Origin of the sequence: Microcoleus sp. BR0-C5, from assembly GCF_036705045.1 — a bacterium.
GTDB lineage: Bacteria > Cyanobacteriota > Cyanobacteriia > Cyanobacteriales > Microcoleaceae > Microcoleus.
Genome location: NZ_JAUBTR010000018.1, coordinates 1 through 57,671, shown reverse-complemented (window position 1 = coordinate 57,671; position 57,671 = coordinate 1). Strand labels below are relative to the sequence as shown.

At 44.5% G+C, this 57,671-nt stretch carries 41 protein-coding genes, 1 tRNA gene and 2 pseudogenes (1 of these 44 running past the window's edge); 21 read left to right on the top strand and 23 right to left on the bottom strand.

Translation table 11 applies throughout. The features are described 5' to 3' along the window. The 3 genes and pseudogenes from QUB08_RS11340 to QUB08_RS11330 all read left to right on the top strand — a co-directional run. Window positions 1-602 (top strand): annotated as a pseudogene (locus QUB08_RS11340) (AIPR family protein); its annotated part reaches 289 nt to the left of the window's first position; the annotation flags it as partial. 45 nt (window positions 603-647) lie between these two features. Beyond that, window positions 648-2,291 (top strand): site-specific DNA-methyltransferase, encoded by a 1,644-nt coding sequence (locus QUB08_RS11335; protein WP_333224817.1) that lies wholly within the window; start codon window positions 648-650, stop codon window positions 2,289-2,291. After that, a complete protein-coding gene (locus QUB08_RS11330; protein ID WP_333224816.1) occupies window positions 2,281-4,989 on the top strand; it encodes a DEAD/DEAH box helicase family protein in 2,709 nt (902 codons plus the stop codon). Before QUB08_RS11335 ends, QUB08_RS11330 begins: the two co-directional genes overlap by 11 nt. A gap of 153 nt (window positions 4,990-5,142) precedes the next feature. Here the strand turns inward: QUB08_RS11330 and QUB08_RS11325 are convergent, their stop codons facing one another. The 8 genes from QUB08_RS11325 to QUB08_RS32145 form a co-directional block, all read right to left on the bottom strand. Next, window positions 5,143-5,499, bottom strand: coding sequence for a type II toxin-antitoxin system PemK/MazF family toxin (locus tag QUB08_RS11325; protein WP_333224815.1), 357 nt, complete (start codon window positions 5,497-5,499; stop codon window positions 5,143-5,145). Next, window positions 5,454-5,684 (bottom strand): ribbon-helix-helix domain-containing protein, encoded by a 231-nt coding sequence (locus QUB08_RS11320; protein WP_333224814.1) that lies wholly within the window; start codon window positions 5,682-5,684, stop codon window positions 5,454-5,456. Before QUB08_RS11320 ends, QUB08_RS11325 begins: the two co-directional genes overlap by 46 nt. Window positions 5,685-5,751: 67 nt before the next feature. Beyond that, window positions 5,752-5,973 (bottom strand): hypothetical protein, encoded by a 222-nt coding sequence (locus QUB08_RS11315; protein WP_333224813.1) that lies wholly within the window; start codon window positions 5,971-5,973, stop codon window positions 5,752-5,754. After that, window positions 5,970-6,146 (bottom strand): hypothetical protein, encoded by a 177-nt coding sequence (locus QUB08_RS11310; RefSeq protein WP_333224812.1) that lies wholly within the window; start codon window positions 6,144-6,146, stop codon window positions 5,970-5,972. The genes QUB08_RS11315 and QUB08_RS11310 overlap by 4 nt, the downstream gene beginning before the upstream one ends. Then, entirely contained in the window at window positions 6,143-6,517 is a 375-nt protein-coding gene (locus QUB08_RS11305) for a DUF433 domain-containing protein (RefSeq protein ID WP_333224811.1), read from the bottom strand. Before QUB08_RS11305 ends, QUB08_RS11310 begins: the two co-directional genes overlap by 4 nt. A gap of 102 nt (window positions 6,518-6,619) precedes the next feature. Continuing rightward, window positions 6,620-7,834: a glutathione S-transferase family protein gene (locus QUB08_RS11300; RefSeq protein WP_333224810.1), complete on the bottom strand. Its 1,215-nt coding sequence runs from the start codon at window positions 7,832-7,834 to the stop codon at window positions 6,620-6,622. Between the two features lie 148 nt (window positions 7,835-7,982). Next, the gene (locus QUB08_RS11295) at window positions 7,983-8,531 is read right to left on the bottom strand and encodes a hypothetical protein (RefSeq protein ID WP_333224809.1); all 549 of its coding nucleotides are present in this window, start codon (window positions 8,529-8,531) and stop codon (window positions 7,983-7,985) included. Window positions 8,532-8,542: 11 nt separating this feature from the next. After that, complete coding sequence (locus QUB08_RS32145; RefSeq protein WP_445300910.1) at window positions 8,543-10,597, bottom strand: patatin-like phospholipase family protein; 2,055 nt, start codon at window positions 10,595-10,597, stop codon at window positions 8,543-8,545. A 373-nt stretch (window positions 10,598-10,970) separates the two neighbouring features. On the opposite strand from QUB08_RS32145, the gene QUB08_RS11285 reads away from it, so the two are divergent. Beyond that, a complete protein-coding gene (locus QUB08_RS11285; protein ID WP_333224808.1) occupies window positions 10,971-14,591 on the top strand; it encodes a WD40 domain-containing protein in 3,621 nt (1,206 codons plus the stop codon). 93 nt (window positions 14,592-14,684) lie between these two features. Here QUB08_RS11285 and QUB08_RS11280 read toward each other — a convergent pair whose 3' ends face one another. Continuing rightward, entirely contained in the window at window positions 14,685-15,560 is an 876-nt protein-coding gene (locus QUB08_RS11280; protein WP_445300912.1) for a tetratricopeptide repeat protein, read from the bottom strand. Window positions 15,561-15,919: 359 nt separating this feature from the next. Further along, window positions 15,920-19,177, bottom strand: coding sequence for an ATP-binding protein (locus QUB08_RS11275; protein WP_333224806.1), 3,258 nt, complete (start codon window positions 19,175-19,177; stop codon window positions 15,920-15,922). Window positions 19,178-19,573: 396 nt separating this feature from the next. Here QUB08_RS11275 and QUB08_RS11270 point away from each other — a divergent pair, with 396 nt between their 5' ends. The 7 genes and pseudogenes from QUB08_RS11270 (at window position 19,574) to QUB08_RS11240 (ending at window position 26,653) form a co-directional block, all read left to right on the top strand. Then, window positions 19,574-20,509, top strand: a complete 936-nt coding sequence (locus QUB08_RS11270; RefSeq protein ID WP_333224805.1) for a circadian clock protein KaiA — start codon at window positions 19,574-19,576, stop codon at window positions 20,507-20,509. A gap of 189 nt (window positions 20,510-20,698) precedes the next feature. Continuing rightward, window positions 20,699-21,013, top strand: coding sequence for a circadian clock protein KaiB (kaiB, locus tag QUB08_RS11265; protein ID WP_006632119.1), 315 nt, complete (start codon window positions 20,699-20,701; stop codon window positions 21,011-21,013). Window positions 21,014-21,360: 347 nt separating this feature from the next. After that, entirely contained in the window at window positions 21,361-22,923 is a 1,563-nt protein-coding gene (gene kaiC, locus QUB08_RS11260; RefSeq protein ID WP_333056794.1) for a circadian clock protein KaiC, read from the top strand. A gap of 190 nt (window positions 22,924-23,113) precedes the next feature. Then, window positions 23,114-23,797, top strand: a pseudogene (locus QUB08_RS11255) (EAL domain-containing protein). A 218-nt stretch (window positions 23,798-24,015) separates the two neighbouring features. Continuing rightward, a complete protein-coding gene (locus tag QUB08_RS11250; RefSeq protein ID WP_333224804.1) occupies window positions 24,016-24,795 on the top strand; it encodes an alpha/beta hydrolase in 780 nt (259 codons plus the stop codon). 92 nt (window positions 24,796-24,887) lie between these two features. After that, window positions 24,888-26,417, top strand: a complete 1,530-nt coding sequence (locus tag QUB08_RS11245; RefSeq protein ID WP_333224803.1) for a diguanylate cyclase domain-containing protein — start codon at window positions 24,888-24,890, stop codon at window positions 26,415-26,417. Window positions 26,418-26,488: 71 nt separating this feature from the next. Further along, complete coding sequence (locus tag QUB08_RS11240) at window positions 26,489-26,653, top strand: hypothetical protein (protein ID WP_333224802.1); 165 nt, start codon at window positions 26,489-26,491, stop codon at window positions 26,651-26,653. Window positions 26,654-26,719: 66 nt separating this feature from the next. On the opposite strand, the gene QUB08_RS11235 is transcribed toward QUB08_RS11240, so the two are convergent. Then, window positions 26,720-26,792, bottom strand: a tRNA-Arg gene (locus QUB08_RS11235). A 371-nt stretch (window positions 26,793-27,163) separates the two neighbouring features. Here QUB08_RS11235 and QUB08_RS11230 point away from each other — a divergent pair. From QUB08_RS11230 to QUB08_RS11215, 4 genes are all read left to right on the top strand, one after another. Beyond that, entirely contained in the window at window positions 27,164-30,031 is a 2,868-nt protein-coding gene (locus QUB08_RS11230) for a response regulator (RefSeq protein ID WP_333224801.1), read from the top strand. After that, window positions 30,024-31,460, top strand: coding sequence for a response regulator (locus QUB08_RS11225; protein ID WP_333224800.1), 1,437 nt, complete (start codon window positions 30,024-30,026; stop codon window positions 31,458-31,460). The genes QUB08_RS11230 and QUB08_RS11225 overlap by 8 nt, the downstream gene beginning before the upstream one ends. Window positions 31,461-31,585: 125 nt before the next feature. Continuing rightward, window positions 31,586-31,981, top strand: coding sequence for a response regulator (locus tag QUB08_RS11220; protein ID WP_333224799.1), 396 nt, complete (start codon window positions 31,586-31,588; stop codon window positions 31,979-31,981). Next, window positions 31,978-34,581 carry a PAS domain S-box protein gene (locus QUB08_RS11215; RefSeq protein WP_333224798.1) on the top strand — a complete coding sequence of 868 codons (2,604 nt, stop codon included), beginning with the start codon at window positions 31,978-31,980 and terminating at the stop codon, window positions 34,579-34,581. The genes QUB08_RS11220 and QUB08_RS11215 overlap by 4 nt, the downstream gene beginning before the upstream one ends. Window positions 34,582-34,783: 202 nt before the next feature. On the opposite strand, the gene QUB08_RS11210 is transcribed toward QUB08_RS11215, so the two are convergent. From QUB08_RS11210 to tkt, 6 genes are all read right to left on the bottom strand, one after another. After that, window positions 34,784-35,872 (bottom strand): response regulator, encoded by a 1,089-nt coding sequence (locus QUB08_RS11210; protein WP_333224797.1) that lies wholly within the window; start codon window positions 35,870-35,872, stop codon window positions 34,784-34,786. Between the two features lie 118 nt (window positions 35,873-35,990). Then, window positions 35,991-37,496 carry an ATP-binding protein gene (locus QUB08_RS11205; RefSeq protein ID WP_333224796.1) on the bottom strand — a complete coding sequence of 502 codons (1,506 nt, stop codon included), beginning with the start codon at window positions 37,494-37,496 and terminating at the stop codon, window positions 35,991-35,993. A gap of 91 nt (window positions 37,497-37,587) precedes the next feature. Next, window positions 37,588-37,740, bottom strand: coding sequence for a hypothetical protein (locus tag QUB08_RS11200; RefSeq protein WP_333224795.1), 153 nt, complete (start codon window positions 37,738-37,740; stop codon window positions 37,588-37,590). Between the two features lie 308 nt (window positions 37,741-38,048). After that, window positions 38,049-38,495 carry a response regulator gene (locus QUB08_RS11195; RefSeq protein ID WP_333224794.1) on the bottom strand — a complete coding sequence of 149 codons (447 nt, stop codon included), beginning with the start codon at window positions 38,493-38,495 and terminating at the stop codon, window positions 38,049-38,051. A gap of 48 nt (window positions 38,496-38,543) precedes the next feature. Continuing rightward, the gene (locus tag QUB08_RS11190) at window positions 38,544-41,339 is read right to left on the bottom strand and encodes a PAS domain-containing sensor histidine kinase (RefSeq protein WP_445300909.1); all 2,796 of its coding nucleotides are present in this window, start codon (window positions 41,337-41,339) and stop codon (window positions 38,544-38,546) included. Window positions 41,340-41,674: 335 nt separating this feature from the next. Continuing rightward, window positions 41,675-43,690, bottom strand: coding sequence for a transketolase (gene tkt / locus QUB08_RS11185; RefSeq protein ID WP_333224792.1), 2,016 nt, complete (start codon window positions 43,688-43,690; stop codon window positions 41,675-41,677). Window positions 43,691-43,724: 34 nt separating this feature from the next. Between tkt and QUB08_RS11180 the strand changes: the two genes are divergently transcribed. The 3 genes from QUB08_RS11180 (at window position 43,725) to QUB08_RS11170 (ending at window position 46,972) form a co-directional block, all read left to right on the top strand. Next, window positions 43,725-43,862, top strand: coding sequence for a hypothetical protein (locus QUB08_RS11180; protein ID WP_190734883.1), 138 nt, complete (start codon window positions 43,725-43,727; stop codon window positions 43,860-43,862). A gap of 367 nt (window positions 43,863-44,229) precedes the next feature. After that, window positions 44,230-45,783, top strand: a complete 1,554-nt coding sequence (gene lysS, locus QUB08_RS11175; protein ID WP_333224791.1) for a lysine--tRNA ligase — start codon at window positions 44,230-44,232, stop codon at window positions 45,781-45,783. Between the two features lie 316 nt (window positions 45,784-46,099). Further along, window positions 46,100-46,972 (top strand): hypothetical protein, encoded by an 873-nt coding sequence (locus tag QUB08_RS11170; RefSeq protein WP_333224790.1) that lies wholly within the window; start codon window positions 46,100-46,102, stop codon window positions 46,970-46,972. 82 nt (window positions 46,973-47,054) lie between these two features. On the opposite strand, the gene QUB08_RS11165 is transcribed toward QUB08_RS11170, so the two are convergent. The 5 genes from QUB08_RS11165 to QUB08_RS11145 form a co-directional block, all read right to left on the bottom strand. Beyond that, complete coding sequence (locus tag QUB08_RS11165) at window positions 47,055-47,654, bottom strand: TerD family protein (protein ID WP_333224789.1); 600 nt, start codon at window positions 47,652-47,654, stop codon at window positions 47,055-47,057. Window positions 47,655-47,735: 81 nt separating this feature from the next. After that, window positions 47,736-49,190 carry a TerD family protein gene (locus QUB08_RS11160; RefSeq protein WP_333224788.1) on the bottom strand — a complete coding sequence of 485 codons (1,455 nt, stop codon included), beginning with the start codon at window positions 49,188-49,190 and terminating at the stop codon, window positions 47,736-47,738. A 99-nt stretch (window positions 49,191-49,289) separates the two neighbouring features. Then, a complete protein-coding gene (locus QUB08_RS11155) occupies window positions 49,290-49,862 on the bottom strand; it encodes a TerD family protein (protein WP_333224787.1) in 573 nt (190 codons plus the stop codon). Window positions 49,863-50,022: 160 nt separating this feature from the next. Then, complete coding sequence (def, locus tag QUB08_RS11150) at window positions 50,023-50,556, bottom strand: peptide deformylase (protein WP_333224786.1); 534 nt, start codon at window positions 50,554-50,556, stop codon at window positions 50,023-50,025. A gap of 122 nt (window positions 50,557-50,678) precedes the next feature. Then, a complete protein-coding gene (locus QUB08_RS11145; RefSeq protein WP_333224785.1) occupies window positions 50,679-51,920 on the bottom strand; it encodes an HhoA/HhoB/HtrA family serine endopeptidase in 1,242 nt (413 codons plus the stop codon). Between the two features lie 210 nt (window positions 51,921-52,130). Here QUB08_RS11145 and dnaA point away from each other — a divergent pair, with 210 nt between their 5' ends. From dnaA to dnaN, 3 genes are all read left to right on the top strand, one after another. Next, a complete protein-coding gene (gene dnaA / locus QUB08_RS11140) occupies window positions 52,131-53,501 on the top strand; it encodes a chromosomal replication initiator protein DnaA (RefSeq protein WP_333224784.1) in 1,371 nt (456 codons plus the stop codon). Between the two features lie 71 nt (window positions 53,502-53,572). After that, a complete protein-coding gene (locus QUB08_RS11135) occupies window positions 53,573-53,893 on the top strand; it encodes a hypothetical protein (RefSeq protein WP_333224783.1) in 321 nt (106 codons plus the stop codon). Window positions 53,894-54,122: 229 nt separating this feature from the next. Beyond that, the gene (dnaN, locus tag QUB08_RS11130; protein WP_333034715.1) at window positions 54,123-55,262 is read left to right on the top strand and encodes a DNA polymerase III subunit beta; all 1,140 of its coding nucleotides are present in this window, start codon (window positions 54,123-54,125) and stop codon (window positions 55,260-55,262) included. A gap of 226 nt (window positions 55,263-55,488) precedes the next feature. Here the strand turns inward: dnaN and QUB08_RS11125 are convergent, their stop codons facing one another. Next, on the bottom strand, window positions 55,489-56,928 hold the full coding sequence (locus QUB08_RS11125) for an ATP-binding protein (protein ID WP_333224782.1): 1,440 nt from the start codon (window positions 56,926-56,928) through the stop codon (window positions 55,489-55,491). Window positions 56,929-57,671: the final 743 nt, after the last annotated feature.

The window sequence follows — 57,671 nt, the reverse complement described above, 5'->3', positions numbered from 1 at the left end:
ATTTTGCTGCGTTAGATTCCAATCAAGAACGTTTGCGACAGGAATGTATGGTATCGAATATTGTTTATGAATATCGACCATCGGCGGAGCGGACTCAGGATGCGATTACGATTGAACAGGCGGCAGTTGCCCTTGCTTGTTTTAGCGGTGATACGGAAATAGTGGTTGCAGCCAAAAGAGAAATTAGTCAGCTTTATAAGCGTTATTATGATATATTGTTTAGTAATGCGATTTCAGGAGTTACGCTTTGTCGTTATGTGCGAATCTTTCAATATCTAGATGAAATTTTTTCTGCTTCAGAACAGGCTGCAACCGGTCAACAAAAAAAGTTTTATAAGCATGGTAGATTTTTTATTCTAGATATTCTTGCAAGACGCTATAAACCTTTGCTCAATAAGCATGAAGTTTATTTGTCTGAATATGATAAAATCCAACTTTCACGAATTGGGTTAGAGCTTGCTGAGGTTGTTTACACTGTTGCTGAATCTCAATTTGCTAGTGACAATAAGGGATATCTTGCTATTTTTAGGAATATCACAGATGTTATGCCTTTAACGAGTGAGGTGATGCAGGAGTTAGATCGCAGGGATGCTCAGGCTTAAAATCCGAATATACCTACAGTTTAACTTGTGAGATAGATATTAATTATGAATAAGAAGCAGAGACTAGAATTAACCTGGATTGGTAAGGATATTCGCCCCAAGCTGGAGCCGCGAATTTTGCTGGAAGATCCAGAGAGGTCTTATCATGCTGCTCATCAGGTGAGTGAAAATGATATTTTTGATAATCGCTTAATTTTTGGGGATAATTTGTTTGCTCTCAAGGCTTTAGAGTCTGAGTTTGCAGGAAAAGTTAAGTGTATTTTTATTGATCCGCCATATAATACAGGCTCAGCTTTTGAACATTATGATGATGGAATTGAACATTCTCTCTGGCTTGGTTTAATGCGCGATCGTTTAGAGATTTTACGTAATTTATTATCGAATGATGGTTCTTTATGGATCACAATTGATGATAATGAAGCGCATTATTTAAAAGTGATGTGTGACGAGATTTTTGGTCGCGTAAATTTTCTGGCGAATGTAATTTGGCAGAAGAAGTATGCGGCATCCAATGATGCACTATGGTTCAGTAATGATCATGACCACATTTTAGTTTATGCGAAAGTTAAAGCCTCTTGGAAACCGAACAGACTTCCTCGAACTGAAAAATCAAACTCAGCATACAAAAATCCTGATAATGATCCTCGTGGTGCTTGGCAATCAGACAATTATACTTGTAACAAATCTATTGATGAGCGTCCTAATCTATACTATCCAATCACTAATCCAAATACTGGTGAAATTATTCTCCCTAAGAAAACTGCGGTATGGAGATATTCGCGTGAGAGACATGAAGATAATGAACAACAGGGCTTAGTGTATTGGGGAGTAGAAGGAAAGAACTCTGTACCTCGCTTCAAGAGGTTATTAAGTGCGGTTTCTGACAAAGGAGGCGTTGCACAAACAATATGGACATGGGAAGAAGTCGGTCATAATCAAGATGCTAAACGAGAGCAGTTGCAACTTAATACACAAGAACCCTTTTCAACTCCTAAACCTGAAAAGCTACTAGAACGTATTCTTCAACTTGCCACTAATCCTAACGATCTAGTTCTTGATTCCTTTGCAGGATCGGGAACAACAGGCGCAGTCGCGCATAAAATGGGAAGACGCTGGATCATGATTGAACTCGGCGAACATTGTCATACCCATATCATTCCCCGACTCAAAAAAGTAATTGATGGCGAAGATCAAGGTGGAATTAGCAAAGCAGTTAACTGGAAAGGCGGCGGCGGGTTTCGTTACTATCGTCTCGCACCATCCCTACTAGAAAAAGACAAATGGGATAATTGGGTGATCAATAAAAACTATAACGCCGCCATGCTTGCTGAAGCACTCTGCAAAATCGAAGGTTTCACCTACGCACCATCAGACACCTTCTATTGGCAACATGGCTATTCCACCGAAAGCGACTTTATCTATGTCACCACCCAAAATCTTAGTCACGAACAACTATCTAAACTTGCAGACGAAGTAGGGCAAGAACGCACCTTACTTGTTTTATGTACCGCCTTTCGATGCCAAACCGACATATTCCCAAACCTCACCGTTAAAAAAATTCCTAAACAAATCCTTTCACGGTGTGAATGGGGACATGACGATTACAGCCTCAAAATTGAAAACTTGCCAAAAGCACCCCCAAAGTTCGGACAACTAGCACTATTTGACCTGGATACCTATGAAAAATAAACTTGTTAATAATATTTCTAATCGTCTCAGTCTGCGCCATCCCCAGCGCCAATCATTAGAAATTCTCGCTCGCATTTGTGAACTCTTATCCATCCCAGAAATCACAGATGGAGAAACAAGTTTAGTCGCCCTCAAAAAAGAATTTCCAACGTTTACTGACTTCGAGCGCGACTTTCCATCTCTATGTTTTGCCCTAGCCACAGGTGTGGGTAAAACTCGACTCATGGGCGCATTTATCAGTTACTTATACCTAGCATATAACATTAAAAACTTCTTTATCCTTGCCCCAAACCTAACCATTTATAATAAACTAATTACCGACTTTACGCCCAACACCTCAAAGTATGTATTTACGGGTATCTCTGAATTTGCGATCGATGTGCCAGAAATCATTACGGGAGATAATTACGAAAAGTCATCCATCATCACTGATTTTGCCTCTTGCAGAATCAATATATTTAATATCTCAAAAATCAACTCGGAAGTACGCGGCGGTAAAAGCCCTAAAATTAAACGACTATCCGAATATATTGGCGAAAGCTATTTTGATTATTTGTCAGAATTAAAAGACCTCGTAATTCTCATGGATGAATCGCACCGATATCGCGCCTCAGCAGGAGTTCGCGCTATTAACGAATTAAAACCATTAATGGGGCTAGAACTTACCGCCACACCCTTTATCGAAACCAATAAAGGTTCAGTAGCTTTCAAAAATGTCATCTATGACTATCCCCTCGGACGTGCCATAACGGATGGATTTGTTAAAGATCCAGCAGTCGTCACCCGCAAAGATTTTAACCCTAGGGCAATGTCACCAGAAGCGATCGAGCGTCTTAAACTAGAAGACGGCATCTATCTCCATGAAAATATTAAAGCTGAATTAGAAACCTATGCAATTCAAACTGGAAAACAAATTGTTAAACCCTTTCTGTTAGTGATTGCCCGTGACACTACCCACGCATCCAAACTCATGGAACTCATTCAATCTGATGAATTTTCAGAAGGTAATTATAAACATAAAGTTATTCAAGTTGATTCTAGTAAAACGGGCGCTCAAGAAGATGAAATGGTAGAGCGATTGCTCAAAGTAGAACATACCGATGAACCTACTGAAATAGTTATCCATGTAAATATGCTCAAAGAAGGTTGGGATGTCACCAACCTCTATACAATTGTCCCTCTGAGAGCCGCAAATTCTAAAATCCTGATTGAGCAATCTATCGGACGGGGCTTGCGTTTGCCCTATGGAATGCGTACAGGTGTAGAAATTGTCGATCGCCTAAATATCGTCGCCCATGACAAATTCCAAGAAATTGTCGATGAAGCAAAGCGCCCAGAATCCCAAATCCGCCTGAAACAAATTATCCTCACAGATGAAGACTTACAGCAAAAGACACAAACACTAATTTCGCGATCGCAACTAGCCCAAAATTTAGGACTTCACCCCGAACAACCCATTAATTTACCTGATAATTTACCTGCAACCGAACCCCAAAATATTCAACAATCCCTATTTCAATCACCTATAGAACAAAAGATTGCACAGCTTACATACCAAGAAATCCTAAAGCTTGAAAGCCGCCCCGAAGAAGTCCCAACTACCGCCCATCTTGCATCCCCAAAAGTTCAGGCAAGGGTGCGCGAAGCCGTAGCTAGAGAATATCAACCCGCACAAATGGAACTTGAAGGTATAATAGCACCTCCAGATATTGAAGCGATCGTTGCGAAAACAACGAATTTAGTTATCCAGCAAACCATCAATATTCCTAAGATTCTTGTTATTCCTAAAGGGGAAGTGCGATCGGGTTTCAGGTCTTTTGCCCTAGATATCACAGGTTTAAATTATTCCGTTCCCTCCCAAGAAGAATTACATATTCAATCGCTAACAACGAATAAAGTTGAATTCATGGGAATTATCAAAGAAAACTTTGAAGAATCACGGCTAGAAAACTATATTGTCAAAAACTTAGTCAACTTCGATGATATTTCCTATGACGAACACGCTGATTTACTCTATGACCTTGCGGGTCAAGTTCTCAGTCATTTTATGACCTACTTATCCGAAGAAGATACACACAAAGTTTTACGCTTTTACCAACGGGAAATTGCCAATTTTGTCCATAGCGAAATGCAGCCACATTTCTGGGAAGAAACTACAGGTTATGAAGTCAAAATAAGTAAAGGTTTTACAGCATTAAAAGATAGCGCCTACACTACAAATGCTCAGAATTGCCTTGATTATCAATCTTCGCCGCGAGACAAAAGCAATATGTCCAAATATCTGTTTACAGGCTTCTCCAAATGCCTCTATCGAGAACAAAAATTTCAATCGGAAGCAGAAAGAATACTAGCACTGATTTTAGAACGGGATGCAATCAAATGGTTTAAACCCGCCCAAGGACAATTTCAGCTTTATTACAAATGGCATACATACTATTCAGAATATCAACCCGATTTTGTTGCTGAAACAGAAGAAGTTATCTATATGCTTGAACCCAAAGCTCGAAATGAAATTGACAATCCTCAAGTGCTTGCTAAGAAAAACGTCGCAGTTCAATGGTGTCAAGATGCTTCGGACTATATGCTAAATCACGGTGGCAAACCTTGGAAATATGTCTTAATTCCCCATGATGAGATCAAAGAAAATATGACACTCCAAAAACTAAGCGATCGCTATACCGCCACTACTAAGGGTTAATTTCAGGGGCGATCGGGCTCTAAAAAGTAATCACTAGCCATGCTACCAACCGATGCCAAATGGCGAAATGTAGGAAAATTTTTCAACTATCCAGAAATCCTTCATTACTTGATGCTATATTTTTCACCCTCCAGCTTTGGCCTTCCCCTACTCTTAAAGTTCTAAATATCGAGCTAAAATCAGTTGAATTTCTTGTATTTGTTGCAACTCCAATTGCCCAAGACAGCGCACAAGTCTGCGTTTATCAAACGTCATCGGATCGACGCACACGATAAAACTCTCGGTACTCAGACCATTGAAAGCCGAAGGAATTACTGGCAAAACAATGGGTCGTAAATGCTCGTTTGGAACAGCAGAAGTGATGGGTAGAACTGTGAATTTACTGCGTTGATTAAAAGCAGTTCCTGAAATAATTACCGCCGGTCGAGTCTTGCGGATTTCTGTACCGACTGAGGGATCGAAATTCACGACCCAGATGCTTCCCAGTCGGTAATCGCTGCTTGCTGCCATGCTTCATCCTCATCGGTTAATTCATCACTCAGTTCATCGAGCAATAAACAGGCTTCTACCATTGCCTGCTGTTCTTGTTGTTTGCGCCACGCTTGCAATAAAAGCTCAATTAGCCGACTGCGATTTTCTACACGATCGTCAATGTAACGCACTAGCTCATCTGGCAAAGAGATAGATACTTTCATAATTATTGTAAAACTATTTATGCCACTTTCCATACTACAAATGGTAGCACAATTCTATTTACTCACCTTACGGAACAAAAAGACGACCAACGCCCATCCAGGTTTCGATATCCAGCAAGATTTCCAGAATACGGTCAACACAACGATTTCGATAGACTCGATCGGCTAAAAATCGATCGGCATCTCCGATCGTAATCACAGGTAGGGAATCCACTGTATTTTCTTCTCGGATCACCTGTTCCAAGGAGTCTTCACCCTTCATGCTGCGGTTGGCAGTAAGCAAAATCATCTGATTTGCCTGAGCAAGTCGCCAAACAACTCGATGTTACTGTCGATCGACAAATTCATCTGCTTGAAGGTGACAACCCGAATTGGGAGTAGATTTAACCAACCTTGACTCGCAATATTTCCTAATAAAATCTCTGCATGACCTCCGAGATTGTGATCGATCAGAAAATTCATGCTTCTAATTCGTGTTTGGCTTTCTGCTGTTGAAGTTTTGCCCAAAGAGCCTCTCGACCGGGTTTGGGTGGCATCGCTGCAACGCGGGCTGAATGTTCGCGATTGCGTTCTTCCCAGTAATGCTGAATTTCCTTAGCTTGCCTTAAAACAATTTGATATTCTGCTTCGACTTCTGCACGATTTGCCTCTATATATGATAAAGCAACGTTAATCTGATCGTCTGTTAAGTCAAACAAGGAACGGATAAACTTCGGGGGATATTGAGCCGTCAGGTAGTCCATCACATCATAGAGAGTGATGCGCGTACCTGAAATTGTCAGTCCGCGCTCTGTACGAATAATAATTGGTTGGTTGTTGGATACTGAAACCATACCCATAGCCTCTGAAACCGCTTAGGAAATAATCCGATCGTACCTTACAAATTGGTAATGTCGTGTTTGTAGAAACCTTTGAGCAAATCCACCAGACGCCCCCTACACAAAATTAGCCGGATCTTGATCTCGCCGATGCTTCAGCAGAATCGGAGAACCTTGGCCATCACCCACCAAAGCCGCCGTTTCCTCCAACGCTTCCCTCAATCGCTTGGCCGCGTAGATGGACATATCACGGGGCACATTCACCCGATCGCGCAAATACCGCAAAGCCGCATCAGAACCAGCCGGCGGCGTACAAACTTCGCCAGTCATCATCAAAGTTAAAGCACAACGCAAAGCCTCATCGAATAACTTGTCATCAGCAGGATTGACTCGAACGATGTTGCGCTGGTGCTTAATGACGCGGTGAAGTGCTTCAGCGCGGGAGGTTTCCGGTTCTGGATACATAACATCCGGCAGTCCCGCCCAAGGCCCATTATCCACGCGGGCTTTATTGACTAGCATCTGAGGTTCGCCGTTTTCATAACACCCGCCCATCTGAGGCGGTAAATCGTGGACGTGAGTGTGAAAATCGCTCTGAGTGCCGCGATAGGTGGGGCGGGTTTCCATCGCCGCAAACCAGTCAGCAAAGCGCGGGTTTTCTTCCCGCATCGAGTAGCCTTTGTAGTAGTAAAGACTGGCATTCATCCGTTCCACGTAAGGCGTAAAGATGACATCCGCAGTGCCAAATTCATCGAGGAAATAAGGCCCGGGGGTGCTAGCCAGAGCCTTTTCTACTTGGGCGACGACGCTGATAAATTGGTTGCGGTTGTGCTGTTCTACTTTGGCTGAACTTGCTGGGTAGCACAGCCAAGAACACCAGGCCCTAAACAGCAGTCGTTCTAGCCGCCGCATGGGTATTACTGCGGGGTTTTCCATGCCCAAACCCAAGGGGCCATAGACTCGTTCCAGCGCGATTAAGATGTCATCGCTTTCGGTGATGATGCGGCCGTCTAGTTCGATCGCCGGTAGCATTCCCGATGGCACTTTGCGCTTGTACCAGCTTTCTTTTTCCCCATAGCAGAACATTGTAACTTTGTCAATACGGTAGGGGATTTGTTTTTCTTCCAGCCACAGCCAGATTTTTTGGCAGTAGGGACACCAAGCATGGTTATCGCGGTACAGGGTGACTCGCACATCGGATTCGGTTTTACCAAAGAGGCGCAAGCGGGCTTGGGCGTTGGTGGGGCCGTTTGTGCGATCGACTTCAAAGTCTGTGAGGGCTTCTAATTCTGTCCAGGTTAGAGGGGTGGCGATCGTGGCGGTGGATGTCATAGGTGAATTAGTGCGGATGAGGGTTGTCAGAAATATAGACTAAATGTATATCGTTTCTAAGTGGCGATCGTCCAAAAGCCAATGGCAAATTTGCCATTGGCTTGTGTTTTTTACTGGCTAAACCATCCCTACTGAAATCAATAGGTTTTTAGGAGAGCAAAGATCCCGATAATGACTGGATCACTACATAGCCAATCCCTGCAACAATGATGATGAACTTGGGTATAGCACACCACCAAGCGATCTGAGGCCAGGGACTTTTTACAGCGCCACGAAGCATTTTCTCAAGCGCGAAATTTTCTGTTAGATCTAGTAGCGCTGCTAGCCATTGCGCCCAAGCCAGTAGAATCGCTAAGTTGTACTCCAAAGTTCCAGGCGCGTGCAGACTATCAGCAGCCATCATACAGCCTAAAGCGATCGCCGTTGAATAAGCCAGTAGAAAGAAATTATCCCAGTACAGACTGCTTAAAGCATCGTCGTATGCCCCCTTCTCCTGCCAGGAGACAATCATCGCGCTAGCTGTCTTCTCATTGCCTGCAAATTCAAAAGAAAGTATACCCCGGGGAGCTTGTTTGGTTGTAAGCGATGGGTGGTTTGTCTTTGGGGCTAATCCCAAAGTGAGAGCAACCAACAGTCCCAATACTAGCCAATCAGTTAAACCACTGGGGATTAAATGGAGTGGATGCCACAATTGCATTTTCTTGCCTCCTACAGTTCTGGTGTCACTCGTAGTACAGGATCGGGGCGTGGAGTTTCTTCGTCAATAAGAGACACATCACCCCAACCTTTCACAAAATCCTGAATGTATTTGACGCGAGCCAATGCTTCGTCGCACCAAGCCTCGGAGCGAGGGTAGGGATATTTATCATTCTTATGCTGCTCATTTTTATCCTGCTGCTCTTGGGCCAGCTTCTGGCAATCTAAACTCTTGTCTCGCAGCACCTGTTCCACCTTTGTCAGTTCAGTCTCCAGTAATCCCATCAGTACCTGAAAACGCACCCATTGATGATGTTCCAACTTAAAATCATTTACTATTTTTTCTCCAGCTATCTCCCCCTTTTCCATCACTCGCTTGATAATTTTCTTGTCCATAGACAAATTCAGTCCACCTTCAGCTTTATCTAAACGAACCTGCACCACCCGTTCCCTGTAACTTGGCAGCATGGATTGGGTGTTGTCGCGGTAGTTTTGCGCTGTTAACCAAATTGCCCGGATAAAATCGCTCAACTTGGAAATTTCTGCCCACACCTGAACAGGGGGATCGTTTGCCTTGGAAAGGTAAATTGATTTATAGAGTTCATCTCTATCCCCATCCAACGTATCTAATTGCCGGCCAAGGTTTTCTGTATCTGGATTGGTAACGACGCTGACAGCATCTGCCTGTATCTGAGTCTTATTTTCGTCCTTCTTAAATGCGTTGGGTGGCAGCGAGGTAAGGTTAATTCCAAAAGTCGGGCGGCTTGGCAACCACTCATCAAAAAGGTGGATCGGAAAGTTGCTAGAGATGCCTCCGTCACTAAACCAGTTCAGTTGCGAATACTGTTTCCAATCCTTTTCCTTGGTAAGATCGAGCTTTTTTTTGCCTTGGAAAGCAGCGCCATTAATTGTGTAGAGAGGAACTGCACCGATTAATATAGGAAAGCTGAGGCTCATCCGCATCGCGACTACCACTGGCAAATTGTCCGCTTCAGGCAAGAAATGAAAACCTTCAGGCAACTCCACGCTTTTGCTTCGGTAAGCACATCGCGTCATATATTCTACGACGTTCGACGGGAATAGCTTGGAAAACTCTTCCTTATTAAAAATAAAAGCGTGGTTTTTGAAAGGCAGTAGATAGGGTTGATTGTGACTCAGGTTAGATGTCACCAGCTTGAGGTCAATGGGCTTTTGCTTTTGCTTTAGCTTGCCAAAGGTAAGTGGCTCACCGTTTTCATCGATTCCGGCAACATAGTTGATTTTGGCAGTCAGCCAATCGGTCAGCGCTTCCGGATCTTTAGATGTGGGATTGTTTTTTCGCCCACTGCACATTCCAAAAAAGTTATTCGGCACTTTTTCAGTGAGGATGCCGTACAAATCGTAGACGCCAACACCCAAACTACCAATCCACTGCCCTATCCAAGCAAATGATACGCTCAATAGCAGCAGGAGTATAATAAAACTCCCTCCGCTTAAACTATCACCCGTAAACTGAGCCACTAAAAAAAATACTACAAAAGAGAACCCTGATAAGAACAACGCCAGGATTAAACCGATGACCAATCCTCTACGCGCTCCGAGTGCGAATACCCTCTGGTGTTTAGATCGAAAAGTTTCGCGAAGAAATCGAGCAAATTGGAAAAAGCCCAAGAATTTTTGCAGCGGACTAGGCTTTTCATGGTTTGTTTTTTCCGTTTCCTCTTCCTCTGGTTTTTTACTCTCGATTAAAACAGCATACAGGGTATCCATTAAGGGTTGGGTTTCTTCGGAAGGTTGAAATAGGTTGCGTAAGAAGTTTTCTTGACTAAGTTGGTCGCTGATCTCCTTGAGCTTTGTAAAGCCTCCCGTGTCCCGTCCGTATTCTGCTGCTGCTGTAACTGCTGCGGCGATCGCTCCTGCAGAAGTGCCTCCAATACTACGAAACCGATACTCTTTCGCCAGCTTTAGGACAATCGGAGGATAAACAATTCCGCTCGTCACACCCCCTTTCATTACCAAATCACATTCTTTTTTTATCTTAGTCAAAAACTCTGATTCTTCTGTTGTATTCAACAACTGCCTTGGCATTTAATTTCTCCTTTTTTAAAAAAGGTTTGCTTGCGAATAGGTCGAGGATACCCTAATAAATTATTGAATCAATCTAAGTTCAATAAATCTCTAACTTAGGAGTAAACTAAATCAACAATGGTTAACTAGATTCGCTTTTTTGGTGTGTTTGTGAAACTTGCGATCGCACCCTCTTAAGATTGAAATTAACTGCTTAAATCTACCTTGATTCAGTAATAACCCGGATGCGGCAGCGGTGTCTGTGAGTAAAAGTTATAAATAGTTATATCGTGGCTGCAAACTATACCGAATTTTTAAGTATAATTGCTTAAAGGCCTGCAATTGGGACAGGAACCACGAGCCTTGCGCTAACACACCGGGTAATTTTAAATAAATGACGATCGACGAAGCACTGCTTTTCCTCGACTCAGTTCTCAAACAAGAGCATCTCAACGATATTCACATACTGGTATTGCGGCAGTCTTGGGAAGGACACTCTTATCCAGAGATTGCCAAAAGCGCTGGTTATGATGCCGAATATATTAAGTTTGTTGGCTTTCAGTTATGGAAAGTTCTCAGTCAGCTATTCGGAGAAAAAGTCACCAAGAGTAATGTTCAGTCAATTATGCGACGGAAAGCGCAACAGGCACAAGTAACCGTCGCACTACCAAATAGCCAAATTAGTCACAATATCAACCAACAAATCGATCGGAGTAGTACGATCGCCGATCGAGTTACAACTGACGTAACAAAACTCAACAAATCGATTAATTGGGGAGAGGCAATTGATGTTTCTATTTTCTACGGACGTGCAGAGGAAATAGCTTTATTAGAAAAGTGGCTGATCGTCGATCGCTGCCGCCTAGTAACGCTGTTGGGGATGGGTGGAATTGGCAAAACCTCTCTCTCTATTAAGGTAGCAGAACGCATCCAAGAACAATTTGATTATATTATCTGGCACAGTCTCCGCAATGCTCCATTAATACTCGACTTATTGGTAGAATTGATTCAAGTTCTCTCGAACCAACAGGAAACAAACTTACCGGAAACTGTGGATGCTGGAATCTCGCGCCTGATGCACTATCTGCGACAGCATCGGTGTCTTTTAATATTAGATAACGTCGAGTCTATTCTACAGGAAGAAGAACGCACGGGTTGTTATAGAAAGGGATATGAAGGATACGGTCAACTTCTGCGATGTGTAGCCGAAATCAACCATAAAAGTACCTTGCTACTAACCAGTCGAGAAAAACCGATCGATTTAGCTGCTCAAGAAGGCGAAACTTTGCCTGTTCGTTCATTACAACTGACAGGTTTAACAACCCCAAAAGCACGGGAGATTTTTCAACGCATCGGTTCTTTTCAAGGGTTAGACTCCGAATGGAATATTTTGATATCCCACTATGCGGGAAATCCCCTAGCATTAAAAATGATCGCTCCAGCCATTCGCGAGTTTTTTGAGAGTAGCCTGACCATATTTTTAGAACTTTTAAATCAAGGAACTTTAGTATTTGATGATATTCGGAACCTATTAGAGCGACAATTCAATCGTTTATCAGATGTAGAAAAAAAGGTGATGTACTGGTTGGCGATCGAGCGGGAGCCAGTATCGCTGAGAGAGTTACAACAAGATTTAGTTTCAAAATTAACGGTCACAGAATTACTAGAAGTTTTAGGTTCTCTCGTTAGACGTTCTCTCATCGAAAAAACCTCATACGGCTACACTCAACAACCCGTCGTCATGGAATACATGACGGAACGATTAATCCAAAAAGTTTGCACTGAGATAACCAGCAGCGAAATTGACCTTCTCAGAAGCCATGCTCTTCTCAAAGCTACAGCTAAAGAATACCTTAGAGATACGCAAGCTCGTCTTATCCTTAAACCTATTGCAGATCGTCTGTTTTTTACTTTTGAATGCCAGCAATTCCTCGAAAACCAACTCAAACCCATTCTCTCATCACTGCGCGGTAAACCAGCAATAGAAACTGGCTATGCTGCCGGTAATATTATAAATTTATTGCGTCAGATGCAGACTGATTTAAGCGGTTGGGATTTTTCTAACTTGACCGTTTGGCAAGCTTATTTACCCGATACGAATTTGCATGGTGTCAACTTGGCTGGGGCTGATTTAACTAATTCTGTTTTCGCTGACGTTCTGGGAAGTGGTTTGTCAATCGCTTTTAGCCCGGATGGAAAACTTTTGGCAATGGGCGATACGAATAGTGAGGTTCACTTGTGGCAAATGCCAGAATATAGGCTGTTGAGAACTAGCAAAGAATACGGCAGCATCGTGTTATCAGTCGCTTTTAGTCCAGATGGAAAAACTCTTGCTACTGGCAATAGTAACGGCACGATTTGTTGCTGGGATGTTAGGAATTGGTCGATTAGTCAAATATTGCAGGGAAATACTAGCAGTGTGCTGGAAGTTGCTTTCAGTCCTGATGGCAAGATGCTTGCTAGTGGCATCAGTGATGGAACTGTGCGTTTTTGGGATTGGAGTAATGGACGATGTTTGCTAACTTTGCCAGCACACAAAAGTCAGGCTTGGTCGATCGCATTCAGTCCTCAAGGTAAGATTTTAGCGAGTGGCGGTGATGACGGAATAGTTAAACTGTGGGATGTTGCTACGGGACAATGCCTGAAAATGTTTGAGAGTGACTGTCGTCAAATTCGATCGGTGGCTTTTAGTTTAGATGGTAAAACTGTAGCCTGTAGTGGTCATGATACTTTGATTCGCATCTGGGATATTAGCACGGGTGAAGTCTTGAGGATTTGCTCTGGACATTCACAAATAGTGGTGTGTGTTGCCTTTAGTCCTGACGGTCAGATTTTAGCAAGTTGCAGCGAAGACAGCACCGTGAGATTGTGGGAGGTGGCATTGGGTAAGTGTCTAAAAACACTGCAAGCACACACCAGTCGAGTTTCATCTGTCGCGTTTCGTCCAGATGGCAAAATTTTAGCTAGCACTGGTGAAGACTGTACGGTGAGAGTGTGGGATGTTAAAACAGGTCATTGTCTGAAAACAGTATTGGGGCAAAGCAATCCAGTAAATTCGGTAGTTTTTTCGCCCGATGGCCAAACTTTAGCCAGTAGCGATCGCGCCGTGAGATTATGGAATATCAAAACCGGGAAGTGTCTTAAAAGCATACAGGATGGACATACTAATCGATTGAAATCCATTGCCTTCAGTCCGAATGGAGACTTGTTGGCGAGTGGATTCTCTGACACTCGTGTCAGGTTATGGGATACTGCGATCGGTGAATGTCTAAAAAGTTTAGAGGGTCATTCTGCTTGGGTTTGGGGAGTTGCCATCAGTCCCGACGGTAAGACATTGGCAAGTTTCAGTGAGGATCAGACTATCAAACTATGGGATATTAGCACAGGGCAATGTCTTTATACTTTTACTGAGCATGAGAGTTGGGTGATGGGAATTGCTTTTAGTCCTTCAGGTGATATCCAGGCTTCTGCAAGTACCGATAAAACGGTGAAGTTATGGGATGTCAGTACAGGGAAAGTCTTAAGCACTTTGATGGGAAATAGCGGTTGGGTTTGGTCTGTGGCCTTTAGCCCTGACGGTAATATCTTGGCAAGCAGCAACAGTGACGGTAGTATCAATTTTTGGGATATCAATACCGGAGAATATCTGACCAGCCTGGAGGGACATGACGGTATTGTTTCATCGGTAATCTTCAGTCCTGATGGTACACACTTGGCGAGTGGCGGTCATGACCAAACTGTACGAGTGTGGGATGTTAGCACGAATGAGTGCTTGCAAGTTCTGCGGGGACACGACAATTGGGTGTGGTCGGTTGCTTTTAGTCCAGATGATCAAATTCTAGCCAGTGCCAGCCAAGATGAGACGATTAAGCTTTGGGATGCAGTAACGGGTGAGTGTATCAAAACCTTGCCTGTTCCCAAACCTTATGAAGGAATGAATATTACAGGTGTTAAAGGTTTAACTGAGGCGACTGTTGCGATGCTCAAAACACTGGGGGCAGTCGAAGTAAGTTGATCAGGATATCTTGTGCTAAGTGGAACGCAGTGTAGCGAAGCATCGGGCGAGATTCTTCGCTACGCTCAGAATGACAACTACTTTGGGCTCCCGCTACATTTGGGGAGGGGGTGGGGCGTCTTGAATTTTAGCCAGTGCTGCTTTCATTTCAGGAGTGGCTAGCAACTTTTGGGTATCTGCGATTAAACGATCGCCCCAGAGGTTTTCTTTGAGATATTCTACGGTAGCATAGCGTTTGTCGAGTTTCAGAGCAGCTTCTCCCATCGCTAATCCTTTTGCTTTGTCACCTTTGCCGTAGAATGCTACTGCTAGAGCTAGCATTGATTCGGCTGCTTTGTCGTCGATCACGATCGCCTGTTCCCAGCGTTTGATGGCGCTATCAACATCTCCCATTTCGTATTTGACTAATCCGATATTGTTAATAGCCGGCCACAGGTTTTTTTCTAAAGCAAAAGCTTTTTCGTATTGGGCGATCGCCTGATCAAACCGCTTCAGCTTATAAAAAGCATTGCCTAAATCAAATAATGCACCCGGAGTGTCTGGTTTTAGTTTTAATCCTGCTTGCAAATATTCGACTGCTTTCTCGTAGTTCGATTTCCGAAAGTGAGCTTCTCCCAAGACAAATTTAATTGATGGATTTTCTGGCGACAGAGATTGAGCTTGCCCCAAAGCTTCAATGCCTTTGTCAAACTGCTCTACTTGAAGGTACAAGCTGCCTAACAAAGTCCAAGTTTGAGCATTTTTGGGGGCTAACTGTGTGGCGAGTTCGGCTCTGGGTACCGCTAGTTGGTACTGCTGGAGTCTGGCTAGCTGGACGGCTTCTTCTGCAAGGCTCAAGGCTGTTTGTTCGAGTTGGGCTGAGTCGATTTGCAGGGTGTAAGGCAGGAGTGCCTGACAGGCAGCAGGCTCGGGCATTGCCCCCAAACCGAGTGCGAGTAGCAGAGATATTAAAGGAATGCGATTAGGCACTGTACAGCCCCAGAAAAAAATATAAGGGTTTCTCGATCGCCTATAATAACTCATATTTTTGAGTTTTGATATTGCTTCTTGACTCGCAACACTTTTGGGTTTTCATTTAAATACTTTTCCAATTCTGTTTTGAATTAAGAATAACAGTTTTTCTTGACTGCTTTATAGAGGACTTCAGTCCTCTATACAAACCGGGTAAATTCTTCATTGTCAGCAACTTGAGTGAGTTAATAAATACCGCTGCGCGGTTGACAGTTAAAGAGTTACAAAATTCTGTTTTACCTCAGAAATAATAGTTAATTTTTACTGGCTTAGAGAGGAGTAAATTACTCACTACAAACCTAGTAATTTCTTCATTTTCAGGAATTTGAGTGAGTTAATAAAGCCTGTTTAATTTTGTCTAACAATTGTGCTGCCGATAGGGATGAAGGCAAAATTTTGGCAGATACTTCTTGCAGCAGAAAGTCGATCGCCTCGGATTCCGAATTTACAGCCGAGCGATAATCCCAGACTAAAATGGGCAGTTTTACTGCCATTTGGCGCAGGTTCGATAGCGCCTGCAGCATAGCGGTTGATTCTGAGGGGGCATCCCGTAAGCACAGCAAAACTAAGTCAACGCTTTGATATTGCAACTGCTGCAAAACTTCTGTCCAACAGGGAGCGATCGACCCTCGAAATCCTGCGGTGTGGATGTACTGAATCAAAGCTTGAAAGTTGGGAGTAGAAAACTGGGAATTGGGGAGGGGAATCTCGGCATTTGTCGATCGATCGCAATGTTCCAATTCTTCCGTCGGCTTCCCCCCAGAAGAGGAGTGCAAATCGGGTAAAGTCGAAATGTCGGCCAATAAAATGCTGGGCTTCCAACTCATGCCAGCAGCAACTTGAATCACTTGCCACAAAGCACTTGGCATTAACCCGGTTGGTGAAGTTTCACCGTCGTCGGGACTGCTAGTGGCTAAACAGGGAAATACCGACAATCCTTTGACTTGATTTGCCAGTTGCGTAGTTGGAGGGTCTAAAGTCACTAAGGGGAGAGAACCCAAATTTCGAGACCGACTTAACTGTTCGATAAAAGCTAAGGGGTTTTGCAGTTGACTTGTACCATCCAAGACGATCGCGTCGGGGCGCCAAATTCTGGCCACGAGTTCTGCTTGGCCGAGGTCGTCTGCTTCTAAAACCCGGCAGTAGTTGGGGTTGAGCAGTAAAGCGGAACCTTGAGACGAACTGTTTTGCGGGCTGAGCCACAAAACGGTTAAAGAACTCCTTACTTTGGCGCTACTAGCATTACTGTGACCGATCAAGTCTGCCAGCAGCCGCCGCAAAGCGGGTTCTTCCACCGGCAAGCTCAAAAAGCCTTCGGCTCGGTTGACGCTGGCCCGTTCTTTTTCGCCTCTGGTGGCCGTGACGATCGCCGGAATCGATCGGGTATCCGGGTCACTCTTGAGCAGCGTCAGCACGTCCCAACCCGACAGCAGTGGCAGCAGCGGGTTGAGGAAAATCGCTTCGGGACTGAACCTGCGAGATTTTTCCAGCGCTTCGGTGCCGGAACGGGCGACTATTACTTGGTAGCCCAAACCTGAGATGACGTTGGTTAAATCTTCGATATATTTGGGAACTGCTTCGACTATTAATACTAAACGAGAGCGAGAATGGGCGGTCAGAATCGGATATTGGGGTTTTAATAATTCTTCCTCAGCGGTTCCCGGTGTCGAGACTTCTTCACTGTTGTTTCCCGGAGGAGTTGGTGGCAGCAGCAGGGTAAATTGAGAGCCTTGGTTTTCTGAGGAAATAAACGAAACGTCTCCGCCGTGGAGCCGAGCTAGGCGTTGAGTTAGTACCAGTCCCAGTCCGGTTCCTTGAAAGCGCCTGGTGAGGGGGCTTTCTAGCTGTTGGAATTTCTGAAAGATTAGGTGCTGTTTGTCGGCGGGGATGCCGATGCCAGTGTCCCAAACTGTGAATGCGATCCAGCCTTCCCAAACATTTACTTTCAATCCGATTTTGCCGCCGAGTTCGGTGAATTTTAGGGCGTTGGAAAGGAGGTTAACCAGCATTTGCCGCAGTCGCAGTTCATCGGCAATTAATTGGATCAGTCCCGGTTCTATTTCGAGTGTAAATTCTATTTGGGCCGAGGGTTCTGCGTTGGCTGTACCGTCCGTTTGGCTCGCGTCGGGAGGTTTTTTTTCTTCTTGCTGTTGCAGTTGTTTTGCTTGTTCAAAGGCTCTTTGGCAGGTTGATGCTATTTCGACTGCTTCGGGAATTAGTTCTAGCTGCCCGGTTTCCATCCGGGTCAAGTCTAATATATCGTTAACTATTGTCATCAAATGCCGCCCACTTTTATGGATTAGTTTGGCGTAGCGTGTTTGGCGATCGTTGAGTTCTCCGATCAATTTATCTTTGAGGAGGCTGGACAAACCGAGGACGGCGGTGAGCGGGGTTTTTAGTTCGTGGCTGATGCAGGATAAAAATTCGTCTTTTAGTCGGTTGAGGTGGATTAAATCTGCGTTTTTCGCTGCTAGTTCTTTGGCGACTAAATGTTCTTCGGTGACATCTTGTCCCATTACTAAAATTAGCTTGTCTGAGAGTGGCTGTTTGACAAATTGCCAGATCCGTTCTTGACCTTTTTGTACGGGGCAGTCGCAAATGTAGGTGTCTGGTTTGCCGGCGGTGGGGCACCAAGCTGGAGCGGTTAAGGTTGAGGGGGAGGCAGCAGCGTACAAGGGCAGCGGGCAACTGGTGGCTGCGGTTGAATCACGCGCGGCGAAGCTATCCCGCAGGGAATCGTCGGATCTACTTGCTCCTACTAGGCTCCTGCAGTCTTTGGTGATGGCCTCTAACTGCACGCTATTGTATTCGCTTGTTAAATGGCTTGGTTTGCGGGGCGAGTGTTTACCCAAATTTGCTGCTGGTTCTGGAACTGGTTCTGGGCCTGCTCCCAGCAAAATCCGCCACGCTGCGTTTTGGCTGACTATTTGTGCGGTAGGGGTTTGCAATCTCAGGGGCAGGGGCAGTTTTTCCAACAGTTCAACTAGGGAGTTCAGGTTTTCCGAAGGTTTCAATCCTGCTTCTAGAAAGCGCACTTGAGCGTCTAGGGCTGTGGCGATGGCTTCGGAAGCCGGGCTTAATTCGATTTCTTTGACGGCTGTTGCCTGCTCTGTGAGGCTGCAGAGCGAGCTGCTGTTGAGTGCGGCGAATTGCAGCAGGCTCAGGCTGTCTAGCATTCCTAAAAATTGACCGCTGGCATCTGTGACGGCGATCGGGTTGTTTGATGAAATGCCGGCGGTTTGGCGGTTTGACCTGGCTGGGGTGTTCAGTTCCTCTGTTTGCAGGTACTCCCAGAATTCGCTGACGCTCATAGCGGCGGGTAATGCCCTGACTGGTTCGATCGCGATCGGGCTTTCTGACAAAGGTTGCAGCCCGTCTTTTGTGCGATCTGCTCCCCAAGCCCAAAGGCTGCGGAGGTACACTAATCCCAGCGGCTGTAACTGTTCGTTGACTACTGCGACTCGATCGCAGTTGCAGGATCTGAAAATTGACTGCAGCGATGCTAGCGCAGCCGTTTGGAGGCACAGCGGCACTGGCTCTATAAAATTTTTGAGACTGGGGGTGGTGACTGGCATAACAAACCTGAGAGTCTGCTCGCGAGAGCAGTAATATTTTTGATGCTCAATGTAGCTGCGAATTTCTGTATCTTATTTGTTTTATATCAGTTCGCTATCAGGCTCGGTATCCGCACCGAGACCGGGGAGTTCGATGCCTACGCCTGATTTGAGGCGACTAGCAATTATTTTAAGGCTTAAGCTTAATTGCAGAAATCACGCTCCGGGTGCTTGACACAAACAGCAAGGAGTACAGTTTGATTCTTCCTGTGCTAGAAGCGCATCACTTATTTTGCGGTTAAGATTGGTTAAAATAAATGTTGAGATGATTGTTAAAATGTTAAGTTTTTTGTAAAGGAGATATCAACTCTGAGCGACCCAGCACTTTCAGGCAACTTAGGTGGTGCACCTACAGCTTTGCTTCCTCAACTGTCTATCGGTATTTTTGTCCGCTCTGAGGAAATCGCAGCCTCTGCGATCGAGCTTTTGAGAGGCGAACGCTATGCTTTAACGCACATTAAGTCGGCAGTGGAGCTTTTGGGGTTCCTTAAGCACAATTATCACCTTGATTGTTTGGTTTTGGAGGTGGATGGGGATCTGCGATCGCTTCTGGGCAAGCTGCAAGAACGATCGATCTTTTTGCCTGCTGTGATTTTTTCGGCTCACGCGCACGTAGATGGAAGACCCGAAGCACCCTATTCAGATGGTTTTGAGGCCGCAGCCAGTACCGCCAACAAGAGTCAAGACGAAAGCTGTGCTTTTTTTTATCACCCTGCTGAGGTGCAACTGGCAATCGAGCGAGCGAGCGAAATAGCTGCCGGTATCGATCGGGCGATCGCACAATTTCTGAAACTTTCAACTCCGGTTCCTGTCAATTACCAATCCGTAACGGTCGATGCGACAGCCCAATTGACTGCTCAAAGTTTACTCAGCCGACAGCAGCGGCGGCTGGCGGAAAAATTACGGGAGCGATTAGGATACTTAGGTGTGTATTATAAAAGAAATTCCCAGATTTTTTTGAGAAATCTGTCTGGCCCAGAGAAGCAAAAGTTTTTGGAGCAACTCAAGTCAAGTTATCGCGACATCGTTTTGAATTATTTTTCTCAAGATGCTGCAGTCAACAATCAAATAGATGAATTTGTGAATTTGGCTTTTTTTGCTGACGTTCCCGTGACTCAAATTGTAGAAATTCACATGGAATTGATGGACGAGTTTGCTAAACAGCTAAAATTAGAAGGGCGCAGCGAGGAAATATTGCTTGATTACCGTTTGACCCTGATTGACGCGATCGCTCATATGTGCGAGATGTATCGGCGATCGATTCCGAAAGAGACCTCTCAAGGTAGAATGTAGAAGGGATTCGGCATAATTTTAAGAAATAAAAGGTAGAAGGTAGAATCTAACAAAAAAGAAAGGAGCCGACAAACGGCCGCGCGAGCGCGAGGCGGAAATTATTATAAAATAACAAAGAACAGCGGATTTAAGACAAATAACAACTACAACTAACATCTGACAACTAATACTCAACATTTAAAAAAGTTCATGAGTCCTCTGAAGAAAACCTACGTTCTGAAGCTATACGTTGCGGGGAATACTCCCAACTCTGTGCGAGCTTTGAAAACCCTAAAGGACATCCTAGAACAAGAATTTCAAGGTGTCTACGCGCTGAAAGTCATAGATGTTCTCAAAAACCCTCAGCTAGCAGAAGAGGACAAAATATTGGCAACCCCGACGCTGGCAAAAATTCTGCCGCCGCCGGTGCGAAAAATTATTGGCGATTTGTCCGATCGTGAGAAAGTTCTGATAGGATTAGATTTGCTCTATGAAGAACTTCGCGAAGAAGACCTGAATTCATAAGATAATCAGGTAAGAGTCACTCGATTTTAGATTTGAGACTTCGGTTGGGCGTGAAACGTTCGGCTCGCGCGAGCGTCGAAGCGTCGAGTCGCGCGAGCGTCGAACGATTTTAGATTTTAGATTTACTCAACAGATGAATCTGGGAGGTTGAACAAAAGTCTAAAATTTTTATCTTTCCACGACAGGAGTACGTGGCACGGTATCGGTTTTTGGGCGGGGTCATTAGTCAGCATTCAGCAGTCATTAGTTATTGAGCAAGAGCCAAAACTAAAAGCTGGGTACAAAGACTCATGATCGGCGGTTAATGAGTGACAACTAAAGAATACTGAGAGTTGACAAAAATCGACATGAATGAAATTAGTCAAACGGTTAAACGAGAAGGATTGGTAACGGCAGGAGTTGAAAAAATTCGCACGATGATTGAGGGTTTCGATGACATCAGTCACGGCGGAATGCCCATCGGCAGAACCACCCTAGTCAGTGGCACATCAGGAACGGGAAAAACTTTATTTGCCGTACAATTTCTCTATAATGGTATTACCCATTTTGACGAAGCTGGAGTTTTCGTAACTTTTGAAGAATCTCCGACAGATATTATTAAAAATGCTTGCAGTTTCGGTTGGGATCTGGCACAGTTAATCGAGGAAGGCAAGCTATTTATTTTGGACGCTTCCCCCGATCCAGAAGGTCAAGATATCGTAGGAAATTTTGATTTATCAGCCTTAATCGAGCGAATTCAGTACGCCATTCGCAAGTACAAAGCCAAGCGGGTTTCAATAGATTCTGTTACCGCCGTATTTCAGCAGTACGATGCTGCATCGGTGGTGCGCCGAGAAATTTTTCGCTTAGTTGCGCGCCTCAAACAAGTCGGAGCAACTACAGTTATGACGACGGAACGGGTGGAAGAATACGGCCCGGTGGCTCGGTTTGGAGTGGAAGAGTTTGTGTCGGATAATGTGGTGATTGTTCGTAACGTATTGGAAGGAGAACGCCGCCGCCGTACCATCGAAATTTTGAAGTTGCGCGGTACAACTCATATGAAGGGCGAATATCCTTTTACTATGACTAATGACGGAATTAATATTTTCCCATTAGGGGCGATGAGATTAACTCAAAAGTCTTCCAACGTGCGGGTTTCTTCGGGCGATAAAACTCTCGACGAGATGTGCGGTGGCGGCTTCTTCAAAGACTCGATTATTTTGGCTACGGGTGCAACGGGAACCGGCAAAACGCTGTTGGTAAGCAAGTTCTTGCAGAATGCTTGTATGAACGGCAATCGGGCGCTGCTTTTTGCCTATGAAGAGTCGCGGGCTCAGTTGTTCCGCAATGCTTATTCTTGGGGCATTGATTTTGAGGAAATGGAACAGAAAGGAATGCTGAAGCTGCTGTGTACTTACCCGGAATCTGCCGGTTTGGAAGACCACTTGCAGACTATTAAATCAGAAATTGCGGAGTTCAAACCTTCTAGAATTGCTATAGACTCGCTGTCGGCCTTAGCTAGGGGTGTCAGCAATAATGCTTTCAGGCAATTTGTGATCGGAGTGACAGGTTTTGCGAAGCAGGAAGAAATAACTGGCTTTTTTACGAATACAAGCGACCAGTTTATGGGTTCTAATTCGATTACGGACTCCCATATTTCTACGATTACTGACACGATTATTATGCTGCAGTATGTAGAGATTCGAGGAGAAATGTCGCGGGCAATTAATGTGTTTAAGATGCGCGGTTCCTGGCACGATAAAGGAATTCGGGAATACACAATTACTGAAAGAGGCCCACAAATTAAAGATTCGTTCCGTGGTTACGAACGGATTATCAGCGGTTCTCCGACTCGGATTACGATTAATGAGAAGAGTGAGCTATCGCGGATTCTCCAGGGTGTGCAAGGTCAAGATGACGAGGATATTTGAGAGTTAGCAGTAATTCATCGTTGTTAAAAGTAAGTTGGGTTGAGTGAGGAAACCCAACTTTTTTAATTTGAGGAGTTTGTGAACATTTATAGCAACCGCGACCATGTTTGGGAGGTTCTTAATTGCTGAAATAAGAGCTTTGATTGCCTATCGGGCCCAATACCTATAGTTTTTACACAGCCACAATACCTTGGGCCAAATCCAATACCCTGGCGATCGCAAATTCTTTGAATTGTGCTTGGAAGGCCAATACTTGCTGTACGCTCAACCTCAGCTCGATTGGCAAACAGGTAGCCTTGCTGGTGTTAAAGTTATAGTAGGAGGGTATTCTCCTGAACTAGCTTGGGTTCATGGCCATCGATTTATTCCCATCGCCGAAAAAACTGGATTGATTTTGGCATGGAGCAAATGGATTTTAGAGCCAGCTTGCTGGCAATATCAGCAGTGGCTAGCAGCAGGAGTAATTCTGCCTAATATCGCGGTGAATCTGTCGGCACGTCAACTCAGCCAACCGACTTTAATCGCTAAGAGCGATCGCATCCTTGATCGCACCGAAATGAAACCGAAATATCTCTAGCTATAGATTACGGGAACAGCAATAATGCTTAATGTTGATATTGCCTACAATCTTTTGATCCAATGATCGGAGCATGGTATTGAGATTTATGTCGATGATTTTGCGGCTGGGTATGCTGCTTTTAACAACCTGAAAAATTTTCTGGTGAAGTCGCTCAAAATTGATCGCTTATTTGTGCGCGATTTAGCCAGCGATCCGATCTCTCGCGGAATTGCCAAAGCCATAGTTGCAATTCCAGATGGCTTAAATCTGAGCATAATTGTCGAAGGAATGGAAACCCCAGCGAAAAGCGAATAGTTACAAGCGAGCGGCTAGGAAATCGGGCAGCGTTATATGTTTAGCCAGCCTGCCATTGCTGAGGTTGCCATTCAATTAATCCCACATCCTGAATTGTTGTCTACCACTATGTGGGATCAGCAATCCTCCCTCATGAAAGCGCGCAAAAGTCTTATAATCAATTTAATGCTCGTGTCGCTCAAATGACTAAAAAATTTTTCTTACGGAATAATATAAAAGTGTTTGGACAAGGCACCCAGACGATGATGTTTGCTCATGGATTTGGGTGCGATCAAAATATGTGGCGTTTCGTAACACCGGCCTTCGAGAAGGACTACAAAATCATCCTATTTGATTATGTAGGTTCGGGAAAGTCTGATATTAGTGCCTACAGTCCTGAACGGTACAGCGACCTCAATGGCTATGTTCAGGATGTCATCGATATCTGTGAAGAATTGGCCTTGACGGATGTGATTTTTGTCGGTCATTCTGTCAGCAGTATGATCGGCATTCTGTCCTCAATTAAAGCTCCTAATTACTTTAATCGCCTGATTTTCGTAGGGCCTTCACCCTGCTACATCAATGATTTACCAAATTATTACGGAGGGTTTGAGCGCAAAGATATTGAGGATCTCCTCGATATCATGGAGAAAAATTACATTGGTTGGGCAAGCTTTCTGGCGCCAATGGTGATGCAGAATGAGGATCGTCCTGAGTTAAGTGAGGAACTTGAGACAAGTTTTTGCTCTACCGATCCGGTGATTGCAAGTCGCTTTGCCGAGGTAACTTTTTACTCTGACAATCGCAGTGATTTACCCAAGGTATCAGTACCTTCACTGATATTGCAATGCGCTGATGACGTGATTGCTCCCACCGAGGTAGGGCATTACGTCCACAGCCACCTACCTAAAAGTACGCTACGGCTGATGAAAGCTACGGGACATTGCCCGCACCTGAGTCATCCACAAGAGACGATCGAGATGATTAAGGAGTATTTGAGTGTACCTCATACTACCTGATTTCTATGGCAAACATGACCGACCAGATAGACGAGCTACTGAACACGTCACCCTGTGGATTCCTCTCGTTTGCTGACGATGGTAAGATCATAATGGTCAACGCCACATTACTGCAATTACTCGGATACGAAACCGATGAACTGCGGGGACAGAAAATGGAATTCATTCTGCCAATGGCCAGCCGGATTTTCTATCAAACCCATTTCTTCCCCCTGTTGAAGCTCCACGGTAAAGTAGAGGAAATTTACTTCTCATTAAGGTCGAAGGAGGGTAGTGATATACCGATGCTGATCAACGCTGTGCGTCGGGAGAAAGGAGGAAGCTTCGTCAACAATTGCATCTTGATCTGTATCCGCCAGCGTATCCTATACGAAGGTGAAATTATTAAAGCAAAAAAAGCAGCAGAGGCAGCTATTCTCGCCCAAAAGCAAGCGGAAATCGCCCTGCGAAAACAGTATGACAAGGCGATATTACTTCAAGAAATTACTCAACACATCCGTCAATCTCTTGATTTGTCTACAATTTTTGAGATTGCTTCGCAGGAGATTCGCTTGTTTCTTGATGCCGAGCGCGTCGGCATATTTAAGTTCGATCCTGACAGTAATTTTGGATATGGTGAGTTGGTTTCAGAATCCGTAGGCGAAGGATGTAAATTGGTAAGCAGAAATCAATTTAACGACTCGTGTGGTGGTGAACAATATCCTGATTCATATCAAGAAGGGAGAATGCAGGTAGTTGAAAATATCAATAAGATTGACCTTCAACACTGTTACCGCGCTCTTTGGAAACAATTTCCGGTTCGGGCTAATTTAGTTGCGCCGTTGCTCAATGGACAAGATTTGTGGGGGTTGTTATGTATTCATCAATGTTCTGCTCCTCGGCAATGGGAAGAATTTGAAGTTGACCTTGTTAAACAGATTGCTAGTCAGTTAGCGATCGCCATTAAACAAGCGGATATTTTTCAGAAGTTGCAGAAGGAATTGGTAGAAAGGCAGCAGGCCCAAGCGCGGATGAGAGAAATTAATCAACAACTGGCAATCTCTAACGAAGAACTAGCCCGCGCTACTCATCTCTTAGAACAAGTGGTAAATATTGATGGGTTGACTCAAATTGCTAATCGTCGCTGTTTTAATGACCGCTTAGAGCATGAATGGCAGCGGCTATACCGGGAACAAAAACCTATTTCTCTTTTGTTGTTTGATGTGGATTATTTCAAACGCTATAATGATTGCTACGGTCATCAAATGGGGGATAGTTGTCTCTTCAAACTTGCTCAAACGGTGCAAGAGGTGGTGTACCGTCCGGCGGATTTAGTGGCGCGTTACGGGGGAGAAGAATTTGCCATCATTTTGCCTAATACAGATCTTGATGGAGCGAGTTCGGTGGCCCAACGGATTCACGCTGCTATTCAAGCTTTACATATTCCTCACAAAACCTCTGATGTGAGCGATGTAGTTACTATTAGTATGGGTATCGCTAACTTGATTCCGATTTCGGAACTATCATCGGCTGACTTGATTGCGATCGCCGATCGTTCACTCTACCGTGCCAAGCAACAGGGGCGCAATCAGTCCGCGACCTGCGAGTACAGTGGCGATTCAATTTTTGACACTGACGGTTAAATCACAATAATTGAGGCCGAGGACAAAAATTTGTCCCCGGTCTCTCAAAATCAGTCATTCTATAAATTTACATGAGCACGGAGGGATTGGAAAAGTCCGCTCCGACCGTCGCAGAATTTCCAGAGCCGGCCGACTTGCTCAACCAGTTAAAAGCGCGGCGCAAAAAGTCCGGGGCAAACTTGGCAGATATGGAGGTGGTTTTGGAGATACTAGGAACCGACAGGAGCGAAATTTGAGCGGAAAATAGGACTATCGGCAATACAATTAACCTTAAACCCTTACTCCGCAAAAGACATACAAAATGAGCACGGAGGGATTTGAACCCCCGACCCTCAGGACCGGAACCTGATGCTCTATCCACTGAGCTACGTGCCCTCGACTGTTTAGAGTATAACACGTCTTGCGGAAAATGGCGAGTGCCGATCGCAAATTTCCTAGCCAGCCTCCAAATCGCTTGGCCTACCGGGGTTGAACTCGGCCCCGCGATCGCGTTTATTAGGTAGTTCTTGAAGCCAGGGACTAAAAATTCTACCTAAATTATCAAAATAATACGACAATGGGGTAAAATAACAGCCTTTAATATAGCAAAAATTAGGTTCACATGCGATCGGGGTCGAGCATCTACCACAGCTAAAATAGCCCGCATCAATTCCCCCCAGCTAAGCGGCAGTAAATAAATGGTGCGGCAGTTAAGACAGGTTGTGCAAATACGGTTCTAGGCTAAGTTCACCAAACCTCTGAATCTTATGGTTTCTAAAATTTTAGACAAATTACCGCTGCGAACTGTTCTCATAGTTCCATTTATACTGCAAATCCAGGGAGCCGTGGGACTCGTAGGATATCTGTCTTTTAGAAACGGACAAAAAGCAGTTAATAACCTTGCCAGTCAGTTAATGACCGAGGTGAGTTTGCGTGTCGAGCAAAACCTGCAAATTTACCTGACAACTCCCCATCAAATCAATCAAACCAAGCTGGATGCTGTCAAGATCGGCTTGTTAAAGATGGAAAACTTATCAGCTTGGGAGAAATATCTTTGGCGGCAAGTACAATTATATCCCTATATCAATTTTACCTCGGTTGGCAACAATAAGGGAAATTATAGAGGCGGTCAACAACTTTCTAACGGCTCCCGAATGATTAATGTGATAGACCCCTCTACTGGGTTAAATTTTAATTCTTACAATACGAACGATCTCGGCGATCGCACTACAGTTACCACCCTTGCCAAAAACTATGATCATCGGCAACATCCTGCGTACCAAAAAGCCGTAAAAGTCGGCAAACCTACTTGGAGTTCGGTTTTTGTTTCATTACTAGAACCGACATTACTTATCAGCGCTATCCAAGCCGTATACAGCGACAAAAATCAGCTAGAAGGAGTCTTATTTACTGCCTTGCGTCTCGACCATCTTGGGAGATTTCTCAATAGTCTCAAAGTTGGAAAATCCGGTCAAACATTTATTATCGATCGCCAGGGTACTTTGTTAGCAACTTCCACAACAGAAAAACAGTTTCGCACTAAAGGTAATGAAAGACAATTGTTTAAAGTGGAAGAAAGCAGCAACCCTTTTACTCAAGCGACAGCTAAATATTTGACTGCAAAGTTTAAAAAATTAGATCAAATTAAAAAATCCGAGTTATTGAGCTTTGAAATAGATGACAAGCGACAATTTTTAAAAGTCCTGCCCTTCCAAGACGGCAAAGGTTTAGACTGGCTGATTGTCGTAGTTGTTCCCGAAGCAGATTTCAACAAAGAAATCGATGCCAATACCCGCACAGCGGTTTTGCTTTGTTTCGCAGCTTTAGGAGTAGCTGTGGCGATCGGCATTCTGACTTCTCAGTGGGTGACAAATCCTATTTTGAGCTTAAATACAGCAGCCAAAAATATTGCTAAAGGTGAATGGGAGAAAACAGTACAAAGCGAACGTTCTGACGAATTGGGGGAATTAGCCAAGTCATTTAACAGCATGGCTCAACAACTGCAACAATCTTTTGAAACTTTAGAACAGCGAGTGCAAGAGCGGACGGCTGAATTGGCTATAGCTAAAGACAAAGCGGAAGTAGCGAATCAAGCTAAAAGCACTTTTCTTGCTAACATGAGCCACGAATTGCGATCGCCTCTCAATGCAATTCTCGGCTTTTCCCAACTGATGACTCGCAGCCAAACTCTATCCCCCGAACATCAAGAAAATATTAGCATAATTAGGAGCAGCGGAGAACACCTCCTTACCCTGATTAATAACGTGCTGGATTTATCTAAAATTGAATCGGGGCGCACCACCCTCAATCCCCATAAAATCGACCTCTATCGCCTGCTCAATGACTTGGAAGATATGTTTCAACTCAAAGCAGATGACAAGCACTTGCAGTTGGTTTTTGACCGCAGTCCCGATGTGCCACAATACATAGAAACTGACGAGTTAAAGTTGCGACAAATCTTAATTAATCTGCTCAATAACTCTCTTAACTTTACCCATGAGGGCGGTGTAGCGGTCAGAGTTAGCAAGCAGTCATTAGGCAGAAATCAGCAGGCACAAGGGAGAAATTTTGAGCAGTCGGAACTATCAATAAATACAAAAACATCAGCAAGTAATGGTGTTAAAATATCTCAAGTCAGTCAGTCGAACCACCAGATTATTGCCACGCCAAATGACGATTCATCTTCTACCTCTTCTTTCTTCCTTCATTTTGAAGTCGAAGATACGGGTTCCGGTATTGCTACCAATGAATTAGACGATCTTTTTGAACCTTTCGTGCAAACCAAGACAGGCAAAGATTCGCAAGAAGGTACCGGCTTGGGATTGCCAATCAGTCGCAAATTTGTAGAATTAATGGGGGGCGAAATGAGCGTCTGTTCTGCTGTTAGCAAGGGAACTAATTTTAAATTTGACATTCAAGTTATTGCGGTCGATGCGGCTGATATGGAAAGCCCAAAACCGAGCCGGAATGTTATTGCCTTGGTTCCCAACCAACACACCTATCGAATTTTGATAGTAGACGATAAACCGCTCAACCGCCAACTGTTAATTAAAATCCTCTCTCCTCTGGGTTTTGAACTAAAAGAAGCTACTAACGGTCAAGAAGCTATTGAAATTTGGGATAGTTGGGAACCGCATCTAATTTGGATGGACATGAGAATGCCTGTGATGGACGGCTACGAAGCTACGCAACACATTAAAGGTACTATTAAAGGTCAAGCTACTGCGATTATTGCGCTGACAGCGAGCGTTTTGGAGGAAGAACGGGCAGTTATTTTATCGGCTGGCTGCGATGCTTTTATGAGGAAGCCTTTCCGGGAAGCCGATATTTTTGATGCTATGCACAAACAGATCGGAGTGCGCTATATTTATGAAGATGCGGGTCAAACTAATTTCTCGGCAATCAAAGAGGGCGATGGCGCAATGACTGCGACTGATTTCGTGAAATTGCCTGATTCACTGGTAGCTGATTTAAAGCTAGCGATACTGAATGCAGATATGGATTTAATTGATACCTTGATAGAGCAAATTAGATTAAAGGATGCAGTAACTGCAGGTGCGATCGCAAATTGTATAGAAAATTTTGAGTACGACAAAGTTTTAAAGTTAATATCTCAAGCAATATCACATGAATAACGACATTCCTAGCACCGAGCGCGGTAATATTTTAGTAGTTGACGACACCCCAGCTAATTTGCGGCTGCTAGCCGGAATTTTGAACAGCAAGGGCTATAAAGTCCGCCCCGTACCTAGTGGCGAGTTAGCGCTTTCGGCGGCAAAAGGTATGCCTCCCGATTTGATTTTGCTGGATATTATGATGCCCGAAATGAATGGGTATGAAGTTTGCGAAAAAATCAAAGCTGATCGACGGACTTGCGACATTCCGGTAATTTTTATTAGCGCGATTAATGACGTACTTGATAAAGTCAAAGCCTTTGCAGTGGGCGGGGTAGATTATATTACCAAGCCCTTTCAGGTGGAAGAGGTTCTAGTGAGGGTAGAAACCCATTTAGCAATGTGCCAGTTGCGAAAAAAACTCCAACAGAAAAACAATGAACTTACAGTTACTTTAGACCAACTGCAAGCTACTCAGAATCAATTAGTGCAATCAGAAAAAATGGCGGCATTAGGGCAACTGATTGCGGGCATTGCTCACGAAATTAATACGCCCTTGGGGGCAATTCGGTCGTCGATTGGAAATATTACCAGCTTTTTGGATAACAATCTCGAAAGTTTCCCAGTTTTTTTTAAAGAACTGTCAGCAGAACGCCAGCAGGATTTCTTGCGTTTGATGTACAGTTCTAGCAAACAAAATTACTCTTTATCTACTCGAGAAAAACGGGTATTGAAAAAAGGCGTGAAGCAGCAACTAGAGTCGGAAGGCATTGACAATTCTGACAGCCTTGCTAGCATTTTAGTCAATATCGGATTGCAGGAAAATCTGCAAGAATTCTTGCCGTTGCTCAAAGCTCCTGACAGCGAAAATATTATAAAAATAGCCTACGACTTTGCTAGCATTCACAGAAGCGCCCGAACCATTGCTACCGCTACTGAACGCGCTGCAAAAGTCGTCTTTGCCCTGAAAAATTATGCGCGTTATGATGTAAATGGGGAAAAAATACAAGTAAATATTACGGAGGGAATTGAAACTGTATTAACTCTTTATCAAAACCAAATCAAGCAGGGTGTGGAAGTGATCAGAAACTATCAAGATAAATTGCCTGTGGTACTGTGTTATCCCGACGAACTCAATCAAGTTTGGACAAATTTAATTCACAATGCCTTACAAGCGATGGACAATCAAGGGACTTTAACAATTGACGCGGTACAACAAGATACCAGCCTCTTGGTAAAAATTATTGACAGCGGTAAGGGTATTCAACCAGAGATTATTCCGAAAATTTTTGAGCCTTTTTTTACTACCAAACCTGCAGGAGAAGGCAGCGGGTTGGGACTGGATATTGTCAAAAAAATAATTGAAAAACATCAGGGTAAAATTGATGTGGAGTCGAGGCCCGGTAAAACAGCATTTACCGTGTCTTTGCCGATTAATTTAACTGAGTAGGTACAGGGTCGGAGACTGAAGTCTGGGGCGAAAATTTGCAGTCTACCCGCGCAGAATGTAGAATTTGGAAAACTGTGTGCTGCCCATGAGGGTGCACCCTGCCACACTAAAGAAGGAAACTAGCGATGTCTAAATCAGCAATTTTGTGTGTGGACGATGAAGTAGGAGTCTTGGAAAGTCTGGAAATAGAACTGCAACAGGCATTTAACGGTAAATATCTTTGCGAATTTGCTGAAAGTGCTGCCGAAGCCCTGGAAATTATTGAAGAGCTATGTGAAGCTGAGGTTAACATTTTAGTAATTGTCTCTGATTGGTTGATGCCCGGAATGAAAGGAGATGAGTTGCTGATTAAAATTCATCAAAAATATCCGCAAATTGTGACAGTGATGCTGACAGGACAAGCAGACAAAGAAGCAATCGAACGCACAAAAACTCAAGCAAATCTTCATGCTTTCATAGAAAAGCCTTGGCGAAATCAAGAATTAATTGAAGCGATTAAGTCTGGTCTAGCAAATTTATGAAAAAACCAGTCATTATTTGTGTCGATGATGAGCAGACTATACTCGATAGTCTGGAAATAGACCTCCTAAAAGCCTTTGAAGATAAATATTTAATTGAAACGGCCCAAAGTGGCGAAGAAGCTTTAGAGTTGCTGTCAGAACTTTTAGCAGAACAGTATGAAGTTCCTTTGGTTATTTCGGATCATATTATGCCTAGTATGAAAGGAGACGAACTATTAAGGAGCGTTCATGCTATCTCGCCGAACTGTCTCAAGATTATGCTGACGGGGCAGGCAGATTTGGATGCGGTAGCCAATGCTATTAACTATGCTAAATTGTACCGATATATACCTAAACCTTGGCAATGTGATGACTTAAAATTAACTGTCACTGAGGCAATATATAGATATTTTCAAGATAAACAATTAGCGGAAAAACAAAAAGAACTTCAGGAAATGAATCAGGAGTTGGTAAAATTAAACCGCAAGCAGGCGATGCTGATTGCCAAACTCCATGAAAACGAAAGTCGCTTGACGCAATATCTAGAAGCTATGCCATTGGGCGTGTGTGTGCTTGATGCAAACGGGCAATCTTTCTACGCTAACCAGAAAGCGCGGGATGTATTTGGCAAAGGCACTGTGCCGCATATTAATTCCGAGCAAAAAGCAGCACTTTATCAATTCTATAAAGCCGGGACTAATCAAAGATGCCCCGTTGAAGAATTGCCAATTATGCGGGCGCTTAGGGGCGAAAATGTGCGGACTGAGGGTGTAGAAATTCGTACAGCTAATAAGATTATTCCTGTAGAGAGTTGGGCAACTCCAATTTATGATTCTACAGGAGACATTTCCTATGCGATTATTGCTTTTAGTGACATAAGTGAACGCAAGGAATCTGAAGCGGCGCTAATTCAAGCTGAAGAGAAGTATCGCGGGATATTTGAAAATGCTCTAGAAGGTATTTTTCAGACGACGCCGGACGGACATTTTATCAGTGCAAATCCTGCTCTGGCAGAAATTTACGGCTACGATTCTGCGTCAGAATTGATAGAAAGTATTAATGATATTCAGCAGCAATTGTACGTGGAACCGAACCGCCGTCAAGAGTTTCTGGCGCTGATGAAACAGCACGGTACTCTGTGTGAGTTTGAGTCTCAGGTTTACTGTCGAGATGGCAGCATTATCTGGATTTCTGAGTATGCGCGCACAGTTTATGATGCTAACGGTGAAGTGCTTTACTATCAGGGGTTTGCTAAGGATATTAGTTTGCAAAGACAGGTGGAAGTAGAACGAATTAGGTTTACTAATGATTTAGAAAAAGCTTTGGCAGCAGAAGAAAAGTTAAATGAGGCACTGTCAGAGAACGAAAGCCGATTGACTCAATTCCTGGAAGCGATGCCAGTGGGAATATTTGTTGTCGATGGTAAGGGTAAACCTTTTTACATGAATTCTTGGGGCGAAAGGATACTAGCCCAAGGTTTAATTTTTGATGGGGGTACTGAGCAATTTCCTGAAGCTTATCATTTTTACGACGCTGGAACTAATCAATTGTATCCGAGGGATAGCCAACCGATTGTTCGGGCGTTGCGGGGAGAATTTGTGCGTATGGACGATCTAGAAATTCATGGATCTGATCGGATTGTGCCGATCGAGGTTTGGGCGACTCCAATCTACGACGAACGGAAAAACATAGTTTACGCCATCGCGGCTTTTCAAGACATCACGGAACGTCTAAAGGTAGAAACCGAGCGCCGCCAATTCACAGACGAGTTGCAAAAAGCTTTAGCAGCAGAAGAAAAATTAACAGATGCTTACGGGCGGTTTGTACCGCACCAATTTCTCCACTTTCTGGGATATGAAAGTATTCTGGAAGTCAAATTAGGCGATCAGGTGCAGAAAGAAATGTCGGTGCTGTTTTCAGATATCCGCGATTTCACTTCTCTTTCGGAAAGGATGAATCCCGCAGAAAATTTTCAATTTATTAATGCTTATTTGTCGCGGATGGAACCGGCAATTACTGACAATTTTGGTTTTATTGATAAATACATTGGCGATGCGATTATGGCGCTGTTTGATGGCAGTGCGGACGATGCTGTGAAAGCTGGAATTGCAATGCTAGAACAGCTTAACGAGTATAATATTAGTCGCAATCGACCCGATCGCCCGCTGCAAATTGGCATAGGAATCAATACGGGTTCTTTGATGTTAGGCACGGTTGGCGGCCAAAGTCGGATGGACAGCACGGTGATTAGCGATGCGGTAAACTTAGCCTCCCGCGTGGAAAGTTTGACGAAAGAGTATGGAGTTTCGATGTTAATTACTCACAATACTTTTATACACTTGAACGATATTTATGATTTGAGGTTGATCGATCGCGTAGCAGTTAAAGGCAAATCGCGAATGGTAACACTTTATGAAGTATTTGCAGCCGATCCGCCAGAGTTACGACAGAAAAAGTTAGAGACAAAGACAATTTTTGAGCAAGCTTTGGTACTCTACAATAGTGATAGGTGTGGCGAAGCTATAAGATTGTTTTTGGCCTGCTTGGAAATCAACCCTAATGATAAGGTAGCTCAACTTTATATGCAGCGGTGTCTGAAAGGAGCGATCGCTCCTGCATAATCAGGACTTACGCACAGCCTCAATATATAGTGTTTTGTAGGGGCTCTCCCCACGCCCGGTTGCCCCCATAGCTGGGATGATTGCGTAAGTCCTAATAATACCATTTTAGAGTTGAGATTTAACAATTGGGAATGACTTATGCCATAAGGGTGGGGATTTTGCCGACAATTGTATTGTTTTTGGAAACTGGAATAATCATGGTTTAGACAGGCAGGGAAACGCAAACTATGGTTTCTTGCTGCGGCAAACTTTCTATTTTAAATTCTCCTCCGTGCAATTCTACAAGGCGTTGAACGATGGCCAGGCCCAATCCCAAACCTGCTTGTTGGTAAAGTTTGCGATCGAACTGCCTGTATGCTTCTAGCTGTGCAATCTGATCGGTAGTCATGCCGCGGCCTTGGTCTTTGACAGACAGAATAAAAGTCTGATTTTCGACGAAAGTGCTTAATAAAACAGGCGTTCCTTCTAAAGAAAATTTGAAGGCATTGTCCAAGAGTTCTTCAACAATTTTTGCAAGTCTGACAGAATCCATAGCTACCGACGCATCTTGCAAGTTTAATTGTAAATCGTCGGTTCTATCCGCGTGTTTTGCTTGCTGCCGCGCTTTTTGACTCAGCAAAGATTTTACACAGCTAAATTCACTGTTTCGCATCTCCTTTAGCAGTTCGGGATTTGTGGCTGCTATCTCCAGTTCTGCATACAGCAAAAAGTTCTGAATCAGTCGATACAAGCGATGACCGGAAGTTTGAATTTGACCGATCATCTCTAAGATATCTGATTCCTCTAAAACCTGATATTCTGACAGAATCAGCTCAGAAAAACCCAGAATAGCATTCAAAGGAGTCCGCAATTCGTGGGGGAGCGACATACTAATATTAGTGCGTAATTCGTCTAGCGTTTTTTGAGATTGCCTGCTAATTGTTTTTTGTTTTTCAAGTCTAATAGCAATGGCTTTTAGCAGTTCTTGCGGCGTACACGGCTTAGTAATGTAATCGTCAGCTCCCAGTTCCATGCCCATGCGAACGTCAACTTTATCGGCTTTGGCTGTGAGGAAAATAAACGGAATTGTGGCAGTCAAGGGTTCGGAGCGCAAAGCTTTGATGACGCCGTGACCGTCCACTTCCGGCATCATCATGTCGCACAAAATTAAATCCGGGATTGTTTCGATCGCCAATTTGATGCCGACTTTGCCGTTAATCGCTCCTATTCCTTCAAAATTCTCGGCTTCCAGCAACTCTAAAATATTTTCTCTAATCGCTTCTTCGTCTTCTATTACCAAAATCTTAGCCACGGTGATAGCTCCTTTTTGTTAGTAGTTTGTTAGAAAAATATTGGGTTGAGATACTTGATAAGTTTGTTTGTTAGGTGCTTAATTAATGGTTAAATTGCGGATATATATAGTTGATAATTCAGTTGTTATTGACTGGGCAAATTAAAGGCAAGGTAATAGTGAAAGTTGTGCCTTTTCCTTCTTGACTGTCGATCGCGAGTTGGCCGCCGTGAAGTTCCACAGCCCTCTTCACAATTGCTAAACCGAGACCTGTTCCCGAAATAGTGCCGACATTTGTAGCTCGGTAAAAAGTTTCTAATATCCGCTCTCGATCGGCTTGGGGAATGCCGATGCCCTGGTCTTGAACTTGGAAAACAGCTTCTTTGTTTTGACAGTTGAGGTGCAAGGAAACTGTACTGCCGACGGGGGAATATTTGATGGCATTGGAGAGGACATTTCCCAAGATTTGCTGCAGCAGTTTTTCATCCATTTGAGCATCGCAGTTGCCCCCTTCATATTGAAAGGCGAGCGGGTGTTGGTTGCTGTCGTTGAGCTGCTGCTCTTCTACCAGTTGACGGCAAAATTTTTCGAGGTTTAAGGAAACCGGTTGAAACTGCAAGGTATTGGCTTCGATTTTGCCAATTACGAGGATATCTTCTAATAACTCTGTCATGCGTTTAATTGCTAATTGAATCCGCACAAAATGAGTAGATTTTTTATCTTGGGGCCACTGAGAACTGTAGTCTTGCAGCAATCCAGCGGAAAATTGGATGGTTGTCAAAGGTGTGCGGAACTCGTGGGAAACCATTGTGACAAATTTAGCTCGCAGTTCTGAAAGTTCCTTTTCTCGTGCGAGGGCTTTGAGAATTTCCGCTTCTGCTCGTTTGCGATCGCTAATGTCACGGGCTTCCGCAATCAGCAGCAAAACTTGTCCTGTTTCATTTTTAACAGGTTTCAGTGAGAAATCAACTGTCATAATTTGGCCACTTTTGCCTAACAAGTCGATTTCGCTGCGGAAAAACTCGCCGCGACTTGCTTTGCCGATCGCGCATTGCAATTGTTCGGAAACCTGTGGCGACTGGGCCCAAATCGCCATTTCCCAAATCGGGTGGCCAACAATACCCTCCGATCGCAATCCGGCAAAATCGAGGGCTGTCTCGTTGACTTCCAGCACAATTCCTTGGGGAGTCAGCAGCTTGGTTAGCTGAAACGAAGAGTCAAAAATCGCCCGAAAGCGGCGCTCGCTTTCCCGCAGCATTTGAAATGTTTGAGATCGTTCGATCGCGTAGCGGATCGTCCGCACTAATAATTGAGCAGTAATGTGACCTTTAACAATATAGTCTTGAGCTCCCAAGCGAACTGATTCTAGGGCGATTGCCTCATCGTCCAAGCCTGTCATTACCACCATTGCGGTATCCGGGGCAACTTCTTGCAGGCGAGTTAGGGTTTCCAAACCGCAGCTGTCCGGCAAAGAAAGGTCGAGCAAAACTACATCAAAGGGTTGTTTACACAATTGTGCTATCGCCTCATGCAGGAACTCAACAGACACCAGTTCCCACTGGACGCCCACAGATACTTCTAAAAGTTCTGCAAGCAAATCAGCATCAGCAGGATTGTCTTCTACTAACAGAATCTTAATCCACATAGCTTAGACGTTTTTGACTGTAAAAATTTTACTCTACCAATCTTAGGTTAAACTTTTTTGCTTTCCCATGCCATTTTCAACTTGAAAATTATTATTTGGGAACTGTCACCACCACCAGCAACCAATCCTCAATCCATCTTACCAGTTTAGCGACTTGACTAAAATCGACAGGCTTAGTGATGTAGCACCGGGCTAACAGGGCATAAGACTTGAGAATCTCTTCATCGGCTGCTGAGGTTGTCATAATTACCACCCGAATCATTTTTAACTTGAGGGCTGAATTAATTTATAGCAATATTTACCCACCGTTTTTATTATACCAAATCAATTCAAGCAGAATTAAATCGGGATGGAAACGCGAACATACAAGCCTTCTTTATTCAATAAATTCATTGCTGATACTCTATATTCTACTATTGAATAAATAATTAAAAAATGGCTTATCGCCAGCTTTTAGAAAGTCCATTCAGCCTCGCTGAGCCAATCATTCACCAGCAAAATTTCCCTAGGTTAAAAACTTTTATAACGCTCAGAAGCAAAGCATTTGTTCGTTTAATTTAGAGGAAGTTTGACGACGGCCAGCCAGAATTCCTCAATTAAGCTGACTACTTTAGTAAATTCAACGAAGTCTACCGGTTTTGTTATGTAACAGTTGGCGTGGAGCGAGTATGACTTAAAAATATCTTCGGGAGCGGCTGAAGTGCTGAGAATCACTACAGGAATTAATTTTAACTTGGGATCAGTTTTAATTTCTTCTAGCACTTCAATACCGCTTTTTTTCGGCAGATGCAAATCGAGCAAAATCAAATCGGGACGAGGTACCCTAAGATAGGGTTCTTTTCGGCGCAAAAACTTGATTGCTTCGACTCCATCCTCCACAAAATGCAAGTTATTTAATATTTTACCCTGACTGAGGACTTCTATTGCCAAATCGGCATCGCTGGGAGAATCCTCAATCAGCAGAATCTCTATAGGTCTAACAGTGCTTCGATCGCTCATCACCGACGTATCCTTTAAAGTATAAAAACAAAATTGAACTTTGAGGCTTTAGATACTAATTATAGGAATAGTGAAGTAAAAAGTCGCTCCTTTTCCCTCTTGAGATACCACCCATATTCGACCGCCGTGGCGTTCAACAATGCGCTTGCACATCGCCAAACCTATACCAGTACCGGAATATTGGCGGCGGGAGTGCAGGCGCGCAAAAATGATAAAAATGCGATCGGCATACTGCGGATCGATGCCAATGCCGTTATCGCGGACACTGAACACCCATTCGCTCTCTTGCCTGCGGGCAGCGATATGAATCAACGGGATATCTTCGCGACAAAATTTGATGCTGTTGGCGAGCAAATTTTGGAATAATTGCACCAGTTGAAATTCATCCGCCATCACGGTTGGCATCGCGTCGCAGGTGATTACAGCTTTTGTTTCGGCGATCGCAATTTGCAAATTGCACATAGTTTGCTTAACCACAGCCTTGCAATCGGCCAGCTCAAACTCCTGACCCCTCGTTCCCAGGCGGGAATACGCCAACAAATCGTTAATTAGCTGCTGCATTCTGGTGGCGCCATCGACAATATAATGAATATACTTATCTGCGCGATCGTCCAAATTTCCTTGATAGCGGTGAGCGAGCAATTGAGTGTAACTGGTAACGGCTCGGAGCGGTTCTTGCAAATCGTGGGAAGCCACATAAGCAAATTGTTCTAATTCCTCGTTGGAACGCTTCAAATCTTCTGTAAGTTGCAGCAAATGCTGCTCTGCTTCTTTGCGGTCTGTAATGTTGTAAACCAAGGCGCAACAAGACAGCAGATTCCCCTGGGAGTCCATGACTGGACTGGTAGACATATCAGTCCAAATATTTTTGCCGTCCTTGCTTTTGAATTTAAATTCGTGTTGTTCGTTAATACCTTGCTTGCGCCGCTCGACATTATCAATAGCTTGTTGTTTTTCCTGTTCGTCCATGAAATCAAAAAGCGACCGCCCGAACATTTCTAATTCACTATAGCCGAGCATTCGCGCCATTGCGTGGTTCACGTAAGTCGTGAGGGAATTGCTGTCAATTACCCAAATACCTTCTTCTGCTAATTCAACTATTTGTCTGTACTTGAATTCACTTTCCTGCAACGCTCTTTCCGTTAGTTTGCGCTCGGTGATATCTTTCATAAAACAGTGGTGACCGTTAAATATCCCTTGTTCGTCGCAAGCTTTTACCATTGTTACTTGCTTGTAAAAAAACGAGCCATTTTTCCGCACACCTCTAGTTTCAACTTCTACTTTGCCAGAACTTACCATTTCCTGATAAGCTGAGAGCGTCATCTCAATATCGCCCGGATGTACGGTAAGCTGCCATTGCAGGCCGAGCATTTCTTCTGGTTCGTAACCGCATCTATGAGCGTAAGCTCGGTTAACATTCACGTAGCGTCCCTCAATATCTAGCCGCGAAATGCCTTCCATCGCATTTTGCATGGCTGCGGTGAGGTCGCGCAGCTCTTTTTCCGCTTGTTTGCGATCGCTAATATCCTGACCGATAGCCAAAAAACCAGTGATATTTCCTTCAGTATCGAATAAGACAGTCACGGACAATTGCACCGGAAACCGCGAACCGTCTTTGCGAATGTAAGTCCATTCATTTTCCTCAGCTATTCCCCGGCGTGGCAAAGCAAAAAAAACTTCTATTCCCGGCTCTATTTTTACTCCCAATTCTTGAGAAAGAATTTCAGCTCTTTTACCGATCTCCACAGGATCGTGAATTATTGCTAGCGTGACTTTCCCCACCACTTCTTCGGGGGAATAGCCTAAAAGTCGCTGTGCTGCCCGATTAAATATTTTAATTGTACCGTCGGGATCTGTAGAAATAATTGTGTAGTGAGCGCTGTTAAGAATTGCATTTTGCAGTTGCGTCAATTCCAACAAAGTTATCGCAATTCTTTGTCGGTAGGCTATTTCTTGTGGCAATGAGTGGTGAGAAGTTTCGATTTGAGCAATGCGCTCAGCAACTCGATGTTCCAGAGTTTCATGGAGCAGTCGATTTTCCTCTTCTACCTGCTTGCGTTCTGTAATATCAGTAATAGTACCAACATAACTTTTAACCTCCCCATTTTCTCCGATTATACCGACAGCTTGACCGAATACCCAACTGATTTTAGCGTGATTAATGCCTTGAAAGCGGTACTCACATTTAAACGGCAATTTCTCCTGCGCGGCGCTATACCATTCAGCAAAAACCCGCTGGCGGTCCTCTGGATGAATGGCTTCCAACCACCCTTTGCCCAAAGCTTTATCGCAGGCTGTCCCGGAAATTTGAGACCAGCGCTCGTTGACATACAAGCAGTCTCCTAAAGCGTCTGCATAAAATATTCCCACCGGTAAATCTTCAGTTAAAGTTTGATAGCGAGCTTCTGTTTTTCGGCGTTCAATGATTTCTGTTTGCAGTATTCGAGCGAGCATCGCTAATTGAGTTGGAGTGACGAGATTTAATGCTTGGGGAATTAAAGGAATTAATGAAAAAGCTGTGTAAGCAGAAATCGCGGCGGTAATAATTTTTAGACAGCCAGAAACCCAATAAACAGGATGCCAAAGCGTCCAAACTTCCATTATATGAGTAGTGCCACAGGAGATAATAAAGGCTGCGAACAGCCAAAAGATGTTGCGAAAGGGCAAGTCTTTTCCCTGAGTGATAATATAAATTAGCGATAGCGGTATTGAATAGTAAGCCAGAGCAATTATAGAGTCTGACACTATGTGAACCGCGACTAGCTCTCGCTGCCAAAGGTAACAGTGGCCGTGAGGAATATAATGCCCGGTGAATAACAGCTTATTTAAAAAGTTCCAAATCATAAATAGAATTGGGAATGGGGAAGGGGTAATGGGAAATTTAACCCAATAACTTATAACTTATCTCAAATTTCTGAAATATACAGTGCTGGACGCACGGGGGAGTACAAACCTGGTTTCTTCGTAGATGCCTCGTTGGCAAAACCGGGTTTCCTCAGAAAGCGTGCCTCTATGACTAATAGCATTTTAGATTTTAGATTTTAGATTAAATAATTGGGAATGACTGATATGTATGGATTTGGAGCTTGTCTACAGTTGCATTCTTTTTTAAACTTGTATAATTGTATAAAAAATGGGGCGAGCTCTTCGCCCGCCCCACCAAAATTATGCTGGTGCTATTAACCCAACAGCGCCTGAGCCTTAGCTACCACATTATCAACGGTGTAGCCAAACTTTTCTAAAGCAACGGGGCCCGGTGCAGAAGCGCCGAATCTGTCGATGCTGATGCTATCGCCTTCGGAGCCCAAATAACGTCCCCAGCCGAAGCTACAAGCTGCTTCAACGGCCAATCGCTTAGTAACAGCTTTCGGCAGTACAGATTCACGGTAAGCGGCATCTTGTAACTCGAACAATTCCCAGCAAGGCATCGAAACTACGCGCACTTTATTGCCTGCGGCGCGCAATTTTTCAGCGGCATCAACGCAGAGGTATGTTTCGCCGCCGGTGCCGATTAAAATGATGTCGGGAGTACCGCCGTCGTCGGACAAAATGTAAGCGCCTTTGGCTGTTCCTTCGATCGAACTTCCAGCCAAGTTGGGCAAGTTTTGACGAGACAAAGCCATTAAAGTTGGGCGAGTGCGGCTTTCAACTGCCACTTTGTAAGCACCGGATGTTTCGTTTCCGTCTGCTGGGCGCATTACCAACAAATCGGGAATTACGCGCAGAGAAGCGACGGTTTCTACGGGTTGGTGAGTCGGGCCATCTTCGCCCAAGGCTACGGAGTCGTGAGTCATTACATAAATAACTCCAGCTTCCGAGAGTGCAGAGAGGCGAATTGCGCCCCGCATATAGTCGGCAAATACCAAGAAAGTGGCGCAGTAAGGAATTAAACCGCCGTGCAGAACCATACCGTTGGCGATCGCACCCATGCCGTGTTCCCGCACACCAAAGCGCAGGTTACGTCCTTCGTACTGACCTTTTTGGAAGTCTTTTTCACCCTTGAGCAAAGTCATGTTAGAAGATGCCAAGTCAGCGGAACCGCCGATCAATTCAGGTAGGACACCTGCCAAAGCATTCAAACATTTTCCCGAATGATTCCGAGTCGAATCGGCCTTATCTTCCGGCTTGTATGTCGGCAAAACTTTATCCCAACCTTCAGGAAGTTTGCCGGCAACCGTGCGCTCATATTCTGCTGCTTCAGCAGGATATGCTGCTTTATAAGCATCAAAAGCTTTCTGCCATTCTTGCTCAGATTGAGCGCCACGTTCGACTGCTTTGCGGAAGTGTGACAAAGCATCATCAGGAATCTCAAACGGTGCGTGTTCCCACTTCAAGAAATCGCGAGTTGCTTTCACTTCATCGCCACCCAAAGCAGCACCGTGAGAACTGTAAGAATTGCGCTTGTTAGGAGAACCGTAACCAATGATGGTGCGGACTTTAATCATGGACGGTTTGTCCGTGACTTTTTTGGCTTCTTCAATAGCTTTGTGAACTGCTTCTAGGTTAGTATCTTCATCTAGAGCGGTATTGTCTACTGTAATGACGTGCCAATTGTAAGCTTCAAAACGCTTGCCGACATCTTCAGTAAAGGCCAAGCTGGTGTCGCCTTCAATAGAAATGTGATTGTCATCGTACAAGGCAATTAATTTGCCGAGTCCGAGGTGTCCGGCCAAAGAACAAGCTTCGCCAGAAATGCCTTCCATGTGGCAGCCGTCACCCATGATGACATAGGTGTAGTGGTCAACAATTTTGTGGTCGGGCTTGTTAAACTTAGCAGCGAGGTGAGCTTCTGCCATTGCCAAACCGACGGCGTTAGCAATTCCTTGTCCCAGGGGGCCGGTGGTAACTTCTACGCCTTCGGTCATGAAGTTTTCGGGGTGTCCGGGGGTTTTGGACTCCCACTGACGAAATTGCTTGATGTCGTCGAGGGTGACGCTATCATAGCCGGTCAAATACATGAGGGCGTACTGTAGCATACAGCCGTGGCCGGCGGAGAGGACGAAGCGATCGCGATTAAACCACTTGGGGTTTTTGGGGTTGAACCGCATGAACCGATCCCACAGCACAAAGGCCATAGGGGCAGCGCCCATCGGCAGTCCCGGGTGTCCTGATTTTGCTTTTTCTACCGCATCGATGGCCAAAAAGCGGATAGAGTTGATGCAGAGTTCTTCGAGTGATTGGGTTGCAACAGCCATAATTCTGGTTTTTATATGTTAAGAGAGAGTGTGTGTGGTCGATTCTGACAGAGGTGCGATGAGTCGAGTTCGATCGCTCGCGTTTCTGCTGTTCAGTTTCTATGGAACTGCCGTGAGGCTGCACTACATATCATCTCACCTGTTGCGATCGACAGACAACTTAATTTTTTAATGTTTCGGTCGCTTTGTGCAGTCGATAACAATTGTTGTCTGCTGACTGTTGACTGTTGACTGTTGGGGAGAGGGAGTAGGAGGGATGGAGAGGATAGAAGACTTCCGTCAGGATTAAAACCTTACTGACCTTCCGCATCTGTTGATCGCCAGTGTGTCTAGATTATCTGACAAATTGGTGTATGTTGACCAGTTATGATAGAGTTTGGTGTTTCTGACATCTTGCAGCTTTGTCGCGAACAGCCAAGATGCCTGTTCCACAAAAAGTGAATTTTCTTGTGGGGTGGGTACGCGGTCGGGCCCGATCGCACGATCGCCAGAATAGTGCAAGATGTCAGATATTTGTAATTTTAATCAGGCAATAACTAATGACTCTCAGTGAAGCCGAAGTCCGCAGTCAAAAAGTAGACGAACTGCGATCGCAAGGCATAGAACCGTATCCCAGTGAATCCTACGCGCGATCGCACACAGCCAAGCAAGTTCGCGAAATATTTAGTCAGCCGGGAAAAGAACTCGAAAACGGACAAAGTGACCCCGAAGAAATTTCCCTGCGATTAGCTGGCCGCATCACTTCCAAGCGAGACAGCGGCAAAATTGGTTTCATCGATTTAAAAGACGCCACAGACAAAATTCAACTCAAAATCGAGAAAGCAATCGTCACCGGCGAAGTCGGTTTGAGCTTTGAACAAATTAAAAAATTGCTCGATGTCGGCGATTTTGTCGGCGTCGAAGGTATCGGCTGCCGCACCCCCAGGGGAGAACTTTCTATTTTAGTGAGGGAATTAAAGCTTTTATCAAAAGCTACCATTCAATTTCCCGATTCTTATTATGGAATTAACGACCCCGAAGTTTGCCGCCGTCACCGCGAAATGGATTTGGCAAGCAACCAAGATGCGCTCAACCGTTTTATGCTGCGTAGCCGCATCGTTCAAAGCATCCGTTCCTATCTCTGGCAAGCCAATTTTTACGAAATAGAAACCCCGACGCTGCAAGCTATTTACGGCGGTGCTGCTGCTAAGCCATTCATCACTCACCACAATGCTTTAGAGGTAGATTTGTATTTGCGAGTCGCTCCAGAATTATTCTTAAAAAGAGCAATTTGCGGCGGTTTCGAGCGAGTATTTGAACTAGGGAAAGCATTTAGAAATGAGGGAATTGACAGCACCCACAATCCCGAGTTTACATCTTTGGAAGTTTATCAAGCTTATGCTGATGTTTTCGACATTTTAGGAGTTGTCGAAGACGTGATGTGTTTCGCAGCGGCGGCGGTATTTGGGGATGTCAAAGAAATTGAAAATCAGGGGGAAACGATTAGTTTAGAACGCAAGTTCGACTACAGCGAAAAGTATCCCGGTTTTAGTGGCAAACACTGGCAAGTAAAAACGATGGTAGAAGCTGTCAGAGACGAGTTTGGGCTGGATTTTGACAGTTTGGACTTGGAAAGTGCGATCGCCGCTGCAACCAAACTAGAATTGCACCTGTCTAAGTTAGAACAACAGAGTTTAGGCTACGTGCTGTATGCCGTTTTTGACAAATTAGTTGTTCCCAAACTAATTCAACCTACATTCATCATCGACTATCCTGTCGAAGTCAGTCCCTTAGCAAAAGGACATCGCAGCAAGCCCGGATTTGTAGAACGTTTCGAGCTATTTATCAACGGTACAGAATACTCGAACGGATTCTCAGAATTGAACGATCCGAAAGAGCAAAGAAAGCGATTTGAGGAACAGTTGGCGCAGAAAAATGCCGGCGATGATGAAGCGCATCCAATGGATGAAGACTTTATTCAAGCGCTATCTTTGGGAATGCCTAATTGTGCGGGAATGGGTATCGGGGTAGACAGATTGGTGATGCTTTTAACTAATACTCAAAGCATCCGCGATGCCGTCATGTTCCCGACAATGCGACCTGTTAAAGATTGATTCGTAATTTTTTGTAGGGGCGGGTTTTACAAACAATATCTAACTCAAACAAACAGTCTCTATAAACCCGCCCCCACCCCACCAATAACCTACATCAGCCTTGACTTCTATCAAATACAAAAAATCTGCATTGCGATTGTTTGTTGGGTGGGGCGGGTTTATTTAGATCGTCAATTATTGGCTGATGTTGTGGGTGAACCCGCCCCTACAATTATGCAGGAAATGCAGCTAAATATTAATATTTATGACATTTGAAATAAAAATTATCGCGGCAGTTATAATATTTTTGTTTATTTAACTAACCCACCGATCGCACATGATTTTAAGTGAGTCAGTTACCCTCAAACCAAGATATCAGCCTCAAGCATCAGACACCTGTATAGAAGCAGAAATCATCCAGTTTAATCTCTGGAGGCAAATGCAACCCGCAAAGAGATTAGCGTTAGCCTCTGCTGCTACGAGGGGCTGTCGCCAATTAGCCTTGTCTGGAATCAAAAAACGCCACCCTCAATTAGATTCCATCTACCTCAAACAAGAGTTTATCAAAGCAACTTTAGGACAAGAATTTATTCAAATTGCCCAATTACTAGAGACAAAACTTGTAATGCAAGATCCGATCTGGTTAGCAGCTAAAATTGGTAACATCCTAGATACACTGTCAATTTCCTACTATGTTGGCGGTTCAATTGCTAGTTCCGCTCACGGCGAACCCAGATCTACTCAGGATGCAGACATTGCTATCAGCATCCGAAAAGAACAAACTCAGTCCCTCATGCAAGCAATGCAAAGCGAATTCTACATCAGCGATATTGCAGTTGAAGACGCTTTGAGGGGGAGAAGTTCAAGTTTCAACGTCATTCATCTAGAGACAGCCATTAAAGCAGACATTTATTTGATTAAACCCGATCGCGAATACGAACAATCTCAGCTCTCGCGCCGACAGCAATTCTACCCAGACGATAGACCAGAATTAACCTTTTATATCTGTAGCCCCGAAGATATAATTTTGCAAAAACTCATTTGGTACAGAATGTCAAGATTTCAGTCAGACAAGCAATGGCGAGATATTCTAGGAGTGATGAAACTTCAAGCAGATTCGTTAGATAGGGCTTACCTGCAACATTGGTCTTCCCAGTTAAATGTCGCTTCAGAGATCGATCGGGCTTTTTCTGAATCGGGATTAAATTAGCCAGAACACTCATATCCCCGACTTCTTAAAGAAGTCGGGACTCTAAGAGCGATCGCGTTTTACGATTACGTTGACCTACTTATCACCGCATAAACGAACCGACAACACCGTTCATATCTTCAGCCAAAGGATTTCCCAAAGCCTTAAACTTCCACTCGCCGCCTTCTCGATAAACTTCTCCCATCAACATATTTAATTTTCCTTCATAAGATGGGTCATTTGACAAGCGATAGCGAGCTATTTCTTTCCCGGCGGCATCTACAGCTCTCACGAAAGCATTTTGTACCAGGCCGAAATGCTGTTTTCTCTCTTTTCCATCGTAAATATTTACGCCCAAAATAATTTTGTGATATTCTGCTGGCAAAGAACTCAGTTTCACCACTATTTGTTCGTCGTCTCCCTCTCCCTCCCCCGTGAGATTGTCGCCTGAGTGAACAACTGTTTTGTCCTTTGATTCCAAATGAGAGTAATAAATTACATCCTCTTTATAGTTTTTTATTTTGCCATTTTCTCCCAACAGCATAGCGTAGGAATCTAAGTCAAAATTTGCACCGCTGCTGCGGCCGAAAAGACCTTTTTTAGCTTGGGCAACATCCCAGCCCAAAGCCATTGTCAGTCGGGATAAGTCGTATTCGCTTTTGCTGAGAACGATCGATTGTCCTTTTGTCAAGTTGATAGCCATAGTTTTGTGATTTTGTAAGGTTTATTGTGAAGTTGAATGATTGCCCTAAGCTAGCATTTTGTTGGCATGAAAACGCTGTTTCTAGGGTAAGAGATTTTTGATTCGTGCTGATTTTACCCAATGCGGATATTCTGCAGTCAACAAATCGTATAATTCCTCATCGGCAATATGTTCTGGGTCTTCTAAACTGAAGAAATCGGCGTTGTCTAGGTAGCGATCGCCCATTTGGTCAAGCTGCTCTAAAAAGCTAAAATCGCTCGATACGGCTCTTGCTAACCACCCTCGAACTCCCTTACTTTTGACATCTTTCTGCGACTTGCCGATCGCCATAAACTGCCAAAATATCGGCTCATAGGAAGACCATTGTAGCTGCTGCTTGCTTTCCGATTCGTCGGCAGTTTCTCCATCCGTGACAAACATCACGTAGACAGGTTGATCGGCTTTCATAGCTGCGTAGCGCCTGCTACCGCGACCGTCAGGAAAATAGAAGTTTCTAATTTCCTTCATCACTTTACCGTAGTAAGTACCTCCTTCTAAAGGATACTGTTGCAGTATATGGTCGATGAAGTTTGAGAAATTGTCGATCGACATTTCACCAGGATTGTGGGGGTTGACTCCAAACAGAAATATGTCGATCGATCCGTTGTCATCAAACCGACATCCCAAAGCCAAAATCTTCTCTGCCAAACGCTGAATTTTTCCTGAACTGTATAGCGAAGACATGGAACCTGAAATATCGAGGCAAAGTGCTACTTGAGCATCGTGATTGGTGAGATTTGCCTTTTTTAGGGAGATATCTGCTTTCTTAGCGAGATTGAAAATGTGCGGCGCTTTCTCCTGAAGCTTTTTGTCTAATGCTATAGCTTTCTGACTTTTGTGGCTATCTTCAATAACTGGTAATCTAGGCAGTTCTACTGTACGTTGTGCAGGTTTTTCTGGCTGTTGAATATCTGAATGATACTTGTCAACAAAACTCTGCAACCCTGCTTTATATCCTTGTCCTACGGCCTGAAATCTCCAAGCTGCATCATTTTTATACAACCGTCCAAATTCGACTGCTGTTTCTTCAGAAAAACCTTCTGTTAAATCATACCGCGCTAGTTCGCTGCCGGTTTCGCGATCGTACAATCGGATAAAAGCATTTCTGATTTGGCTGAAATTTTGATGTTTAGCGTGTGCGTCGTGAATCGTGACCACAAAAACCATTTCCTCAACAGCAGCCGTTACTTTTTCTAAGTCTACATAAATTGTCTCGTCATCTCCTTGAGTTTGACCAGTTTGATTATCTCCCGAATGGGCGATCGCTCCGTCCGGCGACTGCGAGTTATTGTAAAATACAAAGTATCTTTCATCGGGAATTTTGCCGTGTGAACCTAATGCAAAAACCGAGGCATCGATATCGCAGCTTTGCCGATTTGAGTCCGATAAATTTAGTTGAGTTGCTATTTCCCAACCCAGGGCGATCGCAACTTTTGTTAAACTTGGAGATGTTTTAGAAAGATTAAATCTTTCGCCCTTCTTTAATTGAATTCCCATCTGGTTTATCACCTCATGAGTCTGATTGCTTAAAATCGAGGGAAACATTCCTGCTTCCGAATTTCCCCTCGATTTATTTAGCTGGGAGCGAGCGACCTTTTATCCGGCATACTTATCTACAAAGCTTTGCAAACCGGAATTGTAGCCTTCTCCTACAGCTTGAAACCTCCACTCGCCGTCTTTCTTGTAAAGTCTGCCAAACTCCACCGCAGTCTCCCTAGAAAAATCCTCGTCCAAATCGTACTTCGTTACCTCTGTGTTAGTAGTAGTGTCGTAAATCCTGATAAAAGCATTCCGCACTTGACCGAAGTTTTGCCTTCTCGATTCTGCTTCGTGGATAGTTACCACAAACACAATTTCTTGCACCGCCGGATCGACTTTGGTTAAATCGACTGTAACGGTTTCATCATCGCCAAATCCTTCTCCGGTTCTGCTATCTCCCAGATGTATTACAGAACTATCCGGCGACTCCTTGTTGTTGTAGAAAACAAAGTATTTTTCGCCGGGAATTTTGCCAGTAGCCCCCAACATAAACACGGAAGCATCTAAGTCAAACGCTGCGCCGGTGTCTGTAGCATTGGTATCCCATCCCAAACCTATCCCGGCATTTTTTAGCCCCGGTGCTTCTTTAGAGAGATTGATTCTCCCGCCTTTTTCTAAGTTGATAGACATTTGCTCTCCTGTTTGCAACATCTCTGATATTACTGCTAACAATTATACCAACTGTCAGAGCAGCTTGACAAATTGTTTTTGGTACTTGTCCTCGGTCAATCGATTTTAGATTTTAGATTTTAGATTTTAGATTTGGGATTGGAGAATTGCTCCCGTATTGTCAGAGCAGCTTGACAAATTGCTGCTGGTACTCATCCTCTGTGATTAGTTCGTGGGTATTTTCCACTCTGTCTAAAAACACGATTCCATCTAAATGGTCGTGTTCGTGTTGAAAAATTCGGGCCACAAAGTCTGTCAATTCTTGTCGGTGGAGTTTGCCGTCTCTACTGGTGTATTCTATCTCGATCGCCCTACTTCTCGGCACCAATCCCCGAATCCCCGGAATGCTCAAACAGCCTTCCCAGTCTTTGACTGTCTCTGTTGATGCAGCCACAATCCGGGGATTAATCATCGCTGTGGGTTCCATGTGGGGTGCTTGGGGATAGCGCAGGTTGGGGCGGGATGCGAGGATGAACAGGCGATCGGACTGAGCCGCTTGAGGGGCGGCAATCCCTACTCCGTTTGCCTGCTGTACTGTAAATATTAAGCTGTCAATCAACTGTTGAATGCGATCGTCCTTAATATTCTCGACAACTTGCGACTGGCGGCGCAGCACGGGATTTCCTAATTGTGATATTTGTAATATTTCTACCATAGTTATTGGTTAGTCGTTATTGGTTAGTCGTTAACTACTGACAAATTACCATTTCCTTCTTCCTTCTTCCTTCTTCCTTCTTCCTTCTTCCTTCTTCCTTCTTCCTTCTTCCTCCTTCCTTCTTATCGAACTTTTTGAACCGGCAAACTCCCCGGTTTAACAGTCAAATTAACTATTTGCCCGTTGCGGTTGATTTCCATTTGCAACAGCCCGCCCACCTTTGCATTTTGCACGAACTCCTGAACAGCTTCCGACTGAATAATCGGCTGATTATTAATTTTTTGAATCACATCTCCAGCGCGCAAACCGGCTGCTGCTGCGGGAGAATTAGGAACAACGCTAACAATAGCCACACCCCGATCGACTGCAACTCGCAGGCTGCTGTTAGCGTTGCTGTTAATTTGCTCCTTAACATCGGGAGTCAGCGTCGCCATTTCAATGCCTAAATAAGCGTGTTCGACTTTCCCCGTCGAAATCAGTTCCTTCGCCACCTGTTGCGCCGCCTGAATGGGAATCGCAAACCCCAATCCTTGAGCACCTTGAATAATTGCCGTATTCATGCCAATAACTTGGCCCGAAGCATTCAGCAGCGGGCCACCGGAATTCCCCGGATTAATTGCAGCGTCTGTTTGAATAAAACCGATCCGCTTGTCAGGTACGCCCACATCAGAGCTCGATCGCCCCGTAGCGCTAATAATCCCCGCAGTTACGGAATTGTCCAAACCCAAAGGATTACCGATCGCGATCGCCCATTCCCCAGACAACAGCTTATCCGAATTGCCGATCGTCACCACAGGCACATTATTCGCCTCAATCTTCACCACAGCCACATCCGTCACCTTATCCGCCCCCAACACCCGCCCCTGAAAGCTGCGGCCGTCCCTGAGAGTTACATTTACCGTATCGGCTCCCTCTACAACGTGAGCGTTAGTGAGAATCACGCCGTCGGCCCCGATGACAAAACCCGAACCAGTCCCCCGTTCGATCCCGCCCCTGCCGCCCGAATTCGGTTCTCTGCCAAAAAAATCTTCCGGCGACAGCCCTCCATTTCCCGGTTTCACCCGGCGCGAAGCATCGATCCGAACCACAGCAGGGCCAACTTTTGCCACCGCAGCCACAATAAAATTCACATTAGCCGCATCGCCCGACAAGGAAACAGGCGGCAAGACTTTGCTAGCTTGCTGCTTAGTATTAGGAGGCAGTTGCAATTTCGGTTCCAGCGCTTTTTGTCCCGAGTCGCCCGAATTTGCACGAAATTGAGAAACCGTCAGACGATCGCCCAACATGGCGGCCCCGGCTCCCGTTACCAGCAGCAATATGTAAATTGCCGGTTGCTTCCAAAATTTGCCAGTAGAACTCTTCATGGCGACGTTTTAAGGCTTTCCTGCCAAATCTAAATATGTGCTGAGCAGCTTCGCGATACCTGGTTTGGGCTGCAGAGCCGCAAAAATTTTGGCGATGGCGTCGGGCCCTCGCCCGTGCTACGGCAGACTCCCTTAAACTTTAGCATCTGAGGACTAAACTCTCTAGACTGTAGAATTAATATCTTGAATGCCGATCGGCAGAGGTGAGCAGTGGACATTCCCCTCGAAAGTCTGTGGAATCAGATACTTGAACGTCTCCAGGTACAACTGAGCAGACCTAGCTTTGAGACGTGGATCAAAACTGCTAGGGCCGAACAACTCGAAAATAACTGTTTGATTGTCAGCGCCCCCAACCCCTTTGCTCGCAATTGGTTGCAAAAATATTACAGAGAAATCCTTGCCGATGCAGTCGCAGAAATTCTCGGCTATCCCGTAGACATTTACTTGACAATTGCCGGGGGAAACGAAACAGGCGGCAGCAGCGACTCTGCCATAATTTGGCCCTCCCCCATCGCCGATATCCCGGAAAGCCACTCGCTTCACCCCCCCAAACCCGCCAATTTAAACCCCAAATACCTATTTTCCCGCTTTGTGGTCGGTTCTAACAACCGCATGGCTCACGCCGCCTCCCTCGCGGTAGCCGAGTCTCCGGGCCGAGAATTCAATCCCCTATTTTTGTGCGGTGGCGTCGGTTTGGGCAAAACTCATTTGATGCAGGCGATCGGTCATTATCGCTTGGAAATTGACCCCAACGCCAAGATTTTTTACGTTTCTACTGAGAAATTTACTAACGATTTAATCGCCGCAATTAGGAAAGATAGTATGCAAACTTTCCGCGATCATTATCGAGCAGCCGATGTTTTATTAATAGATGATATCCAATTTATTGAAGGCAAAGAATACACTCAAGAAGAATTTTTCCACACTTTTAATACTTTGCATGAATCCGGGAACCAAGTAGTTTTAGCTTCTGACCGTCCGCCACAGCAAATACCCCGCCTGCAAGAGCGTTTGTGTTCCCGATTTTCGATGGGATTAATTGCAGACATTCAATTGCCAGACTTGGAAACTCGGATGGCAATTTTGCAGAAAAAAGCTGAGTATGAAAATATGCGGCTGCCGCGAGATGTCATTGAATACATTGCTTCTAGTTACACTTCCAACGTTCGGGAATTGGAAGGAGCTTTGATTCGGGCGGTAGCATATCTTTCAATTACTGGTTTGCCGATGACCGTGGAAAATATCGCCCCGGTTTTGAATCCGCAAACTGAAAGCGTAGAGGCAACGCCAGATGCAGTAATTGCTGTTGTGGCTGAGGAGTTTGATGTTTCTGTTGAAGATTTGAAAGGCATTTCCCGGCGGCGAGAAATTAGTCTGGCACGTCAAATAGGGATGTATTTAATTCGGCAGCATACTGGTTTGAGTTTGCCGAAAGTTGGCGAAGTGTTCGGGGGCAAAGATCACACGACTGTGCTTTACAGTTGCGACAAAATTGCTCAGTTGCGGAACACTGACCCGAATTTGGCTCAAACTTTGCGTCAGTTGAGCGATCGAATTAATGTTGTCAGCCGCAAAACTTGAGAACAAGTCAGTTGTCAGTTGTCGGTTGTCAGTTGTCAGTTGTCAGTTGTCTGTTGTCAGTTGTCACACCAATGACTCAGTTGTCAGTTGTCATCACTCCACGCCGTCAACAGTTAACAGTCAACAGTCAACAGTCAACAGTCAACAATTCCCAATTCCCCATAATAGACAATCTTGCCTGTGGAAAAACCTGTGGAAAAGTTGCCTTCCATTTGTGGAAAACTTTACTCGATCGCCCGAAACAGCTTTTGCACAAAAATGGGCGGGCAATCGCACCAGCTTTTCCACAAGTTTTCCACAGGTATTTATTACCTATAAGTGACACGCAGCAAGCAGTTAGCTTTTTTTTCCACAGTTTCCACAGGGCGATCGACACAAAAATAACTCAATAAATTAAAAAAAACTGGTTATCCCTACACACCCTACACACATAGTTCGCGACCCGCGCTAGCCTTAGAAACCCGGTTTCTTGGAAGATTTCTCGTTTTTACAGGCAAAATTTTGCCTAGAAACCCCGTTTCTAGCCCCAGGCTTAAGCCCTACACACAGAAAAACCGACCCGCCGGCTTTCTGTGATACCATTTGTTTCTGTTTCAAATCCGGTTAATTAACCTTCCTACAATGAAATTGGTTTGCACCCAAAGTGACCTCAACGCCAACCTCTCGTTGGTAAGTCGGGCCGTTCCCTCCCGCCCGACACATCCGGTACTAGCCAACGTGCTCTTAGTCGCGGATGAGGAAAATCAGCGGGTTAGCTTGACAGCTTTCGATCTCAGTTTAGGCATTCGTACCAGCTTCGCAGCAGAAGTGACTGGCGGTGGCAGTTTTACCATACCCGCTAAATTACTCAACGATATTGTTTCGAGACTCCCAGATGGAGAGATTACTTTAGAAGACGAAGCGGGGGACACCGTAGCATATCTCACTTGCAGTTCTGGCAGCTACCAAGTTAGAGGCATGGGCCCGGAAGAATTCCCTGAATTGCCTGCAATAGAAGGCGGAACAATCCTCAAATTGCCACCGGAAGCCTTGATAGAAGGACTCAAAGGAACTTTATTTGCTACTAGCCCCGACGAGGCCAAACAGGTACTTGCAGGCGTGCATTTAAAAGTATTGCAAGATTGCCTGGAATTTGCAGCTACAGACGGTCACAGATTGGCAGTAGTTCAAACTGCCAATGAAAAAGCTGAAGGCGAAGAAACCCAAGAAGAATTTGAGGTGACAGTCCCCGCTAAAGCATTGCGGGAAGTAGAAAGAATGCTGGTGATGCGGCAGTGGACTGAACCTGTCACCCTGCATTTTGAACACGGTCAAGTAGTGTTTGAATGGGCAGACCAGCGGCTGACAACCCGCACCTTGGAAGGGCAATATCCCGCATACCGGCAGTTGATTCCGCCCTCCTTTGAGCGACAAATTACCTTAGAAAGGCGATCGTTCTTAGCAGCAGTAGAAAGAATAGCCGTTTTTGCAGACCAAAAAAACAATATTCTCAAATGCAGCATCGACGAGGAGAATCAGGAAATTACTTTGTCTGTAGATGCTAAAGATGTCGGCTGTGGCAAAGAGTCAATGCCCGCACAGATTTCGGGAGATAGCATAGATATTGCTTTCAACGTGAAATACTTAATTGACATTTTGAAAACTGCTCAATCCCCCGAAATTCAACTGCAATTAAACGGTGCTTTAGCCCCCGTAATTTTTCAGCCTTTAGGCGGAGTAAATGCTACATTCTTGGTAATGCCAGTGCAGCTAAGAGCTTAAAAAGAGTCAGTAGTCATTAGTCCTTAGTCAGTAGTCATTAGTCATCAGTAAACAGTCAAAAATCACGGATGCTGCAAGCGAAATCGATCTAATTCATCTGCGTTAATCGGTGTTAATCTGCCCTCATCTGTGGTCAAAAAAAGATAATTTATTAACCGCAGATGACAAGGGATTGACGCTGATTCACGCAGATAAAGAGAAGAGAGATTTCATATGAGTTATTGCTTCAAGTCAATGGCAACAATATTTCAAATTCAGTACCTGTACCGGGCGTAGAATGCAAATTTAACTTGCCTTTATGCTTTTCCGTAACAATTTGATGGGTAATTGCCAACCCCAAACCGGTACCTTTCCCGGCGGGTTTAGTGGTGAAAAATGTCTCAAAAATCCGCCGCTGAATTTCTGGCGGAATTCCCGGCCCGTTATCAGCAATTCGGATGGCTATCCAAGCGTTATTTTGATTGTTTTCCGCAGCTTCGGGGCAGAAGTCGCCGTTTTGGCTGGCGGATGATAGCTGTTTGGCATTTTGTCGATCGCCCCTAACATAATTTTGAATTAATTCCGAATTCACGCAGTCTCCGTCACAACTGTCTATTACCTCGGTTTCAATAGTAATCGCAGGCATAAAACCTTGTTCTGCTTTTACCTCTTCCAAAGCGTCGATCGCATTGCTGATGATATTCATAAATACCTGGCTCAACTGACCAGAGTAACACTTGACCAAAGGCAAATCACCATAGTTTTTAACTACTTTAAACCCGTACTTCAGACGGTTTTTCATAATTAGCAGCGTACTGTCAATACATTCGTGGATGTTAGCTTGCTTCAAGTGGGCTTCGTCCATGTGAGAAAAGGTGTGCAGGCTGGTGACGAGTTCGGTCAGCCTCTGCGATGAAACTTTCATACTTTTGAGAATTTCCACCCAATCTTCTTGCAAAAAATCAAATTCTATGTGTTTTTTGAGTTGATCAATTTTTTCGCTGTCACCCACTATCTCTTCGTAAGCAGACAGCAACTCCATGATGTCTTTCGAGTAGTTGGACAAAAAGCCGATATTTCCGCTGATGCAGGTGACGGGATTTCTAATTTCGTGGGCGACTCCAGCTACCATCTGTCCCAAACTGGCTAGTTTTTCGGTTTGAATTAGTTGAGATTGAGTTTGCTGCCTCAGCAATTTTGTTGCTAGTTCATGAATGTTGGATTGGGCTACTAACACTTCGTGCACGTCTAGCAAACTATAAGTTTGAGGCGACACTTGAACCACAATCGGTTCGTAAAGCAGTTCTTTCGATCGCAACAGCGACTTCCTGGCTGCATCCACGATTAAAGTATTGCTGGGAAAAATTAAAGTCTCTGTTTGGGCAAAGCGGTACAAAGCCCTCACAGGTCGCTTTAAAAATAATTCTCGCCCAAAAGGACGACTAATAAATTCTAAAAATCTCCGCCGGGAAATCATACCGGCAAATTCACCTTGATGGGTCACAATGACTCCCGGTAACAGCGGATTAGCTTCTAACATCTGAGAAATTCGCATTCCCCAATCCGTAGCTTCTACCTGAAAATCGTAAAGCGACAATTGTTGGAGAGTAGAGTCTAAACAAAGTTCTCCTAGGTCAGCCTCGGAGATGGGTTGGACGGGTCTTTCTACGCAGGAGGTATTCAACATAAATTCATCAGCACGCTTTTTGGGGTTCTATTTGCCAGCAGACATTCAGCTACCAAAGGTCAGCAGGTGAGTTGCTGAGTGCTTTGACCGGCATCCCCCTGGCAAACTGCTTTTTAAATTACACAAAAAACTGACTGTAGCAAGGAAAATTTTACCACTTAAAGTATTAGGCAAGATTGAGGATTACCGAGATAAATGCGCCCTGGTAATTATACCTGACTTTATTTTATACTGACTTGAGCGGTATTAACGCTTGTTTCGACTATTTAACTATTTATTAATCTTAAGTTATCGTCTTAACCTTATGTTAATAAATTATGAGGCTGAGAAATATAATTGATTGATAATAGAAGAAAATCGGAATTGCCCGATCGCCCCTGCGATACAACGCCATGAAACAAGTTAAAAGCACAAAGCCTGGGCGATCACATCCCTGAGTTTTAGCTCGCTAAGGGCGATGGCGTCGGGCCCTCGCCCGTGCTATGGCATTTGAGGCGATTTCATCCCATCTCCCCGATCGGGTACTCGCAACCCCCCGTAACGGCCAGCCAGCTACACACCTGCCAGTGCCTCCCCTATAGGTTTGTAGTGAGGACTTTAGTCCAATGTCACTGAAAAAGTCTCGATCGCAAGGCCTATTTACCTTTTAAGATAGAGCGAGGTTCCGGGAGCATCCCGGTTTTGTAAATGGTTAAAAGTATGATATGAGCCAAAATTATTCGCCCTGCGCTACATGATAGAAC

Bases quoted from the DNA above. Each gene is read 5' to 3' on its own strand.
- QUB08_RS11335 (WP_333224817.1), top strand. From the start codon at position 648: ATGAATAAGAAGCAGAGACTAGAATTAACCTGGATTGGTAAGGATATT.
- QUB08_RS11330 (WP_333224816.1), top strand. From the start codon at position 2,281: ATGAAAAATAAACTTGTTAATAATATTTCTAATCGTCTCAGTCTGCGC.
- QUB08_RS11325 (WP_333224815.1), bottom strand. From the start codon at position 5,499: ATGGCAGCAAGCAGCGATTACCGACTGGGAAGCATCTGGGTCGTGAAT.
- QUB08_RS11320 (WP_333224814.1), bottom strand. From the start codon at position 5,684: ATGAAAGTATCTATCTCTTTGCCAGATGAGCTAGTGCGTTACATTGAC.
- QUB08_RS11315 (WP_333224813.1), bottom strand. From the start codon at position 5,973: ATGATTTTGCTTACTGCCAACCGCAGCATGAAGGGTGAAGACTCCTTG.
- QUB08_RS11310 (WP_333224812.1), bottom strand. From the start codon at position 6,146: ATGAATTTTCTGATCGATCACAATCTCGGAGGTCATGCAGAGATTTTA.
- QUB08_RS11305 (WP_333224811.1), bottom strand. From the start codon at position 6,517: ATGGTTTCAGTATCCAACAACCAACCAATTATTATTCGTACAGAGCGC.
- QUB08_RS11300 (WP_333224810.1), bottom strand. From the start codon at position 7,834: ATGACATCCACCGCCACGATCGCCACCCCTCTAACCTGGACAGAATTA.
- QUB08_RS11295 (WP_333224809.1), bottom strand. From the start codon at position 8,531: ATGCAATTGTGGCATCCACTCCATTTAATCCCCAGTGGTTTAACTGAT.
- QUB08_RS32145 (WP_445300910.1), bottom strand. From the start codon at position 10,597: ATGCCAAGGCAGTTGTTGAATACAACAGAAGAATCAGAGTTTTTGACT.
- QUB08_RS11285 (WP_333224808.1), top strand. From the start codon at position 10,971: ATGACGATCGACGAAGCACTGCTTTTCCTCGACTCAGTTCTCAAACAA.
- QUB08_RS11275 (WP_333224806.1), bottom strand. From the start codon at position 19,177: ATGCCAGTCACCACCCCCAGTCTCAAAAATTTTATAGAGCCAGTGCCG.
- kaiB (WP_006632119.1), top strand. From the start codon at position 20,699: ATGAGTCCTCTGAAGAAAACCTACGTTCTGAAGCTATACGTTGCGGGG.
- kaiC (WP_333056794.1), top strand. From the start codon at position 21,361: ATGAATGAAATTAGTCAAACGGTTAAACGAGAAGGATTGGTAACGGCA.
- QUB08_RS11245 (WP_333224803.1), top strand. From the start codon at position 24,888: ATGGTCAACGCCACATTACTGCAATTACTCGGATACGAAACCGATGAA.
- QUB08_RS11240 (WP_333224802.1), top strand. From the start codon at position 26,489: ATGAGCACGGAGGGATTGGAAAAGTCCGCTCCGACCGTCGCAGAATTT.
- QUB08_RS11230 (WP_333224801.1), top strand. From the start codon at position 27,164: ATGGTTTCTAAAATTTTAGACAAATTACCGCTGCGAACTGTTCTCATA.
- QUB08_RS11225 (WP_333224800.1), top strand. From the start codon at position 30,024: ATGAATAACGACATTCCTAGCACCGAGCGCGGTAATATTTTAGTAGTT.
- QUB08_RS11220 (WP_333224799.1), top strand. From the start codon at position 31,586: ATGTCTAAATCAGCAATTTTGTGTGTGGACGATGAAGTAGGAGTCTTG.
- QUB08_RS11215 (WP_333224798.1), top strand. From the start codon at position 31,978: ATGAAAAAACCAGTCATTATTTGTGTCGATGATGAGCAGACTATACTC.
- QUB08_RS11205 (WP_333224796.1), bottom strand. From the start codon at position 37,496: ATGTGGATTAAGATTCTGTTAGTAGAAGACAATCCTGCTGATGCTGAT.
- QUB08_RS11200 (WP_333224795.1), bottom strand. From the start codon at position 37,740: ATGACAACCTCAGCAGCCGATGAAGAGATTCTCAAGTCTTATGCCCTG.
- QUB08_RS11195 (WP_333224794.1), bottom strand. From the start codon at position 38,495: ATGAGCGATCGAAGCACTGTTAGACCTATAGAGATTCTGCTGATTGAG.
- QUB08_RS11190 (WP_445300909.1), bottom strand. From the start codon at position 41,339: ATGATTTGGAACTTTTTAAATAAGCTGTTATTCACCGGGCATTATATT.
- tkt (WP_333224792.1), bottom strand. From the start codon at position 43,690: ATGGCTGTTGCAACCCAATCACTCGAAGAACTCTGCATCAACTCTATC.
- lysS (WP_333224791.1), top strand. From the start codon at position 44,230: ATGACTCTCAGTGAAGCCGAAGTCCGCAGTCAAAAAGTAGACGAACTG.
- QUB08_RS11170 (WP_333224790.1), top strand. From the start codon at position 46,100: ATGATTTTAAGTGAGTCAGTTACCCTCAAACCAAGATATCAGCCTCAA.
- QUB08_RS11165 (WP_333224789.1), bottom strand. From the start codon at position 47,654: ATGGCTATCAACTTGACAAAAGGACAATCGATCGTTCTCAGCAAAAGC.
- QUB08_RS11160 (WP_333224788.1), bottom strand. From the start codon at position 49,190: ATGGGAATTCAATTAAAGAAGGGCGAAAGATTTAATCTTTCTAAAACA.
- QUB08_RS11155 (WP_333224787.1), bottom strand. From the start codon at position 49,862: ATGTCTATCAACTTAGAAAAAGGCGGGAGAATCAATCTCTCTAAAGAA.
- def (WP_333224786.1), bottom strand. From the start codon at position 50,556: ATGGTAGAAATATTACAAATATCACAATTAGGAAATCCCGTGCTGCGC.
- QUB08_RS11145 (WP_333224785.1), bottom strand. From the start codon at position 51,920: ATGAAGAGTTCTACTGGCAAATTTTGGAAGCAACCGGCAATTTACATA.
- QUB08_RS11135 (WP_333224783.1), top strand. From the start codon at position 53,573: ATGACTCAGTTGTCAGTTGTCATCACTCCACGCCGTCAACAGTTAACA.
- dnaN (WP_333034715.1), top strand. From the start codon at position 54,123: ATGAAATTGGTTTGCACCCAAAGTGACCTCAACGCCAACCTCTCGTTG.
- QUB08_RS11125 (WP_333224782.1), bottom strand. From the start codon at position 56,928: ATGTTGAATACCTCCTGCGTAGAAAGACCCGTCCAACCCATCTCCGAG.